The organism is Paenibacillus sp. 453mf (assembly GCF_900116105.1).
GTDB classification, from domain to species: domain Bacteria; phylum Bacillota; class Bacilli; order Paenibacillales; family Paenibacillaceae; genus Paenibacillus; species Paenibacillus provencensis.
On the sequence record NZ_FPAC01000001.1, the window covers coordinates 1,155,498 to 1,213,168 of the forward strand.

The following is a 57,671-nucleotide window of genomic DNA, read 5'->3' on the forward strand; positions in this document are numbered from 1 at the left end:
AATAGGGGGGACAAGAACTTGCATGCCTATAAAAAAACGTGGAAGCGATATTGGATTGGCTTTACCGCAGCAGCGCTGCTCTGTTCCGCTCCTTCGGCGGTAGCTGCCAAGGCTCCTTATGAGAGCTACACCTACAATTACTATGAAGAGGCTGTGCCTGCTCCAGATGCATTTCTGCCGGATAGAAGTATTTCGGGACACGATCTCGGAATTGGAAGCTTCGTATCTCCACAGGACATGTTCGTCAGCAGGGCTGGCAAAATCTATATTGCGGATACGGGGAATCATCGGATCATTGTACTGGATGACGATTGGACCGTAGAGCAAATCATCTCAAGTTTCATGAAAGACGGAGCTGAAGAGACTTTTAATATGCCCAGTGGTATCACGGTGAATGAAGCCGGAGACTTATATATCGCTGATACAGAGAATAAACGAATCGTCGTATTGACTTCAGAAGGAGATTGGATCAAATCGATCGAAAATCCGCAGTCCGAGGTACTTGGAGCTAATTTCTCGTTTGTCCCGTTGAAACTGACGGTGGATGATGCCGAACGGGTATTTGTCACATCCCGGGGAGCCTATGAGGGGATATTGCAGTTTGATGAGTCCGGTGAATTCATCGGCTACGTTGGAACGATTCAGGTACGGCGCAATTTTGTTGACTATTTGTGGCGGCTCATCGCTACAGATGCACAGAAGAATCAAATGGCATTATACATTCCAACGGAATTCTCCAATATTGATATGGGGGATAAAGGATTCGTTTATGCAACGAATATTGACCCGGGCTCCAGTACACCGGTTAAGCGTCTGAATCCTTCAGGTGAGGATGTGTTGAAGAGGTATGGATATTTTGATGTGAAAGGGGATATCCGATACCGGTCAATGGGAGTAAATGGAGGTCCCTCCAAATTAGTTGATATCAAATATCAAGGGAGCGGGATGTATAGTGTTCTGGATTCACTCAGAGGGCGTATCTTCACCTATGATCATGAAGGCAATCTGCTGTATATTTACGGCGGAATAGGAACACAGGTCGGAACCTTCAGTACGCCGGTAGCCATTGAGAAGCTCGGGAATCAGCATATCGTCCTCGATCAAGGTAAAGAAACCATTACACTCTTCTCTCCGACCAGCTATGGAAGTGCCATTAACGAGGCAGTCACCGCGCATTACAACGGGGATGACGAGTCTTCTGTAGCCAAGTGGCGAGAGGTACTGAGACTGAATGCGAACTATGATATCGCTTACATTGGGATTGGCAAATCACTCCTCTATGCCAAGCAGAATAAGGAAGCGATGGAGCATTTCAAGCTGGGTATGGATCGGAAAAACTACTCGGTTGCCTTCAAGCGGTATCGAAAGGAAGTGCTGCAGGAGCATTTCGGTACGATATTAACGATTGGAACTACAGTCGTTATTGTGTTTGCCGGATACAGATGGTCTAAAGCCTGGCGTAAAAGGAGGGAAGAGCAGCATGAAGCAGGATTTTATTAAGTTTCCTCTCCATCTCATCATCCATCCGTTTAAAGGGTATTGGGATCTGAAGTATGAGGGAGAAGGAAAACTTAGAGTTGCTATTACTATATTGTTTCTTCTATTTATAACCATGGTAATTCAGCGGCAGTTTGCCGGCTTCCTGGTCAATTTCAATGATCCCAGAACGTTAAACAGCTTGGCTGAACTCCAGTATGTAGTGCTTCCTTTTATCCTGTGGTGTGTATCGAACTGGTCCATTACGACACTCATGGAAGGTGAAGGGAAGTTTAGCGAAATCGTTAATGCGACCGCTTATGCGCTCATACCGATGATTTTGGTGTACTTGCCAATGACCTTAATCAGCCGATTTATGACACAGGAGGAGACCGCATTTTATTATTTGCTGAATACTGCAGCGGCCATTTGGTTCATATATTTGCTGTTCGTCGGCATTATGACCGTACACCAGTATACCGCAACGAAGACCATTGTCACGATTCTGCTGACTATAGTGGTTATGGCGATTATCGTATTCCTGGGTACGCTGGTGATGAGCCTCGTTCAGCAAATTATTGAATTTGTGATCAATATATACCGTGAGCTCTTATTCCGATCTTAAGGAGGCGTAAGTCTGGTGTCATCTCGTAAATGGAAATACACAACTTTGCTGGCTTGCGTTCTTATGCTGGTCAGTATCATCTGCTTCATCATCCTTAGCGGAAGATTGTCAGGTATTGATCCAGAGAATTATGTGACAGCGTCCGCTGATCCTGGCGCAGAGGCATTCGTACCCCTCCAGGATTCGTCAGAAGGCGTGCCGGGAATGGCTCTTGCCGCCAAGAATGACAGCTTAAGCTTGTACATTAATGAAGAGACGACCGTAATTGCGGTGAAGGATCAACGCTCTGGAGATGTCTGGTACAGTAATCCGCTGGATGTGGAAGAAGACAGTATTGCCACTGCCTTTGAAAAAGAATCCATCTCCTCTCAGGTTACCGTTTCATTTCGCAATACGCTTGGTGTACTAGATACTTATACAAACTACAAGTACAGCATTTCAAACGAACAATTTGAATTACAGAGCATCGCAGATGGTGTCCGCATTGAATACACGCTGGGTGATGCAGAGCTTGGAATTGATGCGCTGCCGAAATTCATTAGTAAACAAAGGCTGCAGGAAAAAGTACTGAGCCAGCTGGATGAAGTGACAGCAAGCTATGTCGAGACACGTTACCTCGAACAGGAAGCAAATCCGGAGGTCGTGGAGAGAGCGGATACGCAAGTCGAACGGCCTCTCGTGCTCCGCAAGATGCTGGCAGCCTTCGAGCAAGCAGGATATACGCCTGAAGATTTGGCTTATGACAATGAAGAGAATGGGATCGGCGGGCCAGGCGGATCAGCGGATAAACCGAAGTTCCTCATTCCTGTGGAATACCGTTTGGAAGAGAATGCCCTCTCGGTAACCGTTCCCCTGTCTCAGCTGGAGGAGAGCGAAGGGCATCAGATTCAAACGCTGGACTTGTTAAGCTACTTTGGGGCAGCGAAGTCAGGACAAGAAGGCTATATGTTCGTGCCGGATGGTTCCGGGAGTCTGATTCATTTTGATAATGGAAAAGTAAAAGAGCCGCAGTATGTTCAGCCCGTTTATGGACCGGACCCGAATGATAACAGCAGAACAAGAGCTCAAATTGCTGAATCGGCCCGCTTGCCGGTGTTCGGCTTGAAATCCGGTGATCGTGCCTTCTTCGCTGTCATTGATGGAGGAGATGGAAATGCCAGTGTCGCAGCTGATATCAGCGGTAAACAAAATTCCTTCAATCATGTGTTCAGCCGTTACGCTGTTCGTGGAGATGATGAGCTGGAGCTCTACACAGGGAGTAAAATCCAAGAGATTCAGCTGTTGTCGGATGAGAAATATAAAGGTGATATTCGTGTGAAATACCACTTCTTGTCAGGCGAGGATGCGAGTTATTCGGGTATGGCTCAAGCCTATCAAACGATGCTTGTCGAGCAAGGTGTGCTTCAGCCGTTAACGGAGGAAGAACAAATTCCTTTCTATGTTGATATTGTGGGAGCGATTGATAAACAGCAGTCTTTCTTGGGGGTTCCTTATGATGCTACCGTAGCCATGACCACCTTCGAAGAAGCACAAGGAATCGTAACAGAAATGCAGGCACAGGGAATCTCTAATATCCAAATGCAGTATCTGGGGTGGTTCGGAGCCGGGCTTGAGCACGAGCTTCCAGTCAAACTGAACACCTCCGAGTTAGGCACAAGCCGTGAGCTGACTGCCCTTCAAGAGCAGGTTGGCAGTACGGGTGGGGAGCTGTATCCTGATGTGGCCTTTCAGCAGGTATATGATACAGGCAGCGGTTTTCGTTCGGCAAGAGATGCTTCCCGCTTCATCACGAAAGAAGAAGCAGAGCTCTCTCCTTATGACAGATCTCTTAACCGAATGTCGCTCCTGCAGGATGAATATTATCTGCTGTCCCCAGCGAAGCTTCCGGATGTCACAGCACAGTTTATGGAGCAGTTCCGCAAGAAGAACTTGACGGGTCTTGCCCTTCGCGATTTAGGAAGCACGCTGCATTCCGATTATCGTAACAACAGTTTGATATTCCGGGATACAGCCAAAGCCATCGTCGAGGAACAAATCGGAGCATTGGCGGCAGAATATCCTAATCTGATGATTAGCGGAGGGAATGCCTATGCCCTGCAATATGCTCAGCATATTGTCAATGCGCCTGAAGGCTCCAGCCAATTTAACCTGACAGATGAATCGGTGCCATTTTATCAAATGGTTATACACGGATTTATTGATTATGCAGGAGAACCGGTCAATCTATCGGCTACAACCGATATGAAGCAGCAGGCTCTGCGGAGTCTGGAGCTTGGTTCTGCCCCGCATTTTCTATGGACGGCGAACACTTCTTCAGAGCTGAAGTACACCCGGTATGATTATATGTACTCAGCCCAGTATTCCAGCTGGTTAGATGAAGCTGTCATCTTGTATAACGAAGTGAATCAGGTATTAAATCCGCTTCGGACCGAGAAAATGCTGAATCGAGTTGTGCATGAGCCTGGAGTGGTAGAAGTTATGTACAGCAATGGAACTACTCTATTAATTAATTATAATGAGCAACCTGTCGTAGCTCACGGAGTAAGCGTTCCGGCACAGGACTATGTAATAGGCGGTGACCGATCATGAGAACAAGCCGTATAACCTTATCTCAAAAAAGATCATTTCTTGGCCTGCTCTTCATTTCACCGTGGCTGCTTGGATTTATCTTTCTATTTCTTACACCGATGATTCAGTCCATTCGGTTTAGTCTTAGCGAGCTGACGGTCGTCTCCCAGGGCTATACGCTTGCGTACGTTGGCTGGAACAACTTCAAAGAAGCACTGCTGATTGATGCGAACTATAACCGGATTCTGACAGAATCCGTCTTGCAAATGATCGTTAATGTACCCCTGATTCTGTTCTTCAGTCTATTCTCTGCAGTACTCCTCAATCAAAAGTTCAGAGGAAGAGGGCTTGCGAGAGCGATCTTCTTCCTGCCCGTTATATTAGCCTCCGGAGCCGTCGCTTCTGCAGAGGCATCGGGCTTAATCAATTTGATTGGGAATGCAACGGTAGCGGAAGAGACTGCAGGAGCTTCTTCACAGTTTAATACGTTGTCTATGATTCGCTTGTTAAACGAGGCGGGTCTGCCTCTTGTCATAACGGAGTACATTGTGGATGCGGTTATGCGAATTTACGAAATTATTCGCAGCTCGGGGGTACAAATTCTAATCTTCCTTGCGGCTTTGCAATCCGTACCAAGCTCAATGTATGAAGTAGCCAAAATTGAGGGTGCAACTGGTTATGAATCCTTCTGGAAGATTACGTTCCCGATGGTCAGCCCTTTGATCCTGACAAATGTCATCTACACGGTCATTGATTCATTTACGACAAGTCCGATTACACAAACCATATACACGACCGCATTTCAAACGCAGAATTTCGGGCTGAGTGCGTCCATGTCATGGATTTACACCATTGTGGTCGGCCTATTGCTGTTCTTGATTGGATTCTTTATATCGAAGCGCGTTCATTACAATTAATCCCCATTGTTAGGTGGTGAGGTATTCAATGCAGGAAACCAAAAGACTCGGGCGCAGCGAGGCCGTCGTATTCCGCATGCAGCGTACGAAAAACAAAGTGATGAACGTGCTCTGGGACATCTTTCGTTATATGCTCATTATCGGTATTTCCTTTGTCATACTCTATCCGATCCTTATGAAGGTATCCACCGCTTTTAAGGATAAAGTGGATATATATAACCCAACGATCTACATGATACCAGTTAACTTTACGATGGATAATATCAAGCTTGCTGCCGAAGTGTTAAACTATTTTCCACTGCTTGGAAGCACGATGGTGTATGTAGTCATTATGATGCTGCTCACTACACTATCGACCGCTCTTGCAGGTTATGGTTTTGCGAGATTTGAATTTCCCGGGAGTAAAATATTGTTCGGAGCAGTCATTTTGACCATTCTGGTTCCTTCGAGCACACTTATGGTGCCGATGTATCTTCATTTCAGGAATTTCGACGTCCTGAACATGATTACATTGCTAACAGGCAAGGAAGGAGTTAATCTCTTAAATACGTACTGGCCGTCTATGATTACCGCTGCTACCGCGACCGGACTAAAGGCAGGGCTATTCATCTATATTTTCCGACAGTTCTTTAAAGGCCTGCCGAAGGAGATTGAGGAAGCGGCCTTGATCGATGGTGCGGGAGGAATCAAGACGTTTATGCGGATTATGCTGCCTAACGCCATTCCTCCTATGATTACTGTCATGCTGTTTTCATTTGTTTGGACTTATAACGATACGTTCTACCCATCGTTGTTCATGAGTGACAGCAATCTCATGTCACTGAAGGTTGCGTCACTCCCCTCACAGGTCAATCTCATTATTCCACAGCTGATGGGCTTGTCCGGTACAGATATCAAAGCTGACCCAAATCATGTAGCCATGATTGTAGATACAGGTATACTGCTGGCGATTGCACCCCTCATTATTTTATATCTATTTGTACAGCGCTACTTTGTTGAAAGTGTGGAGCGTACTGGAGTGGTTGGTTAACATCGTTAAACGCAGACCAACCACATGCGCCGCATATGTAATATTTCAGTCGCAATTCTATTGAATAGGGTGTGATATATTCCATCTAATCGTGCAGTTATGTATGTACTGTCATAAGAATCTCTGTATATTGGAAGCACGAGCTTATCTGATGTTTTGTTTTGTTATCTAAAAAATAATATGTTAGGATAACAAAATGATTGAAGAGTTGTCGATTCCATGAGACAATAGGTTTTAGAAATGAATCCATTTTATAACTCATGCTTCAGAGTATTGTGAAATTGATTCGAATATAACATATATGGAGGGTTCCTAAACCATGCATGAATCGAAGCTGCTGTTAAATGACTGGACATTTAAATCGTGTGAAGGAGAAGAATGGCTCCCAGCTGTAGTTCCGGGATGTGTACATACGGATCTGCTGCGGAATGGCCAAATTCCCGATCCGTTCTATGGCACGAATGAAAAGCTTGTTCAATGGATTGATAAGAAAGACTGGGAATATAAAACCCTGTTTGATATACCGAGTGAACTTCTTGGGGAGGACCATATCGAGCTTGTATTCAACGGACTCGATACATATGCGGAAGTGTTCATTAATGATCAGCATGTATTGTCAGCCGATAATATGTTCCGCACTTGGGAAGTGGATGTGAAGCCATACGTGAAATCTGAAGGTAATAAGCTGAGAATTGTATTTCGTTCTCCAATTAATGAGGATCTTCCGAAGCTTGAAGCACTTGGATATCCTTTGCCAGCTTCAAATGACCAGTCTGAAGTCGGAGAGCTTGGTAACAAGAAAGTAAGTATCTTCGCTAGAAAAGCGCCTTATCATTACGGCTGGGACTGGGGTCCAAGATTTGTAACGAGCGGTATTTGGCGTGAAATCGAGCTGAGAGCGTGGTCTAATGTGCGCGTAGCGGACCTGTACATTCACCAGCAGAAAGTAACGAAAGAAACCGCGGATTTGACAGCGATCTTAGAAATTACAGCGGATCTAGCAGGTGACAAACTCATTCGTATTTCTACGGATCAAGGGGAGTGGAGCGCAAAGGTTTCCCTTGTACCTGGGCTTCAGAAAGTGGAAATACCTCTGAACATCAGCAATCCTAAACTATGGTGGTCCAGAGGTCTTGGGGAAGCCCACTTGTATACGTTCACTGCTCAGGTGCTGGATCATGAAGCAGAAACACCTCTTGCAGAAGCTTCTGTGAAAACCGGGCTACGCAGCATTCGTCTCGTCCGTGACAAGGATGAATACGGCAGATCCTTCTATTTTGAGTTGAATGGGTTTCCGGTGTTTGCTAAAGGGGCTAACCATATACCTAACGACAGCTTCGTTACAGAGGTTACCCGTGAGAGATACAGACACGAGATCGAATCTGCAGCAGCCTCCAATATGAACATGCTTCGTGTATGGGGCGGCGGCATTTATGAGCAGGACGATTTCTATGAGTTGTGTGATGAATATGGAATTCTGGTATGGCAGGACTTTATGTTTGCATGCAGTATGTACCCTGGTGATAATGCATTCCTTGAAAGCGTTCGCCATGAAGCGATCGACAATGTTAAGCGTTTACGCAATCATGCAAGTATTGCCCTGTGGTGCGGTAATAACGAGATTGATTCGGCATGGGCTCATTATAATGAAGAGGCTGGCTGGGGCTGGAAGAAAGATTATACGCATGAGCAGCGCGAGAAAATCTGGGCCGATTATGAAGCTGTATTCCATAAACTGCTGCCTGAAGTGCTCACAGAACTTGTTCCCGGCACAGATTATTGGCCTTCTTCACCGATTGTTTCGGTTACGAATGATATTAACCAGCACGCTTCAACCAGCTCCATCGAAGGGGATGTTCACTACTGGGGAGTTTGGCATAACACAGAGCCGTTTGAGAATTACAACATCAAATTGGGCCGTTTCATGAGTGAATATGGATTCCAATCCTTTCCTGAGCACAAATCCGTTCTTCGTTATGCAACAGAGTCGGATCTTGAGCTGACTTCTGAAGTCATGCGTGCTCATCAGAAGAATGGGGATGGAAACCGCCTCATTAAAGAATATATGGATATGTATATGACAGAGCCGAAGGATTTCCCTTCGTTCCTCTATATGAGTCAGGTGCTTCAGGCCGATGCGATGAAAATGGCAATTGAGGCCCACCGCCGAAACAGACCTTTTGTAATGGGGACCTTATACTGGCAAATGAATGATACATGGCCTGTCGCTTCATGGGCGGGAATGGACTATTACGGTAACTGGAAGGCGCTTCAATACTACGCCAAACGCAGCTTTGCCGACGAAATGATTTCCATTGATGGAACAAAGGATAACAAAGTTGATTTCTACCTGCTGTCTGATCTGCTGAAGCCGATTGAGGGAGAACTACGAATCCGTGTAGCTGATTTTGACGGTACGGTTCGTCATACTGAGACACATGCTGTAAGTAATCCAGGGAATGCAACGAATCTTGTTCTGTCACTCTCCCTTGCCGAGCTGCTTCAAGGGCATGACCCGGAACGTACAACGGCAGTTGCTGAACTCTTGATTAACGGTAAAGTCGTTGATGTACAGCGTCACTATTTTGTTCCGTTTAAAGATTTGAAGCTGGGTGCTGCGGAAGTGATGATAACTGAGGTAGAAGGAACAAATGGAACTCGGTTTACGCTTACGACGAACATACTGGCGAAGCAGGTATGGATCGATAGTGAAGCAGAAGGTGTATTCAGCGACAATTTCTTTGATCTGCTTCCAGGTGAAGTGAAAGAAGTATCGTTTGCTACCCGTACTTATGGGGATCAAGCTTTTGCAGCGGCATCACCAGGTAAAGTGAACGTGCGATCCATGTCAGATTTCATTAAAGCAACCCATCTATTGAATAAATAATTAACAGATATTTTTATTGCAATACGTTTTGTTATCAAAAAAGGCCGCTCCTATAGACATGTAAGTATCATGCATAGGGATGGCCTCTTCTATCTCACTGAAAAATTAGGAGGGAGAATAAATGCGTATTTCGAATCGTAAAGTCCTTGTCAATCAGATCGGATATCCAACAAAGGGGAATAAGCTCGTCATATTGAGAGGAAGCAGCTCTGCCTTTCACATTAGGGATACAGCAACTTCAGAGGTTGTTTATTCTGCTCAGACACATGATAGAGTGGAGGATCTCTGCTCCGGCGACCACGTATATCAGGGTGATTTTTCAGCATTTGAAGTGCCCGGACAATATAGAATTGAGGATTCGGAAGGGAATGTATCTTCTCCATTTATCATATCGGAACAACCCTATGCCGAAGTACATGGCGGACTGATGAAGGCGTTCTATTATTTGCGCTGTGGCGAAGACTTGGACGAGGAGTATGCAGGTGTATGGAGTCATAAGGCTTGCCATACGTCGCAAGGATCTGTTCATACCAATTCGAGTCAGCGGCTTGACGGCAATGGAGGCTGGCATGATGCAGGCGATTATGGAAAATATGTCGTAGCCGGCGCAAAGGCGCTAGTCGATCTGATGCTTAGCTGGGAGCTGTACCCGAATGCATTTGTTCATTCCATTCCCTTGCCGGAAACGGACGGAATCATGCCAGATGTGCTGCATGAATGCAGAGTAGAGCTAGAGTTCTTGCTCAAAATGCAAGATGCTGCCACCGGCGGATCCTATCACAAGCTGACAACCAAGCAATTTCCCGGGCTCGATGTCATGCCAGAGGAGGATGAAGCTGAGCTTGTCTTTGCGCCCATCTCTGCGACTGCAACAGCTGCCAGCTGTGCTGTAATGGCTGTGGCTGCAAGAATATATAATACCTACGATGCTGAGTTTGCAGATAAATGTCTCACATCGGCCAAGTATTCCTGGACATGGCTTGAGAAGCATCCGAATGAGCCGGGGTTTCGTAATCCGCCGGATATATTTACCGGAGAATACGGGGATGCATGCGATCTGGATGAACGATACTGGGCTGCGACCGAGCTGTATTTTTCCACCGGTGATTCGGTGTATCATGATGCGGTCAAAAGGTACGTACAGAAGGATTTCCCCAAATGTGAATTGGGTTGGGCAGATATGGGCGGATATGGCACCATTCGCTATTTGCTAGCTGATAAGCAAGAGAAAGATGCTGCCCTATACGCTGAGCTGAAGAGTCATCTCTTGAATGAAGCGGATCGCTTGCTGCAGATCGCGAAGCAAGATGGCTATGGCATCTCCCTTAAGGAAGAGGATTATATCTGGGGAAGTAATATGGTTGTCATGAACAGAGCGATGCTTCTTCTCTTGGCTCATAAATTATGCGGAAATGTGGAGTATGAACAGGCTGCACTTGGTCATGTGCATTATATATTAGGTCTTAATGTGCTCGATCTGTCTTATGTGACGGGGTTTGGAGAGTATTCCGTTATGCATCCTCATCATCGTCCATCTGTAGGCGATGGAGTAGAGGCACCCGTACCGGGCATGCTGGCAGGTGGACCAAATAAGTACCTAAATGATGAATGCATGAGAACTCATCTACAAGGAAAGCCGGCTGCTGCTTGCTATATCGACGATAAAGAGAGCTACGCAGGGAACGAAATAACGATTTATTGGAACTCTCCAGCTGTATTTGTCTTCTCTCACTGGAATGAATTTGCTTGATTCATAAGTCGTCGAATGAGGCAGGGTTTCGTCTGTTTTCAGCGAAAATATTCACTTGGAAACAGATAAAGGAGCGTGCTGACGATATGAATGAACAATTACAGCTGTTATTGGATCTGCCTAAGCGTCAGATTATTTTGAGTTTACAGCCTGAGCCTTACCAGCTTATTAAAGAAGGCAAGAAAACCATCGAATTTCGCCGAAGATTTATAAAAGAACCTGCAGCGGCATTTGTATATGTATCCTCTCCTGTGAAACAGATTAAAGCTTATATCGAATTCGGAATGCCGATCCAAGAGGATATCGATACACTCGTATCCATTGCAGAAGGGCACGGGCAAGGATCAGGGGCAGAGCTTCGAGAGTATTTCAGCGGAGTATCCTACGGGTATGCCATTCCCATCCTGTCCTGCATCGAATTTGCGCCGATGTCGCTTGAGCTGCTCAAAGGAGGCTATGAGTTTAATCCTCCTCAGTCCTATATGAACCTGTCTGTGAATCCACGCCTTGAACAGGCCTTATTGAATAAGATGATGACATAAGCAAGGAGTCCATAAGGTCGGACTCCTTCGTGGTCACATCTCTGTAAGGAGGTGATCAGTCTAACATGATGTAACCGCTTAAGCTGGATGGCTGGGTAGTTTTTCATGTCATTGAATGCATCACCATTTGGAAGGAGGATCAAGCAATGCATATAAAGAAAAGCTGGGCTGTATTTCTTTCTATATTGCTAATTAGCACGCTTATACCTTCTAATATGAAGAAAATGGAGGCGGCTCCCATTATATTTGAAGCGGAAGATGGATTATTGAATGGTGTTGATGTGATGACGCAATTTCAAGGCTACTCTGGTACCGGGTATGTAGGAGGATTTGATGCACAGAGTGATAAGCTGAGTGTACAAGTGACCGTCCCAGATACGGGTCTCTACAATTTAAGTATAGGATATCAGGCCCCGCACGGAGCGAAGAATACGAGTCTTGTCGTGGGAGATACAGCGCAAGGTGAGATTACGCTTCATGAAACAACCAATTTCAGTGAAGTGGATGCAGGTAAAATTATGCTACAAGCAGGTTCAACTCAGATCAGCTTCATCAGTAACTGGGGCTGGTATTACATTGACTATGTGCGGCTGGAGAGAGCGATTGATCCGCCTCCGCATCAAATCAATGCATCACTAGTCAATCCAGATGCCAGCAGTGAGGCTCAGTTGCTCTACAATTATTTGAGATCAGAGTATGGACAGCACATTCTGTCAGGACAGCAAACGCTGGCCGATGCCAACTGGATTCATAGTACGCTTGGCAAAAAGCCGGCTGTACTAGGACTTGATCTAATGGATTATTCACCTTCAAGAACAGAGAGGGGAACGGTGTCAACGGATATTGAGCATGCGATCGAGTGGGATGCTGGGGGTGGTATCGTAACCTTTGCATGGCATTGGAATGCTCCAAAAGATCTGATTGATCAACCTGGCAAGGAATGGTGGAGAGGGTTCTATACGGAAGCAACCACTTTTGATATTGAATATGCCATGTCACACCCCGAATCCCAGGATTACCAGCTGCTCATTCGCGACATGGATGCGATTGCTGTACAGCTCAAGAGACTTCAGCAAGAGGATATCCCAGTGCTGTGGAGACCGCTGCATGAGGCGGAAGGCGGATGGTTCTGGTGGGGCGCCAAAGGTCCGGAACCTGCCAAGGAGCTGTACCAGCTAATGTATGATCGATTCACGAACTTCCACGGACTTGATAATCTGATATGGGTATGGAATTCAGAGAATCCGGCATGGTACCCAGGTAATCCATATGTTGATATTATTAGCGTTGACAGCTATCCAGGTGCTGGTAATTATGGACCGGTAAGCAGCCGCTACGAGAATCTGAAGACGTTGGTGAACGATCAGAAGATCATTGCTCTGACTGAAAATGGGCCTATTCCCGATCCGGATCTGCTGCAGGCATATCATGCAGACTGGAGCTGGTTTGTTACTTGGTCCGGGGAGTTCATTAGAGATGGTGTGCAGAATAGTACACAGCATTTGACGAAGGTATATAACAGTCCATATGTCATTACGCTGGATGAACTGCCGGATTGGAAAAATGAGTATTAAAAATATCTCTATACGGTATAAACAGCGAGAAAAATCACAAAACCATGGATAAAAAGAGTATTTTCATTACAAATTGATGAACTTTCCCGTTTCAATCCTGGCTCTAAATATGTTAACCTTAGGTATAGGTTTTTTGAAAGCCCTCTCATTATTTTAGCAAACGGTTTCATTTCAAAGTAGAGGAGATGCGATATATGCCTAAGACACCCTTATTTATCGTAACAGGCGCAAGCTGTGTTGGAAAATCATCGGTTGTTCCTTATCTGCGAAGTTTACTTCCTGAGTTTGTTATTCTTGACATGCATCCAGAGGAGAGCCTGGATTCTTCTTTGTCATTAGGACCTGTGCTGCATATGGCTTATCAAATTTCAATGAATAATCGTGGCACGGTGCTTGTGGGTACCTTGACTCCGGAGGATGTAATAGAGAGCGGCTGCAGAGAGCTATTTAGCCAGGTGTATTTTATGAATCTGCATTGCAATGATGAAATAAGAGAACATAGACTTAGGGATCGAGGAGCGACTCAGGAAATGATATGGAGCAATACAAGACTGGCACACCGGCTGCTCCACAGCGAGAATTTCACATTCAGCCCTCCAATATCGACGATCGATACGACTGCCTACTCCCCTGAAGAAGCAGGCAAGCTTATTCGCAAGTGGGTAAGAAATTACTGGAGTTCACGTTATCCTTTAGAAATACGGGCATACACGAATTAACGCTAGAGTTTACGTAACATATTAAGCAAACGGTAGCGATTCGCTATCGTTTGTTTTTTTAGTATAGTAACCCTATTAAAAAAGGCATATAATCAATAATAATGACATCGTAAGCTTTAAATTCTGATTGTGAGGTTGATTATGTCGATGATTCTTGAGAGACTGGATTCAGAGGAAACACTCGAACAATGGAAAGAAGCTTTTGAGCGCCACAAAATCGTACGTACTGACTCATTCTATGAACAATGTCTGCATGAGAATAAAATTGGCCTTAGGGTCACACTTCTTGTGTATCTGGACGAGCAAATCCTTGCTGGCTGTGCACATTTGAAGTTTGAATCGGATTATTTGTATTTCAGAGCACAAGGTATACCTGAAATTAATGATGTGAACATTTTTCCTGAATTCCGGAGAAGAGGGATCGGCAATCAGCTGATCGAAGAGTTTGAAAGTATTGCTGCCTATAACTCCTATGACAGCATTGGGATCGGCATGGGGCTTTATAAGGATTTTGGGGCTGCCCAGCGCATTTATTGCAAGAGAGGTTATATTCCTGATGGGAATGGTCTGATGAATCATAATCGGGAAGTTGCTGTTGGTGATCAGGTGCAGGTGAATGATGATTTGCTGCTCTATTTTGTTAAAGAATTGGGATATACTGCCCCTAAGTGATAGAATTGAATTACATACTCGTCAGGACCGTATTAGCAGTTTAGGTTACGGTCTTTTTTGTTTTATCTCTAGATAAGGGAAGATTAGTGGGAGGACTACATATGGAGATTAGAGAGGTACAGGTACAAGATGCAGAACAGCTGCTCAAGCTGAATCAGGAGCTGGACCGGGAGACGAAATTCATGCTGTATGAGCCGGGTGAAAGACTTGCTACGTTGGAAACCCAGACCAAGCGTATAAAGGGTATGCTGGATTCAGGTCACTCTACAATGCTTCTGGCAGTGAATGAAGAAGGCAGTGTGATTGGACAGCTTGGCATCATTGGCTCTGAACTGCAGCGCAAGAAGCACGTCGTATACATTGTCATTGGCATCTTACAGCATTATACCGGCCAAGGTGTCGGCACGAAGCTGTTTCAGGCGATGGAGGAATGGTGCAGGCTGCACAGGATTCACCGGATCGAGCTGACTGTAATGGCTCATAATGAAGCTGCGGTAGGCCTGTATCAGAAGATGGGATTTGAAATCGAGGGCAAGAAACACCATTCATTGTTCGTGGATGGACAGTACGTAGATGAATTGTTTATGGCTAAAATGGTCTGATGCTGCAGCAATCTATCATCTTCCAATTATGGAAGGTATAATAGAGCTTACTCCAGCATAAGAGGTTGCTTGATAATAGGAAGGGAAGTGGCTGATCAAATGAACAGTAAAGAACGTTTCTCGGATCGGGTCGATACTTATGTGAAATATCGTCCAAGTTATCCGGTAGAAGCCATCGATTACATGTATGGAACGATAGGCATGAACCCGGCAAGCACCATTGCGGATATCGGTGCAGGGACAGGGATTATGTCGGAGCTGCTGCTGGCTAGAGGGAGTACAGTGATTGCGGTTGAGCCGAATATGGAAATGCGGCTGGCAGCTGAATCCAGGCTGTCTGGCAATGCTCAATTCAGAGTGCAGTCAAGCCCTGCTGAAGAGACGGGCCTGCAAGATCAGTCGGTTGACTATATTGTTTGCGCCCAGTCCTTTCATTGGTTTGATCAGAACTTGGCAAAAGAGGAGTTCAAGCGTATTCTGAAGCCGGAAGGGAAAGTGGTCCTGATATGGAATTCGAGACTTACCGAGGGTACGCCTTTCCTGGTCAAATATGATGAGCTGCTTCACACCTATGGAACGGACTACAATGAGGTCAAGCATACCAATATTACTTCGGACATGCTGCGTTCATTTTATAAGAATGGACAGCTTCATGCGGTGGAATTTCCCAATCGCCAAATCTTTGACTATGAAGGATTAAGCGGAAGACTTAAGTCTTCTTCATACAGTCCACCGCCGGGCCACCCCAATTATGAGCCAATGATGAACGCGCTATTAGAGCTGTTTGATTCCTATCAACAGGAAGGACGCGTGTACTTTGAATATACGACACAAGTCTTCTGGGGAGAAGTATAGGAGGTCTTACATGCACCTATGCGAAAGTGATGGAGTGAGCTTAAGGAGGCTTGCTCCGGAAGACAAGGGTTTGCTCCTGAAATGGCTGTCTGATCCTGTTGTCCTGGAGTACTATGAGGGAAGATCAATTTATTGGAGAGCCAGAATATTGGAACAGGGGGATCGGCATCAGATCATTAAGATGACAGTTCAGTATTTGACAGACAAGCTATCTGCAGAGCGTATTTCTTATGAAGGGGGATTACTATAAGTGACGGCAGGCAGAACAAGATTATATATGGTAAGACATGCGGAATCTCCGTTTATATTTGGAGAAGAACGCACAAGAGGCTTGTCTGACAAAGGAGCTGCCCATGCACAGGAGCTGGCAGAAATATTTGCTTCCATACCTGTGAACCTGGTTATATCCAGCCCTTATACTCGCGCCGTTGATACAGTTAAGCCTACTGCGAAGTCCAAAGGACTAGAGGTTGCGCTGCATGAGGAACTTAAAGAAAGACGGATTGAAGGGCTTGATTACAGAGCAGAATGGGAAGTACTGGAGAGAGCCATTCAAACTTCGTTTGAAGATTTGGATTATGCGCTCGAAGGAGGAGAATCGACGCGTCAGACACAGCAGCGCGCCATTCCCATCATTGAACAAATACTAGAGGAATATTCCGAGAAGAGCATTATCCTCGGTACGCATGGCAATATTATGGTGGCAATCATGAATTATTATGATTCACAGTATGGGTATGAATTCTGGGCAGGAACCTCGAAGCCCGACATCTATCTGTTAGAGTTTGAAGGCAATCGGCTTGTTCAGGTGGAGTGCTTGTGGGGGAAGAAGCTGGGTGAGGCAGAATAAGGCATTTTGAGTAAAATGCCAAGTGATTTGCAACGACAATGATGAATTACATATTATATCTGAATACGTACTAAGGAGAGAGTTTAGAAGTGAATTCGATCATTTCCTATTGCTTAGCCAAAAAGACTGCGAAGGAAGATTATCCGTTCGGGGCGGATACACTTGTCGCTAAAATCGAGGGGAAAATGTTTGCCCTGATTTCCTTGAACAAAGATAAGGAACCACTGAGCATATCGCTTAAATGCGATCCGGTGATTGCCGTGAATTTGCGTGAACAGCATCGGGCGGTCGTCCCGGGCTATCATTTGAACAAAAAGCACTGGAACACGGTATATCTGGATCAGGACCTTGGGCCCGAGGATATTCGGCCGATGATCGATCATTCCTATGATTTGGTATTCAAGAGCTTGACGAAGAAACAACGTGAATCTATTCAATGTCGTTTGGGTGAATAATAGTCATGGACAGAACACATGCTAATTTCTGTAATGACAATGGCAATTATAGATTAAACAAGTGACCTGGCTCTGGCGGGAGTTCTTGCATGAAGGCAAGCCTGCTTGGAGCCTTTTTGATGCTTTGAATCATTGCATTGACGAAATTTGAATGTTTTTGATAGAAAATGATTGTTTTTATTTAGATATGTGGTACTATAGAATCAGTCAGGAGGAAGATGAATGCTGACAGAAGAACGATATCGAATTATTTTAGAACGCTTACAGCAGCGTGGGGTTGTTAAACTTCAGGAGCTGATGGAGTTACTCCATGCTTCCGAATCAACAATTCGAAGAGACTTGGTGGATTTGGAGGCGAAGCACCTTCTCAAAAGAGTGCATGGGGGAGCTTCACTCGTAAGTCATAAGAGTACCGAGCTTGGCATGGATGAGAAAACGTTCAAAAACGTTCAAGAGAAAACAAAATTAGCCATCTTAGCAGCCAAACAGCTCCATGATGGAGAATGCATTTATCTAGATGCGGGAACGACCACGCTTGCCATGATTCCTTATATTGAAGCACAGGATATAACGGTCGTTACCAATGGACTCTCCCACGTAGAAGCGCTGGTTAGCAAAAAGATACGGAGTTATTTGCTCGGTGGAATGATGAAACCGCATACGAAAGCAGTAATTGGCAGCATAGCGCTTCAAAATATGGATAATTTCCGATTCGACAAGAGCTTCCTTGGAACGAATGGAATGGATATGGCCATGGGCTATACCACACCGGATCCGGAAGAGGCGCTGATTAAACGCAGGGCTCATCAGTTATCAGGTCAGACCTATGTCTTAGCAGATTCCAGCAAGTTTGGAGAAATTGCTTTTGCCAAGCTGTTTAATCTGGAAGAAGCGACGTTAATAACAGACAGGGTGCCTGGCGAATATAGGAAATGGCTTGGACCGAAATTTAAAGCAATTGAGGGATTAACATGATATATACGGTAACACTTAATCCATCCATCGATTACATCGTGGAAGTCGAACAACTGGAGCTTGGCAGCTTGAACCGAATGAAACGGGATTTAAAGCTCCCTGGCGGCAAAGGGATCAATGTATCCAGGGTGCTTGAGCAGCTGAATGCAGAACACGCAGCGCTCGGTTTTATCGGCGGATTTACAGGGAATTTTATTGACGCATTTTTAGATCAGGAAGGAATCAAATCGGATTTTGTTCATATTCAGGATGATACTCGAATTAATGTCAAATTGAAGCATGATCAGGAAACCGAGATTAACGGACTGGGTCCTGTCGTGACAGAGGACGAAGCAGCTGCTCTGCTTCAGAAGCTTAATCAGCTTGCAGAAGGGGATATTCTGGTGCTGTCAGGCAGTATTCCTCCTTCACTTGGCGGTGATTTCTATCTTCGTCTGATCAAAGCTTGCCAGAAGGCAGGAGCAGAATTTGTCATAGATACGACAGGTGAGGCATTGCTCAAAGCCTTATACTATAAACCGCTGCTGGTGAAACCGAATCATCACGAATTGGCTGACATGTTTGGAGTCATCATTGAATCACAAGACGATCTCATAACCTATGGACGAAAACTGCTGGATGAGGGTGCACAGCACGTGATCATCTCTATGGCTGGTGAAGGAGCCTTGTTAATTACGAATGAGGCCGTATACCATGCCACTGTTCCTGCGGGTACCGTAAGAAATTCAGTCGGAGCTGGAGATTCAATGATTGCTGGCTTTGTAGGAACGCTTACTCAAACAAAAGACCCGCTGGAAGCATTTCGTGCAGGTGTAGCTTCAGGCAGTGCAACAGCATTTTCAGACGATCTTGCTCAGCGTAAAGAAATTGACAAATTGATTCCTGAGGTCCAAATCACCAAATTATAAATAATAAAATGTTACACCTAATAGGCGTGTTAACGCACGCCTTATTATTCAGGGGAGTTGTTAGACATGAGAATTACGGATTTGATGATTGAAGAAGCAATGATTATGAATTTGAAATCCACTTCCAAGGATGGCGCGATCAATGAATTGATAGATCGTCTCGCTCGCAGCGGGCGTATCAATGATCCTGTCTTATTCAAAGAGATGATCTATAAACGCGAGGCTGAATCCAGCACAGGAATCGGCGGAGGAATCGCGATGCCTCATGCGAAAACAACGGCAGTGAACGAGCCAACGGTCGTTTTTGCGAAAAGCGAAGCCGGCGTGGATTTTGAGTCATTAGACGGTGAACCTGCACATGTGTTCTTTATGATCGCAGCACCGGAAGGAGCGGGAAGTACGCATCTTCGTACACTGGCTGCCCTTTCTCGGCTATTGATTGACAACGTTTTCATTGAACGGCTGCTGCAAACGAAGACTCCGAATGAGGTGACAGCCCTGTTTGATGAGAAGCAAGCAGAGGAAGCGGAAGGCTCAGAGAAGTCGGAGCATAAGACGGACTCATCAACCTCATCGACAACACTCATCGATAATTCATCCGAGAAGTCTGATGAAATTCCTTTCGTTGTTGCGGTAACTGCTTGTCCTACGGGAATTGCACATACCTTCATGGCGGAAGACGCCCTCAAGAAGAAGGCTCAGGAAATGGGCGTTCAAATCCGGGTGGAAACGAACGGATCGGAAGGTGCGAACAATGTCTTGACCGAGGATGAGATTCGCCGGGCAAAGGGGATTATCGTTGCGGCAGATAAAAATGTCGAGATGGCCCGGTTTGCAGGTAAGCCTGTATTGCAGCGCCCTGTCAGTGATGGCATTCGTAAGTCGGAAGAGCTTATATCCAAAGCCGTAAAAGGCGATGCTCCGATATACCAAGCAGAAGGAGGAGCGGTCTCACCTGCTGCCAGTGAGAAGAAAAGTGTCGGCAGTACCTTGTATAAGAACTTAATGAACGGTATATCTCATATGCTTCCGTTTGTTGTCGGCGGCGGAATTCTCCTCGCCATTTCGTTCCTCATTGAACAGGTGGCAGGAGAGGATCATCCGATCTTCCAGCTGCTACAAACGATAGGCGGCGGAGAAGGCGCGTTTCATTTTCTGATTCCTATATTGGCGGGATTCATTGCGATGAGTATTGCGGATCGTCCAGCGCTTATGCCTGGTATGGTGGGTGGTTTGATGGCTGTCAATGCCAATGCGGGATTCCTCGGCGGACTTGCAGCCGGATTTCTAGCAGGTTACACTGTTATTGGACTTCGGCGGGTATTTAAGCATTTGCCAAAAGCGATTGACGGATTAAAAGCTATTCTGTTGTATCCCGTGTTCGGACTGCTAATTACCGGATCACTCATGTTTTATATTTTGTCCCCCATCTTCAGCTGGATTAACACGGGATTAATTGATGTACTTAACAATCTGGGTACAGGGAACATGGTTCTGCTCGGAATTATTCTTGGCGGCATGATGTCTATTGATATGGGTGGACCCTTTAACAAGGCTGCATACACTTTTGCGATTGGTGTATTTACGTCGAGCGGAAATGAAAATGGGCTGATGATGGCAGCTGTCATGGCAGGAGGTATGGTCCCTCCACTGGCAATTGCGTTAGCAACGACATTCTTCAAGAACAAATTTACGGAAGAGGAGCGCAAATCCGGTATTACGAATTATGTGCTGGGATTATCCTTCATTACAGAAGGTGCCATTCCATTTGCAGCCGCTGATCCACTCCGGGTTCTGACCTCATGCATTGTTGGATCGGCTGTCGCTGGAGGCCTTACTCAATTGTGGGCGATTAACCTGCCAGCTCCCCATGGAGGAATCTTCGTAGCTGCGCTTGCGAGCAATGCTCTCATGTTCTTGCTTGCAGTTGCCATTGGTGCAGTGATATCCGGATTGATCTTAGGACTGTGGAAGAAGCCTTTGAAAGTATAATTAATCTAGCTTACGGAAGTTAACGTTAGCAGACAAAAATACAGAACGAATTTATCGTAATCTGACCATAGGTTAAGCCGACTCTGAATTAAAAAATTTCAGAGTCGGCTTTTTCTTTCGAAAATGTTCAATTTTGAACACTATTTTCAATACAGTGAGATTTAAAACAATTTTTGTTTAAATATACACATTTCTATGTACAATTTTTATTCAATTATGTAGAATGATAGAAGATTAATCCATTATATGGTTAGAAAGGAGTTGGTGGGATGGAAGTCGTGCTTAGAAATTTCTTTCAGGCCTTGGCCAAGAATACGACTGCCAATCAGATGGCGAAGAAGTATGGTCTGAGATTTGGCGCGAGCCGATTTGTCGCTGGGATTACAATTGATGAAGCGGTTAAGTCCGTTAATATCTTGAATCGTGATGGACGAGTCGCTACGTTGGATCATCTAGGAGAATTCATATCGACGAGAGAAGAAGCGCTGGAATCGACTAGGATGTGCATTGAGACACTGGAGGCGATTGCAGACAGCGGAATTAAGTCTAACCTGTCATTGAAGATGACTTCACTTGGGTTGGATATTGACAAGCAGCTGTGTGTGGATAACATGGTGCAGATTCTGGAGTGTGCGCGTCGTTATAACAATTTCGTTCGGATCGACATGGAGGATTACGCCCACTGTGAAGTGTCTATTGACATTTATCGTGAGCTTCGCAAGAGCTTCGATAATGTCGGGATTGTGCTGCAGGCTTATCTCTATCGAACGGAACAAGATGTAGCGGAGTTGAATCAATGCAATGCCAATCTGAGACTGGTGAAGGGCGCTTATAAGGAGTCGTCCAAGGTGGCTTTTCCTGACAAGAAGGATGTGGACGAGAATTATAAGAAGCTGATTTCCCAGCATCTTGAGAACGGGAATTATACCGCTGTCGCGACACATGATGAAGCCATTATTCAATATGTGAAAGATGAAGCAAGACAGAAGGGCTATGGCAGAGACCAGTTTGAGTTCCAGATGTTATACGGGATTGCTGAGGACTTGCAGAAGCGTTTAGTCAAGGAAGGATATAAGGTTCGTGTTTATGTTCCTTATGGACGTGACTGGTTTGGATACAATATGAGAAGATTGGCGGAGCGGCCCGCAAATGTGTGGTTTGTTCTAAATAGATCCATTGAAATGAATGAATGATAATAGGACAGCCCCGATCAACAAATATCGGACTGCCCCATAGTTAATGTGATTATTCTAGATTGTGTTTCTTCATTTTGTTATATAACGTTCCTCGTGAAATACCAAGCAGTTTAGCTGTAATACTCTTATTACCTGAAGCTTTCTGTAATGCCTCTTCAATAACTGCTTTCTCTTCTGCTTCAGTCACTCTTGCTTTCAGGCGGTTTTCGTAATAAATATTGCCTGGCAGGCCTTGATCTCCTTCATTTATAGTCGCAAAATGATCTTGAAATGAATCGGGGAGATGCTCCAGCTTAATTTGATCACCTTCACCCAGAATGACACTGCGTTCAAGAACGGCCCTGAGCTCTGCAATATTTCCCGGCCACTCATATTTCGAGAAGGCAAGCAGCACTTCAGGAGTAAGAACAGCAATCGGTTTTTGATATTGTACCGCGAATTCACGTAAGTACATCTTACTGAGGATTGAGATATCCTCTATTCTGTCACGAAGTGGAGGAACGGAGATCGAGACAATACTGAGCGTGTAATATAGCTCGGAACTGAAATGCTGGCTCGAAGCAAGCTCCTCCAAATTATGCTTCGTTGCTCCGATAATGCGTGTATTCAGCGGAATTTCGGTATGTCCGCCATACCTCCGAAAAGATTGGTTCTTCAAGGCATGATACAGTTTATCCTGGACATCCATAGGGAGCTTGTCGATCTCATTCAATAGCAGGGTGCCTCCAGCGGCCAGCTCAAGCTTGCCAGGCTCATGATGACTATTACCCGAGAAGGTACCGCCCTCAAAGCCAAACAGTTCGCTCTCCAGCAGGCCGACAGGTACTGCACTGCAATTAATGGACAGGAATGGTTCCTCTGCGCGTGAACTGGCCAGATGAATGACTTTTGCCAGCTGTTCCTTTCCAACGCCTGACTCGCCATACAGAATGACAGGTGTATCGGATTCGGCTACCTTTTTTCCTATTCGAACGACCTTGCTTATGCTGTTACTCTGACCATCGATATGGCTGAAGGGATCATCCTTGCGGGGAAGGTTATCCAGTATGCTGGCCTGAACGGATGTGAGCTCTTCATTCAGCTTCACCAGATGGGTAATATCTTGTTCGGTAGCAAGACCTCCGATAATATGTCCATTCGTATCCGTAACAGGTGAGGCATTAATAAGCACATGAGTTCCTTCACGTGATTTATGGTACATATTGCGTATAATGCGGCCTTCGTCAATACTCCGCAGCAGCATTAGTGATTCGGGATCAAAGTGTTCACCGATCGTCCTGCCCATAATTCGCTCGAAGGGAATGTCGTACACATTCACAGCTGCTTCATTCCAGCAAATTACGGTCCCCTTTCGGTCAACAGCCGTAACTGCATCGGTCACGGTGTCTAGCAAAGTACTCAGATAGGATTCGGCTATCCGCTTTTGTGCAGCTACTTGCTTTAACAGAGTAAAGGGGGAAAGGAATCCCGCGATTTGATCCGAATTGTTGACGAATACAATAGGGCGACATAGGTCTTCAGGCAGCTCGCTGACCCAATCTCCCCTGGAGAAACGTCGATCCTCGTAATTGACAGTTGGAGAAGGTGACCAATGAGCGAGTGCATCTCTAATGATGCCGTCCTTGTCTAACCAACTGTTCAAGTCGCTTGGAATAAACAAGTAATGTTGGTTGTTCCAGGCTATATGAACTGTACTGGAATCCCTGAGGTGCTGGATCATTAAACTAACCGCTTGGTCAGAATTTAGTGCGATATATTGGCTGTTAATCTTAATTTGTTCATTATTGAACATAATAACCTCTCACATTGTGTAATTTAGTATAAATTTAACATGGAAATAGCTATAATTTCAACCTGATCCTAGAAAATAAAGCTGTCTCACATGAAATTATGTCCAGAGTTAGACATATTGGTTGTTCAATTATATGAATGGGGGAATATCTCTATGGCGAATGTACAAACACAGCCTTCAGGAACAAATCTAGGAATAGCAAAGAAAACATCCACCAGAGCACTGATTGCAAGTCTAATCGGCAGCTCTATTGAATGGTTTGATTATTTCTTGTATGGTACAGCCGCTTCACTAGTATTTAGCAAGCTGTTCTTCCCGTCAGATGATGCTGTGGTCAGCTTGCTGCTGTCGTATCTAACATTTGCTCTTCCCTTCTTTATTCGGCCACTCGGCGGTATCATATTCAGTCATATTGGGGACAAGGTTGGACGAAAAAAGACACTGGTCATGACACTTTCCCTTATGGGAGGATCGACTGTCCTGATCGGTTGTTTGCCTGACTACAATGCAATTGGCGTGTGGGCACCTATTCTACTCATATTGATGCGATGTATTCAAGGGCTTGGTATCGGTGGTGAATGGGGCGGAGCCCTTTTGCTCGCAGTTGAATACTCTGGTAAAAACAATCGCGGGTTCTATGGGAGTATTCCTCAAATGGGCGTAACGATTGGAATGGTGCTCGGGACTTTGGCGCTGTCTGTGATGAGTTTGCTTCCGGATGATGCATTTATGTCTTGGGGCTGGCGTGTTCCGTTTATTATGAGTGCTGTGCTTGTATTTATCGGTCTATGGATTCGGAATGGTCTCGATGAGACACCAGCATTTAAAGAATCACAAAAAACAGGTGAAACTTCACGTGTACCTATCGTTGATACGCTGCGTTATCACTGGAAGTCTGTTCTGATCGCCGTAGGTGCAAAGGTCGTTGAAACTGGCCCCTTCTATATCTTCGGGACTTTCGTCGTTGCCTATTGTACGACATATCTTGGTTATGAACGTTCACCAGTACTGAATGCTGTACTGCTTGCAGCACTTGTGGCAACAGCCCTAATTCCGCTTGCAGGGAAGCTGTCTGACAAAGTAGGTAGAAAACCAATTTTTATCGGCGGTACAGTAGCCATTATTCTATACGCATTCCCGTATTTCTTACTGTTGTCCCAAGGCTCCATATTCTTGATGATTCTGGCGACGGTTTTAGGTCTTGGAATCATTTGGGTTCCGGTTACTGCAGTGCTCGGCACTATGTTTTCCGAAATTTTCAGCACAAAAGTGCGCTATACAGGTGTTAGTCTTGGGTATCAGATTGGTGCAGCTGTAGCGGGCGGAACAGCTCCGCTCATTGCCACGTGGCTCCTTAGTGAGTTTAACAATTCATGGGTACCTGTTGCTCTCTACATTATTCTTACAGGGGTAATCTCACTAATCGCAGTAAGTGCAACGCGTGAGAAGAAAAATACAGAGCTTGAAACGTAACAGCTAATGATTTAGCTTGTATAAATTTGTACACATTAAACAAATTTAGTGTTTAATGTGTACAAATTATTGAACTGACTGTATAATCCAAATATATACAGTTCTAATAAATAACATAAATGTTTTAAATTGAGAGGAGAATTGTTACGTGAATAAGACAGCGATTATCAGTCCTTTTGTCAATGAGCCTTTCGTAAATTTCGGTTTGGAAGAGAACAAGCAAGCGATGGAGAAAGCGATTAGCAAAGTGAAGTCTGAACTCGGTCAGAACATTCCCCTTCATATCGGTGAGAGAAAGGTCTTTACCGAAGATGTGATTACCTCGGTTAATCCGGGTAACCTTGATGAGGTCATCGGATATGTAAGCAAAGCGAACCAAGCATTGGCAGAAGAAGCGATGCAGATCGCGGTAAACACCTTCGAGACATGGAAGAAGGTATCTGCAAGCGAAAGAGCGGAATATTTATTCAAAGCGGCTGCGCTCATGCGGGAACGCAAGCATGAATTCTCCGCACTCATGATTCTTGAATCCGGAAAAAACTATGCCGAGGCCGATGCAGATACGGCGGAAGCTATTGATTTTATTGAATTTTATGCTCGGGAAATGCTGCGTTTGGAACAAATTAATGAAACACAGCCCTTGACCAAGGTGCAGGGTGAGGACAATCGTTTAACTTATATCCCGCTTGGCGTTGGTGTTGTTATACCTCCATGGAATTTCCCACTGGCTATATGTGTAGGCATGACAACGGCAGCGGTTGTGTCCGGGAACACGGTGTTACTGAAGCCGGCCTCAACGACACCTGTAATAGCTCATAAATTTGTTGCATTGATGGAAGAGGTCGGTCTTCCAGCGGGTGTTATCAATTTCATACCTGGGAGCGGAGCGGAAGTTGGAGACTATCTGACCTCTCATCCGAAGACCCGATTTATCAGCTTTACCGGCTCCAAGGAAGTTGGACTTCATATTAGCAAGCTGGCAGCGAATACGTCGGAAGGCCAAATATGGATTAAACGGCTTATTGCCGAAATGGGCGGCAAGGATGGAATCGTCGTAGATGAGACAGCGGGTCTCGATGCAGCGGCACAGGCCATCGTGGCTTCCGCCTTTGGTTTCCAGGGACAGAAGTGTTCAGCGGGATCGAGAGCAATCATTGTCGAAGCTGTATATGATGAAGTTGTGGAGAAGGTTAAAGAGCTGACTGAGAAACTAGTTGTCGGATCACCTGAGCTGAATTATCCAGCAGGTCCGGTCATTGATAAGGGCTCCTATGATAAGATTCTAGGCTACATTGAAATTGGCAAGGCAGAAGGGACATTATTAACCGGCGGAAGTCCAGCGGCAGGGAATGGTTACTATATTGAGCCTACGGTATTCGCGGATGTGAATCCAGATGCGAGAATTATGAAGGAAGAAATTTTTGGTCCTGTTCTTGCCATTTGCAAGGCAGCGGATTATAAAGAAGCGATTCATATATATAATGATACAGAGTTTGGATTGACGGGTTCCTATTTCTCCTCAGATCAGAAACGCATAGAGGAAGCGCTGGAGACGATGCACTGCGGGAACCTGTATATAAACCGGAAGTGTACTGGGGCTCTGGTTGGAGCTCATCCTTTCGGCGGTTTCAATATGTCGGGAACGGATTCCAAGGCTGGAGGATACGATTACTTACTCTTGTTTACTCAAGCCAAGCTGACATCCAGGAAGCTGTAGCTGTATGGGGATGGACGAAGATGACTTTGGATATTCCGAAGTCATCTTTTTTTAGGACAATAACCGTTATACGCATCGACGAGATCATCCTTCATCATATAAACTATCTAAATAGAATACAGAAGAGGTGTTAGCGATGGGACACATTATAGGCGAACGAATTGTACTAAGGGAATATCGAATGGAGGATTTACCTGCAATCCGGGACTGGGTTAACGATTCAGATATTACCTCTACTTTAAGCGATATATTTATGTATCCGCAAAGTATAAAAAAGACAGAAGACTTCATACATATGATGATGGAAGGGAAGTCAGATACTCACAAGAGCTTTGTCATTGCACATAAGGATACGCTCGAATATATCGGTCAGATCGATGTTCTGAATATCGGTTGGAAGAACCGGACGGGCTCGCTTGCAATTGTGATTGGTTCGAAGAAAGAACATGGACGAGGGTTCGGTTCTGAGGCGATCCGTTTACTGCAAAATCTAGTATTTAATGACATGAATTTAAATCGGTTAGAGCTCCAAGTGTATGATTTCAATCATACGGCCATCCATTGCTATAAGAAGTGTGGCTTTGTAGAAGAAGGACGAGCGAGGCAAAAGATCTATCGGGATGGAAAATACAGCGATATCATCTACATGAGTATCCTAAAGAGCGAATATGATACATTAGTGTAGGATATGAAGTCGACAGTTGAAGCATGCGATTTCAAAGACTGGCATCATTGAGCGGGAAATAGAGACTTGTAAGCAGACGAATATGCCAATCAATCTACAGTAAGCCATAGCTTTTGACAAAAAACAGACAAGTATTTGTCAAACTTATGCTAATTTTGCGATTACCCGAGAAATAAAAACTTAGATCTGATCAATTCCGGTTTATGAAATTGATTCAATCAGAGAGGGTCAGTGCTGATGGCAGATATTTATTTGGATAATATGTGTTTATCTACAGACAGAGAAGCGGCTTCGGACTATGAAGACATTTGCCGTAAGCTGCATGGATATAATATGCGGGCAACTGATGGATTGCTGAAAGAGCCTGGTGACAGCATTCATCTCTATTTGAAGAACGAAGCGAAAGAAGTTGTCGGTGGAATATTCTGTGAGACATGGCTATACGGTCTATACATTGATGTGTTTTGGATTGCTGAAGCCTATCGGAGCAAAGGGTTAGGACATCAGATGCTATGCGAAGCAGAGCGCAGAGGAAGGGAAGTTGGCTGCTTATTTGCACATACGTCAACTTTTTCTTATCAAGCTCCCTTGTTCTATGAGAAGAATGGATATGAAGTGTATGCAATCAACAATTTATTTCCCGGGGAAATCAAACAGTATTTTCTAAAAAAGAAATTCGAAACGGTATATGATTAGAGAGAGGGAATTAACATGGTCAATATTGAGCGAATCCAAATGAAGCATCTGCCGCAGCTGGCAGGGTTGTATGAAGAACTAGTCGGGGTCAGCACGAATCTGACGAAAATGGAAGAGACCTATCAAACGCTGTTAGAAGATAAGAGCTATTATGTACTGGGTGCTTTTTATGAGAATGAGCTGGCGGGGTCTGTAATGGGAATCCTGTGTAAAGATCTGATCGGGGAATGCGAGCCTTTCATGGTCATCGAAAATGTCGTTGTTTCCTCCAGGATTCGTAGACAAGGCATCGGCCGAAAGCTGATGAGTGAAATCGAAGTCATTGCAAGACAGCAGGGCTGCATTTATATTATTCTCGTATCTGGTGGTCAAAGAGTCGAAGCTCACCGAATGTACGAGTCAATGGGCTATCGTGAGGAGCACGTTGAAGGGTTCAGAAAATTTCTGAAATAAAGCCCGAAGATATGGTTGTGTATTAGGATGATGGACACCAGTTCAAGGTGTTCTTTTTTATGTGCATTGACTCTATAGTGGCGACCCAGTTACGATATAGAGCGGGAATGTAATATTATGGAATCTATCATTCATGATGTCTTCAGACGGTTCAATTGACAAATGAAGGAGGACTGAAATTTATGGAATCAGGCAAGATCCACATGGTCAATCGGTCTAAGGAAGCATCAGCTATTACGGGCATTCTTATATCTATAACATTCCAAATCGGACTCTTCGTTTTTAGCTTCCGTAAAGAATCAGAGATATTTTGGATCTACTATGTATACATATTGTTAGGTTTGTACTACCTCATCGTTCTGGGATGGTAACTCATTAAATACAAGCCATGGAAGCCAGTCGAGTTAGAAGTGCTTCCTGATTCCTATCGAGTCGGCCCACATACGTTCACTGCTTCTGAGATTCAGTTCATAATTATTAAGGGTTACTTTAAGCCATGTGTTGGATTGCAGTTATTTAATAAGAAGAAAACACCCCTATATATGCGTGTCAAATTTCAAGATCAGAAGCAGGAGGATATGATGATGAAAGAGATCAAGGCTATGGCTGAGAAGCATCAGATTCCGGTGAAGAGAGGGTATGGAGTTGTTCAATTATAAACCAGAGTTCGTGGTTAGCCATAGAAAAAGAGTCCGCACTTTAGTAATATTTGGAGCGGCAACGCTCTTCATGGGCCTGCTTAATCTGTCACAGTCTCGAGAATTGGTTAGTATCCCGTTCATTCTGTATAGTGCAGTTTTTGCTTTTGAAATTATAATCTTGGTTATACAGCTGTCCAAGAAGCCAAAATTATTTAAGCTCGTTAACAATTCTCTGCAGATCGGTGATCGTACTTATAACCCTGAGGATATCAAATCCATTATTATTGAGGAAGCCTACGGTCCAACCATCGCAATTAAACCAAAGGGACGCCGGATTGTACCTGTCATGAATGTTTACCGGGTAACGGAGAGTGCGGATGCTGATGACGTGTTTGAAACGATTCATGAATGGGGAGACAAGTGCAACGTTCCTGTTCTGACGAAACGAATATGGACACTCTAGTCATTACGAGCTTGTGTCTGAGGATTTTGTAAAAATCGAATTATGCAAAACCCTGATAACAAACTCTAAGTCTGCTTCATGCAGATTTAGAGTTTTTTGGTGTGCATTTTTTGTTTTTAGCCATCAACAGATCACGATTCACTCGCTGAATATTTCATAACATAAACTATTTTTGATTCTGATGCCGAATGGTTAGCCAAATGGACAGAATCAGAATCAACTCAAAAATGTTGGTTGCCCCCGAGCTTTCAATAGGTATAGGGATCAGCTGCCCGATAAACAACAGGCCCGTTCCAACAAGAAGCCAAGCCCATTTTTGTCTCATGAGGACGATGATACCTATGACCAGCAGTATGATGCCTACAATGATAACCATAATGGGCGGACCGGTCTGACCCTCTGCGGTGTATCGCAGAACTCCGTACTCGTATGTAGAAGTAAGATGCTGCACCTCGTATAAGGTGGAGGTTACGATCTGATAAACAATGAGACCGGCGGTGGTCAGCCACGCTGCGATTTGTGCAGCTCTATGCTGCCCCCATCTTGCGCCCGAGTGCTTCAGAATATCATATCCGACAAGGACAAGTGTAGGAGTAACAAAAGCATGCAGCCAAAAACGAAGACTGCTCAGCGTCACTAACAGCTTGCCTTCCCCAATCGTCTCCCCGGCTGCAATGATTCCGTTATCGTAAGCTAGACTCAGTGCGACAAGAAGTAGGAATACGGGATATTGAAACCATCCCTTCATTCGTGATAGATCGATCGCCATCCAGAAGACAAGGATGAGATAAATGATGCTAATGATCGAATATATCCATAAATCCAATCCGCTTCGCCCCTTACTATTCAGTATGTATTGATATATCTGCCCACAAATCCTATTCACTAGGAACTATTCATCCTGAAACCCCTGTTATTCCACGCCCTGTAATTTCATGAGTGTAGATCAAGCTCTACATGATAGTACAATTAATGATCATTTTCTACAAATTCCATGTATAAATTTCCCTGTGGTCACAAATGATATAGGAAAATACAGGGAGGGAATACAGGAATGTGTAAACGTTATTCACTGGCTGCAGATTTAGATGAGGTGCGTGATCACTTTGCGATACAGCGAGTTATGTACTATTACAAAAACCGTTACAACATTAGTCCGACGCAGCATGCTCCGATTATTCTCTATGAGGATGGAGAACGTATCATGGATGAGTATCGCTGGGGATTTATTCCTTTTTGGGGCAAGGATGCTGTTAATGCCGACTTAATGTCCGTTAGTGAGAATGTTACTTACCGCAAGATGGTGGAACAGAGACGTTGTGTTATCCCTTGCAATGGTTTTTATTATTGGCGCCAGGAAGGCAAGCGCAGATATGCGGTACGGGTGGTTATGCCGGATCGCTCCATGTTCGGCATTGCCGGATTGTACGAGGTATGGAAGGATACGAGGAAGCAGCCACTCCGTACTTGTACGATGCTGATGGCAGATGCGAACATGACCATTCGTGAGTTTGATTCCCGGATGCCGGCCATTCTAACGCCAGATCAGATCGATGCGTGGCTTGATCCGAATATGACGGAAATGCATCAGATGCTGCCAATGATCAGATCATTTCGAGATACTTTAATGGATGTATATCCTGTAACACCGCTCGCCTTCAATGATAATCATGATTCACTTGAATGTGTCAAGGAAGTGGATATGCAAAGAGCGTTGGTCAAAAGTTAACACGTTAACGTCAATTTCACACATACGATTACGAGGAGTCTGGTCTGCATAGTAATGCGGGTCGGACTTTTGATGTTTTTTGATTTCATAAGGGGATAAAAAATACAATAATAGCCGAATTTAAGCAAAAATGTCGAAGGTATAGTCCATTAGACTGGATCATGTGATCTCAGCGCAGGACCGAAGCAACTTGATAGAGTGAAATTAAGTTACTATACTTGTTTCAGTAGGATACTTGTAGTTGGTAAGCTCATTAGTGGATTTGCAAGTTCTTAAATGGGTGAATATCTTACTTATACGAAATGAAGATATAGATTAAAGGAGTGGGAGAGAATGAATTCAAAATACAGTCCAATTTTTGAGAAAGTGACTTTACCGAATGGCATTATTCTGAAAAATAAAATCGTCATGGCACCGATGACACATTCATCCTCTAATGAAGATGGTACGGTATCCGATGCAGAGCTTGCTTACTATGCTCGCCGTTCTGGAGGAGCTGGGATGGTAGTCACAGCGGTTACTTATGTGACGGAGAATGGAAAAGGGTTCGCCCACCAATTCTCGTCTACAGACGATTCCTTTATTCCGAGTCTGACCAAGCTGGCAAGTGCCATTAAAGAGCAGGGTGCCAAAGCAGTGCTGCAAATTTTCCATGGGGGTCGTTTATGCCCTCCAGATGCTGTTGGCGGAGATGTTGTAGCACCAAGTGCGGTAGCGAGTGAACAACCAGGCTCCCCTATGCCACGAGAACTCTCTGAACCCGAGATCGAGAGCATCATTCAAGATTTTGGTGAAGCGACGCGCCGTGCGATTGCTGCAGGATTTGACGGTGTGGAAATTCACGGTGCTAACGGATATCTCATTCAGCAATTTGTGTCACCGCATTCCAATCGAAGAGAAGATCGCTTCGGAGGAGATGCACATCAGCGGCTTACTTTTCCACTGGAAGTAATAGACCGCGTTCAGGCTGCTGTTCAAGAGCATGCCAAAGCTCCGTTTATTGTAGGATACCGTTTCTCACCAGAAGAGCCGGAAACTCCGGGGCTCACAATGGAGGAAACCTTTATTTTGCTTGATGCAATCAAAGAGAAGAATTTGGATTATATCCATGTATCCTTGAATGACTTCTGGTCGAAGCCAAGACGAGGGGCAGATGACTCCAAATCAAGAATGGAGTGGATTCTGGAACGAGTAGGCGGCAAAACGCCGGTTATTGGAATTGGGCAGATTCATACGCCAGATGATGCCTTGGCAGCTCTTAAGACGGGAGTACCTATGCTCGCGCTTGGACGTGAACTGATTATTGAACCGGACTGGGTGGAGAAGATTGAATCAGGCAACGAAGAGCACATCGCGGTAAACCTAACGAAATTGGACCAGGAAAGACTGGTCATTCCTGATCCACTGTGGAATATGATCATGAATGTACCTGGATGGTTCCCTGTCGTGGATTCGGAGTAATACAACATTACTGCAAAGGAAATAGCTTATTATCTGCCGGGAAGGACACTCGCTTGAGTCTTCCCGGCTGTTCATGCGTTAAGACTAGTTATTGCTCTTCCATAGACAGGCTATGGTATGATAGGAAGGATTGGAGGTTAACAATATGAAGCATCCCTTTATACTTAATGCTGTCTGGAATGGCGGCAGGAACAGCGATGGTACCATTGAGGCGGGTCAGTTGAAGACACAGATATCCATCCCGAAGGAAATGGGGGGACCTGGCGTTGGAACCAATCCGGATGAAATGCTGCTGGGAGCTGCGGCAACCTGCTACCTCATTACCCTGGCGGCTATGCTGGAGCGTTCATCTCTGGAAACTGAGAGCCTTACTTTGACCTCTGAGGCGACAGTGGATGTGACCAATAATATCTTTACCTACGAAGCGATTAGGCATGCTCCTGTCGTAACCTTAACGTCAACAGCGACACAGGACGATATGGATAAAGCAATTCGTATTGCACACAAAGCCGAAAGCTCCTGTATGATCTCAAGAGCTGTAGCTGGGAACGTATCCATACAAACAGAGCCAACGGTGCTCATAGCAAGCAATTAAGGAGGAAATATACAAAATGACAGCACAATCTAGACTTCTCGTATTTACGGGCTCTTATTCAGAAGCAAGTGATCCTGGTATTCATGTATATGCATTAAGTGAACAAGCGGGCGAGCTCCGTCTGTTATCTGAGACATCCGGAGTGAAGAATCCGACATTTCTTCATGTCGATACCGAACATCTGCGTGTTTATGCCATTGGTGAAATGACTACGGCAGAGGGAGCCAAGGCTGGGGAAGTGCTTGCTTATGCCATTCATCCGGAGCAAGGCGAGCTCACGTTAATGAACCGGACCCAATCGGCAATTGCTCCAACCTGTCATGTGCAGATGGACCCTCAACATCAATATTTGCTCATTTCCAGTTACCACGGCGGAGCAGTAAGTCTCGTATCGCTAAATGTTGATGGAAGTGTGGGACAAATGGTGGATTCCAAGCAGCATTCAGGCAAGGGTGCTCATCCAGAGCGTCAGGATCGACCGCATGTGCATTCCGCATTTTTCTCACCGGATGGGAAGTATATTATGGTTCAGGATCTTGGACTAGATAAAATATACGTCTACACAATTGACCGTGAACAACACAAGCTGGTTCTGCACCGTGAAGTAAGCACGCATGCGGGAGCGGGCCCACGACATTTCGTCTTCCATCCGAATGCAAAATTTGCATATGTGATTAATGAAGTGGATTCTACCGTTACTTTCTTTACATATGATGCAGAAGAAGGTTCATTGACCGAACAGCAAACGCTGTCCACACTGCCAGAAGAAGGGTTTGATGGGGAGAACACTTGCGCGGAAATTACCGTTTCCAAGGATGGGCGGTTCCTATACGGATCCAATCGCGGTCATGACACCATCGTGGTGTATGCGATCTCTGAGGACGGCACTCTGAGCACTGTACAGCATATTTCTACTGAAGGCGGGCATCCACGCCACTTTGCACTGACCCCTGCCGGCGATCAGCTGCTTGCAGCGAATCGTGACAGCAACAATATTGTTCTCTTCCAAGTAGACCAGGACAATGGTCAATTGAGCTATACAGGCAAACAGATCACTTCTCCGAAGCCTGTTTGTGTATGGCCTGTATATATGTAACATGTTCTGTTGGCAATACATGTAATACCTTGCTGTATACGTTGTATATGTTATAGAGCATGATCAAAAAAGGCATCTGATCCTTCCTCATACAGATGGAGGGGACAGATGCCTTTTTGACTTTCTATTCCTTTAGAGGGAGCTGCAGAATGTAGCTGTTGGATAAATGCATCAGCTCTAATGCATTATAGAATTCTTCCTCGGATGCTTGTGATTTACTGCTGTTCGTTCCATTCAGCTTGTGATGCCAGCCATCCTCAAACCCACTTCCAGAGATAAAGACTTCACTGCTGTTGACAAATGAACCGGTCGGCAGGTAATAACGCTGTGGAAGCAGGTTGTATTCTTTATTCACGAACAGATCCTGACCAAAGTGCAGATGTTCATCTAATGAGATGCCGAGCAGACCAGCTAGTGTCGGCATTATGTCTGCCTGGCCGCCAACCTGCTTCTGTTCTCCAGCCGGCATATCATCTGAAGAAGTAATGATGAACGGAATATTAATCATGTCGGGATAGTCATAAGGATGACCGAGCACCTCCTCCAGCAATACTAAATCTTCCTCATTTAGTGAGGTGGTAGGGAGTCCCAAGTGATCTCCGTACAGCAGGACAATACTATTATCCCAGATTCCGCGATTCTTCAAATCCTCAATAAATTTACCAAGCTCACGATCCGCATAGTTCTGTGAACGGATATAATCACCAACCAGAGTATTGTCGAATCGTTCAGGCAGGGTGATGCCGACTTTTTCCTCAGGCAAAGTAAAAGGGTGATGAGCCGTCATCGAGATGACATGAGCATAAAACGGGTTATCCGCCTGATCCATTTTCTCGAGTTCTTCCGCTGTTTTGCGATATAGAACATCGTCGGATGCTCCGAAGTATACCGTATCTTCTTCGCCGAAGAAGGATTTATCATAGTAGCGGTCAAATCCGAGAGAGCTGTACAGCTCGCCACGGTTCCAGAACTCTACGACATTCGTATGGAATGTGGTAGTCGTATATCCATGCTCCTTGAGCAGCCGGGGCAGACTCGGCAATTCCTGTTCAACATACCTTTGTACAGCCGCTCCGTCAGGAGGGATGTAATAAGACGTATTTACAACAAATTCGGCATCCGATGTGTTCCCTTGGCCTACTTGCTGATAGAAATTCGGGAAGTACGCGTTATTTTTGACCAATTCATTCAGGTTGGGCGTGATTTCCATACCGCCGATATTGAGATTGATGAGGAAATTCTGAAACGATTCCAGCTGAATGATAATGACGTTCTTGTCCTTGGCAATGCCTTCTAAACCAGAAGGTGCAGAAGTCGGGTCGATTCCTTTTAATTCATTGATTCGTTCTTGGGTGATGCTTGAGACAGGCTCCAGTTCAGGCTCTTCTTGATCCAGCAGGGTATAGGCTTCGTAATTGAATATGCCCATGTTCTCTGCCTTGACAACCTCATTAAATCCACCCCGATTGATATAAATATGGAGCGAAGAAACAATGAGCGATACACAGAATAAGGAGGCAATCAGCTTCTTGTTCACTGGTCTGAGAATCGCCTGCTTCCAGTCGGCAGCTGCCTTGCTGCGAATGAGCAGAATCCCGAATACGATGATATCCGTGAAGATCAGCAGGTATTGTGGATCAATAAGAGAGAATACACTATTGCTGACAGCGGTGACCTGATTCACCTGCTCAAGTGCCTTATACGTAGCGATCACACCATAGTATTTGTAATAGATAATGACAGCAAAAAAGATCGCGGTAAGCAGCAGGTTGAAAATCGTATAAACCATGAGTTTCCTCTTCGTGGCAAACCATTCAATCAAACAGAAAATGATAAGTACAAAGGGAAGCTCCTTCAGCATGGTGGTCCAGGAGGGTCCATTCTCAAATACTCCGAACCAAGCAATATAGCTCTTGAGCAGCATAATAAGAGAGAAGAACAGAAGCGATCGTGAACAGATCAATCGGATCGCGGCAACGCTTCTCTGATAAATCGAGGATTTCTCCTCAGGTTGATAGTGTGGAGAAGGCTCATTAAGAGCCTTCGCTTCTTCGACAGGTGGTCTCATGAATATTAGCTTGCCAACGCGCGTTAAACAGATGGCAAGTGTTTCCCCTCCCCATTACATTCTATGAATCTATTACAAATGAGCTATAACAAGACAGTAATGCAATTATAGTATAGCTGATTCTTTTTTATCAAATCTGACTGATTCGATTTCATTTCATGAGGTATGAAATGGATTAGCAGACCAAACAGAAAAGCCTGACATGACACATTAGTTACTTCGAGGTAACTACACCACTTCAAAGTGCGTACTTCCTCATTGGTAATCAACAGTTATAAGATATGGTTTGTAATCAATGATAAGGAGAGATGTTAGATATGAAATTACAGCTGGCACTTGATCTGGTAGATATTCCGCAGGCAATTGAAGTCGTTAGAGAAGTGGAGCCTTATATCGATATTGTGGAAATCGGTACACCTGTTGTTATTAATGAAGGCCTGCGCGCCGTAAAAGAAATGAAGGCAGCATATCCTAATCTGGAGGTGCTTGCAGATCTCAAAATTATGGATGCCGGCGGATATGAGATTATGAAGGCATCCGAAGCAGGCGCTGACATTATTACTGTTCTTGGTGCAACAGATGATATGACGATTAAGGGTGCAGTAGAGGAAGCGAAGAAGCAAGGAAAACAAATCCTGGTTGACATGATCAACGTCAAAGATATTGAAACCCGTGCTAAAGAAATTGACGAGCTCGGTGTGGATTACATCTGCGTGCATACAGGATATGACCTCCAGGCTGTAGGCAAGAACTCCTTTGAAGACCTTCAAACGATCAAAAAAGCAGTGACTCGTGCCAAAACAGCGGTTGCTGGCGGAATCAAGCTAGATAGCTTGCCTGAAGTGATTGCAGCAGGTCCAGACCTTGTTATTGTGGGCGGCGGCATTACGGGCCAGGAAGATAAAAAAGCAGTTGCAGCCGAAATGCAGCAGCTGATCAAGCAAGGCTAAGAGAATGACAAATAGAAACGAAGCACAATTGATATTGAATGAGCTTAAGCAAGTGATCTCTCTGCTGGATACTGCTGAGATGGATCAGGCTGTGTCTCTGATTCAGCAGTCGAAACGGGTCTTCGTCGCCGGAGCAGGACGTTCTGGCCTGATGGGGAGAGCCTTCGCCATGCGGTTAGCTCATCTTGGTATTACAGCGTATGTTGTTGGGGAAACAACGACTCCGAGTATAGATAAGGATGATTTGCTGGTATTATGTTCAGGCTCAGGGGAAACGAGAAGTCTTGCAGCTATGGGTGAGAAGGCGAAGCTGCTTGGTGCATCGCTGCTTGTGCTTACAACGAATCCGAAATCTACCTGCGGTCAGCTCGCAGATGGAGTTATTCATATTCAAGCAAAGGCGAAGGAAGAACAAGGAAACACCGAATCATTACAGCCGATGGGCTCACTCTTCGAGCAATCCTTATTGATCAGTCTGGACGGGCTGATTCTTACCCTTATGAATCAGCTGGGCATGAGTGCTGAGCAGATGTTCCATCGGCATGCGAATCTCGAATAGCGCCTCATGCACCTCTTTTGCTGAGTAATGTCATGATGTAGTACAATGCTTAGGAAGGGGGTATGCAAGTGGCATCCGAAGTAAAAGAGAGAATTAATCTAAAGGAAATTAACTGCGAGAAGGAGCTGACGCTTGCGGTCATCGGCGGCAAGTGGAAGCTGATTATCCTCTGGCATCTTGGTCTCGAAGGGACAAAGCGCTTTAGTGAACTGAAGAAGTTGATCCCGCACATTACTCAAAAAATGCTGACCAACCAGCTCCGTGAACTGGAAGAGGACCTCCTTATTCACCGTAAGGTATATGCCGAGGTTCCCCCTCGTGTAGAATATTCGCTCACAGATCATGGTCAGAGTCTTATGCCTGTCCTGCGATTGATGTATGATTGGGGCAAGCATTATGGAGATACTGTGATCTGGAAGGACGGCAAACCGGAGTAAAAAGTATAATTGAACAACAGTTTATGAATACAGTGGATTCTCTCTATGAATTTAGAGAGAATCCACTTTTTTATAGCAAAATTTAAGAGAATACAGGATTTTATATGATACAATGGGATTTATTGGTGCTATACAATGGTCAATAAATCGCTGAGGAGAGGTGTATTTGAGTGATGTCCAAAATTTTAACCCGGAAAGAAGTAGAGCTTGAAGCAACATGGAATCTGAAAGATATATTTGAGACGAAGGAAGCTTGGGAGAAGGAACTAAACGATGTACAACAAGATATTTCCTCTGTAACTCAATACGAAGGAAGACTGAATGAAGGCGCTGATGTGCTGCTGGCCTGCTTGATTGCTCAGGAGGAGATCCAAGTGAGAATTGGCAGAATCGGTGCATACGCCCAGCTGGATTTGGCGGGAGACAGCATTAATTCAGAGAATCAGATCAATGCCGCGAGAGCCAGAGATGCTGCTTCTGCCATTGGTTCGGCGCTATCCTTTGTGAAGTCCGAAATTCTGTCGCTTCCGGACAGAACCATTGAAGATTACATAGAGAAACAACCCGCGCTCAAAGATTTTGAACGCAGTCTCGGATTGCTTCTCAAGACCAAGCCGCATCGGCTTAGTGCGGAAACGGAGAAAGTCCTAACCTCCTTTGGAGAAGTAATAGGAGCCCCTTATCGTATATATGAACGAAGCAAATTGGCGGATATGACCTTCCGTACAGCAGAAGACGGACGGGGAGAAGAAGTTCCGGTATCATTTGCATTGTATGAGAATAAATATGTAGAATCCGCTGACACAGATTTGCGCCGGAATGCATTTAAAGCGTTCAGTGAAACGCTCCACAAATACCGCAACACCTTCGCTGAAGCATACGGTACAGAAGTAAAGCGTCAGGTTATCGAGTCCCGACTGCGTGGATATGATTCGGTTACCGAGATGTTATTAACGCCGCAGCAAGTGACAACGGAGATGTATCACAACATTCTTGACATCTTGCAGGAAGAGCTTGCACCTCATATGCGAAGATACGCTGCGCTTAAGAAAAGGGTGCTAAACCTGGATGAAATGACATTCGCTGATCTGAAAGCTCCGCTGGACCCTGACTTCAGTCCTGGAATTACTTATAAGGAAGCCGGAGAGCTCATCAAGGAAGCCTTGTCTATTCTTGGGCCTGAATATGGAGAGATCGTGGCGGACGCATTTGCAAACCGATGGGTGGATTATGCAGACAATGCAGGGAAACGAACGGGTGCCTTCTGTATGTCTATCCCGGGTGTACATTCCTATATCCTGATCAGCTGGGCGGATAATATGCGAGGTGCATTTACGCTTGCTCATGAAGTAGGGCATGCCGGCCATCTTATGCTCGCGAACAAGTATCAGCGTCCGACCAATTCCAGACCTTCACTCTATTTCATCGAAGCGCCTTCGACCATGAATGAGCTGCTCCTGGCAGATCACTTGCTGCAGCGTTCTCATGATCCAAGAATGCGCCGCTGGGTTATTTCGCAATTGCTTGGGACTTATTTCCATAATTTCGTGACTCATCTGCTTGAAGGAGAGCTCCAGCGTCAGGTTTATGACCTCGCTATGGATAATGTACCGCTGACGGCTGTTAAATTATGCGAGCTCAAAGGGAATATTCTGTCCAGCTTCTGGGGAGAAGATGTTGTCATTGATGAATATGCCCAATTGACGTGGATGCGCCAGCCGCATTACTACATGAGCTTGTACCCTTATACGTATGCTGCAGGCTTAACAGCTTCAACCGCTGTAGCTCAGTTGATCAGAGAAGAAGGCCAGCCGGCCGTAGACCGCTGGTTAGAGGTTCTCAAAGCTGGCGGTTCCATGAGCCCGCTTGAGCTAATGAAGCTGGCAGGCGTCGATATGTCACGGCCAGATCCGATTCGAAGTGCGGCAGCCTATGTCGGCTCACTGATCGATGAATTAGAGAGCCTGTATTAATTAAATAGAGAAAGGTCGTCGAGAAAAGGTGTTTAGTTCTAGACCGTTTATGAATGTAGAGCCCGTTAATATGAGGACTTTCTTTAATGAGGTTCCAGATATGCACGGTGATGGATTTTTTGGAGGCTTCCTTGGTGGAGCACCGCCGTTGTTCAATATTGTCTTTACAGTGATTTCACTTGTCATTGGAGGTTCAATATTATATGCCATCATTAACGGAATCAGTGTCTGGAGTAAGAATAATGCAGCCGAGCAAATGACAGAAGAAGCACGAGTGCTGACGAGAAGAACGTATGTGAGCGGCGGATCAGGAGATTCGAGTGCAAGAACGAGTTATTATATAACGTTTGAGCATGCCAATGGACAGCGTACAGAGCTGCAGGTGAAGGCTGAGGACTACGGATTGATTGTTGAGGGCGACCGCGGTATGTTGAGCTGCCAAGGAACAAGGTTTCTCGGATTCGAGAGATTGCGTCCGGTAAGCTCAGACCAGATATAATGGAAGAGGAGGCACATTCCCGACTATCGGGACGTCCTCCTCTTATTTTGTCTATATTGCTGCCAGGAATCATAAGAGAGAGCGATTTACGGATTAAAGTACAGCCTCGTGTGGCTCTGCTCCGATCCAGTCAAACATCCGTGATATGGCAGCCTGATGAAGCTCTCCCGGGAAATGATGACCAAGACCTTCATAACGATGAAAATCTACATCATCTCGTGAACGGTTTAATAGATCGAACAATTTCTCTCCTTGACGAAATGAGACTTGTACATCATCGGTTCCATGCACGATCAGAATCGGACAAGGGATCTGTTCTGCGATGGATAGGGGAGAGCGCTCCAGGTAAGCATCCGGAAGCTTCCAAGGAGGACCTCCAATCACTCGTTTAAACATACGTCTAAGGTCAACTCGATCCTCATAAGTCTGAGTCATGTCGGATACACCGCTCCACAAGACAAGCTTATGTATACTGGGCATTTCTAGAGCGGTATAAGCCGCATTGATTGCCCCTCTGGAGAATCCCATAATACTGATCTGTTCGGGATCAACGAAGGGAAGCTCTGACAATAACCGAACTGCAGCGTATACATCATGTTTATCCTCTCCGCCAAACAAATCCCGGCCTTCACCGCCTTCTGTTCCACGATACGAAGGGGCAAATACGATGTGATCGTGTTTCGAGAATTCCTCAACCCAATGGGTTCTCACCTTGCCGAAGTTGCCAATTCCGCCGCGACAATATATAAATACAGGCCATTTCTTTGATGTAAATTCCTTATTGTTTTCTTGGTGTAAGGTACTCGTCAGTTGAATGGCAGGCTGCTCATCCGAACTAAACCTGCCATGCAGCATATCTCTTGCCGCCGATTCCGATAACTGAAATCCCAAGGGCAGGCTGAGATATCCTTTGACCTGAAGTCCCTGGGACAGATACGTAACATGATAGATCATCGCTCTCATCACCTTTGGTCTAGTTGTTTAGCTTGTATATTATACCCTTGTTCTCATAGTGATTAAACGAAAGAACGATGATCTCTTCAGCGATTTTTCAAAAATGACAGCAAGGTGGAAAGAAATCTTTCCTTCTCATCATAAATGAGATGATGCCCACTTTGCTCAAATCGGTAAATGAGCGATCCGGGAATTTCCTGCTGCATGGCTACGGCTGCTGCGAATGGAACGACTTGATCGTGAATGCCGTGAAAAATACCAGTGGGCACATCTATATATGTAACATCTTCAGACAAATCCTCATCACGAAGTGCAACCGCTGTTTGAATAAGCGCATACGAGGCACTCTCCATACAATTGTGCAGAAACCAGTTTCGATATTCTGGACTTACATAACGGTGAAATAACGTTCCCGAAAAATCGGTTATCGCTTGCGGCAGGTCTTGATGCAGCTGCTCAATCAGCTGGTCAATCATAGGAACCGGGAGCCCGAAGGGGGACTCTTCATCTCTCTTAGCAAAGACAGGGGCAGCTGCGGATACCAGCAGAAGCTTATCAATTTTCGAACCATGATGATATTTGGACATATATCGGATCGCCACCGAACCTCCCAATGAATATCCGACGAGTATGACATTCTTCAGGTCCAGCGTATCAATGATGACGGACAGGTCTTCTGCCATTCGATCGTATTGATAACCATGCCAAGGCTTATCTGATTTGCCGAATCCTCTAAAATCAAGGCCGATACAGCGAAACCGGTGATGAGGCAGGATTTGATAGGCATAATCAAAGACCCGATGATTGCCCGGCCACCCGTGCAAGAACATGAGGGTATGTCCATTTCCGTCATCCTGTGGACGCAGGTCTTCAACATACAGTTTTACACCGGATTCCACCTCAATGAACATGCTCTTCGCTCACTCCTTCTAATGGAAATTTAGAACTATTCCTAATTTATGCGCAGCGTATGAGGACAATGCGGCAGAGTTACAGTTCCGCATTTGATATAGCAAGCTTTAGATTACGCCTGATGCTCTAAGCAATCAAGATGAATGAAAATCAATTTGAAGCATGCAAGTCCAATGAAGGTTTTCTTTGAAACAAACATTTGTTATGTTGTTTTTATTTGTTTTATACTATAAAAATCAAAAAAATAATCATATTCAAACCAAAATAAAAGTGATATACTCCCATTAAGCGTTTACAACAGTATAAAAACAACATTTCGGGAGGATCGATCATGGTTCAGAATCTGTGGGATGAATCTAATGCAGGACAATTAAACGAAGGACTCGAAAGGTTAGTATATCGTTCGAATTTGATTGGGTCGGATCGGAGGGTGTGTAACTGGGGTGGTGGAAATACTTCCAGCAAGACGGTTATCCAGGATTTTCGCGGAAGAGATGTTGAAGTCATGTATGTTAAGGGAAGCGGATCTGATCTTGCTACGATGAAATCTGGTCATTTTACCGGTCTCCGCCTGGACGATATCCGGCCGCTGATGGAGAGAGATGAGATGACGGACGAGGACATGGTCGCTTATCTAGCCAACTGTATGATTGAAGCGAAGCATCCGCGTGCCTCGATTGAAACCCTGCTGCATGCCTTTATACCATATCCTCATGTTGATCATACACACCCGGATTCCATTATCAGTATCTGCTGTGCGGATAACGGCCGTGAAATAGCGAAGGAAATCTTCGGAGACCGGTTCGTATGGGTTCCCTATGTTCGTCCTGGATTCACTTTATCCAAGATGATTGCAGAAGGAGTTATAAGTAACCCGCAGGCGGAGCTCGTTCTTATGGAGAAACATGGTCTTGTCACATGGGGGAGCACCTCGGAAGAAGTTTATGCGAAGACCATTCGTATCATTAATGAAGCGGAGAGCTATATAGAATCTAAAGTAGATGAGGCCAGTCTGTTTGGGGGAGCCCAATATGATGCGCTGCCTCAACAGGTCAGGAAGGATATTGCAGCGCAGATTATGCCGCTTATTCGGGGAGCTGTCAGCGATGAGAAGAAGATGATCCTGACCTTTGACGATGCAGAGGATGTTCTTCAGTTCGTAAATGGCAGGGATTCAGCCGAGCTGTCTCAGGTTGGAGCGGCATGCCCGGATCATCTAGTACATACCAAGGTTGTTCCGCTCTTCGTGAACTGGACTCCAGATGCGGAGGATGTGACAGGACTGAGGGAGCTTGTTGGTTCAGCCATTAAGGATTATAAAGAGAACTACAAACTATATTTTGAACGCAATAAACATGAAGGTGACGTCATGTTTGAAGCCGCTCCACGAGTTATTCTAATTCCAGGTATCGGTATGATTAATACAGGCAAGAGCTGGTCCAATTCCAAAGTAAGCGGTGCACTGTATCATCGTGCTATTGCTGTGATGAGGGGTGCTACCACGCTTGGGCAATTCGTATCACTCAGCGAGAACGAATCCTATAATGTAGAGTATTGGCCGCTTGAGCTGTATAAATTGTCGCTGGCACCGGCAGAGACGGAATTCTCAAGAAAGGTTGCGCTTATTACAGGCGGAGCAGGAGGAATCGGCAGCGAAACAGCGAGACTGCTCGTATCCGAAGGAGCCCATGTTATACTTGCTGATCTAAATTTGGAAGGGGCTCAGAAGGTAGCTGACGAAATAAACAGTCAGTATGGGGAACATCGAGCTATTCCTGTTCAGATGGATGTAACCAGTGAAGAGCAGATTCACAGAGCATACGCGGAAACCGCACTTACCTACGGTGGAGTCGATATTATTGTGAATAATGCTGGACTCGCCACTTCCAGTCCTTTTGATGAAACGTCACTCAAGGAATGGAACCTCAATATCAATGTTCTGGGAACAGGTTATTTCCTCGTTGCACGCGAAGCCTTCAAACTAATGAAGGAGCAGGGTATCGGGGGCAGCATGGTGTTTATCGGCTCGAAAAACTCCATTTATGCCGGCAAGAATGTCACCGCCTATAGCTCCGCCAAGGCGCTTGAAGCACATCTTGCCCGCTGCATCGCAGCAGAAGGTGGAGAATACGGTATCCGTGTCAATACCATTCTGCCGGATGCCATTCTACAAGGGTCAGCGATCTGGAATTCCAACTGGCGCAATGAACGTGCGGCTGCCTATGGCATTGAGCCAGATCAACTGGAGGAGCATTATCGCAAGCGTACAACGCTGCTCGTCAATATTTATCCTAGGGACATAGCGGAAGGCGTTGCTTTCTTTGCCTCATCTAAGGCCGAAAAAACAACAGGCTGCATGCTCACCATTGACGGAGGGGTGACGGCTGCGTTCACACGTTAATTATTGAATTTGACGTTCAATACACCGCGCATCTCGGAGGATTTATATTCGACTGCTTGAATGATCCGGTACATCTTCCGAGGGCGTGTTCCATTTTCTTTTATCACATAGGATCAAAGGAGAGGTCTATATGACGGATAAAGCTTATGCATGGTTTGAAGAGCAGCAAACGGCAAGGGGAATTAATGTTGAGGAAGTGAAGCGGAAGATTAAGCAGTTCAAGATTGAAACGCCATCGTGGGGATACGGTGATTCAGGAACGCGCTTCAAAGTATTTCAGAAGGAAGGCGTGCCGAGAGATCCGTTTGAGAAGATGGAGGATGCGGCTGTTGTTCATCGCCTGACAGGCCTTGCCCCCACAGTAGCCATTCATATTCCTTGGGATAAGGTGGGAGATTACGGCAAGCTTCGTTCCCACGCCGAGAGCTTGGGACTTAAGATCGGAGCAGTTAATCCGAATCTTTTTCAGGAAGAGGACTATATGCTTGGCAGTGTAACGAACAGTGATGCGGCTGTGCGCCGGAAGGCAACAGAACATCTGCTTGAATGCGTTGACATTGCAAAAGCAACAGGCTCTCGTGACCTGAGCCTCTGGTTTGCAGATGGAACCAATTATCCCGGACAGGGTGACATCCGCCAGCGGAAGAACTGGATGCAGGAAGCTTTATCCGAAATGTATAAAGCGCTTACGAAGGATATGCGGATGCTGATTGAATATAAGTGCTTTGAGCCTGGCTTCTATCATACGGATCTGGCGGACTGGGGCATGGCATACAATACAGCTTTAAAGCTTGGTGAACAGGCACAGGTGCTTGTCGATACAGGCCATCATTTGCCAGGAGCGAATATTGAACACATTGTGGCCTATCTTATTGATGAGAAGAGACTGGGTGGATTTCACTTTAACAGCCGTAAATATGCGGATGATGATCTGATTGTGGGTACCGTCAATCCCTATGAGTTATTCCTTATCTTCTATCAGATTCTGAACGGGGCTGTGGACACAGATGAAGGTATTCGGCAAGGTGTAGACTCCATTGCTTATATGCTGGACCAATCCCATAACATTGAGCAGAAAATACCGGCTATGATTCGTTCGGTGCTGAATGTTCAGACTGCTTATGCCAAAGCGCTTCTTATCGATCATTCAGAGGTTGCGGCTGCCCAAGAAAAGAATGACGTACTGGCAGCGGAGCATGCGATCCGCAAGGCATCTGAATTCGATGTAACTCCACTGCTGCATGCAGTTAGAGAAGAAGAAGGGTTACCGATTGATCCGATGGAGGCTTATCTTATGAGCAGCTATCCAGAGGAGATCAAGGCACGCGGTAAGGGAGGGGCGAGCTGGTGAACATCCTCGCCTATGATTTAGGAGCTTCAAGCGGAAGGGCAGTCCTTGGGCTGCTGAGTGACTCCCGCATCCAGATCAAGGAAATTCACCGCTTCTCTAACGATCCGGTGATGGCAGGAGATCATTTGCATTGGGATATACTTAGGCTGCTTCATGAGCTTAAGCAGGGGATGCTGAAGGTGAAGCTGCAAGGGGAGAAGATTTCCAGCGTAGGCATTGATTCATGGGCTGTCGATTATGGGCTCCTCAATCAGAAGGGGGAGCTGCTCGGAAGTCCATATCATTACCGCGATAAACGGACCGATGGTGTGATGGAGAAAGTGACCGCCAACATTCCGGCAGAGCATATTTTTCGGAAGACAGGAATTCAGTTCCTGCCCTTTAACACCATTTATCAGCTTGCTGTTCTCAAGCAGCAGAACTCCTATATGCTGAAGGAAGCCGCTCATTTTCTAATGATACCGGATTTGCTGCGGTTCTTCCTGACGGGTGAGAAATTGAATGAATTTACAAATGCAACGACAACACAGCTGTTTAATCCATGTACGGGCGACTGGGATTCGGAGCTGCTATACCGGATTGGCATACCGGAGGCATGGTTCGGCAAGGTACTGACCCCGGGATCGGATGCAGGTGAGCTGAGACCCTCTGTGATGCAGGAGCTGGGAGTACCTAACGTTCGCTTCGTTGCCGTAGCTGAGCATGATACCGGTTCAGCTGTGGCAGCGGTACCTGCGACGACACGATCATTCGCTTATCTTAGCTGTGGCACATGGTCACTTATGGGGACAGAGATGGATGCACCTGTTATTAATGAGACTTCTCAGGCTCTGAATTTTACAAATGAAGGCGGAGCTAATCATACGTATCGTCTACTCAAAAATATTATGGGACTCTGGATCTTTCAGGAGACGCTGCGACAATTTGGGCGTGCGGGCAAGACGTACAGCTATGATGAAATATTAAGACTTGCTCAAGATGCAAAGCCTTTCCAATACTTCATAGATCCGGATGATTCTTCCTTCTTGCCGGCGGGCAGTATGACTGACCGCATTGAGGCCTACCTGACCAGAACGGGTCAAGGATTGCCGCAATCCGACGGGGAAATGGTTCGCTGTATACTTGAGAGCCTTGCCCTGAAATATAGACATGTGCTGGAAATGACAGAGCAGGTATCCGGGCAGCAATTTGACAGTCTTCATATGGTGGGCGGAGGCATTAACAATAAGCTGCTATGCGCTTGGACTGCAAGTGCAATCGGTAAACCTGTATATGCAGGTCCCGTAGAAGCAAGTGCGATTGGTAATCTGGTCGTACAGTGGAGGAATCAAGGCATATTCAAGAGTGCGGCGGAAGCTCGGGCCGTCATACGCGATTCTTTTCCTGTTCTAACCTATGAGCCGGAACAGGCGGAAGCCTGGAGAGAGGCGTACGGCAGTTTCACCAAGTATACAGGTCTAGCTGCCTATGCCTAAATCTGGAGGATGCCTATGCTAGTTGCTGAACGTTATGCGGCGATCACCCGGCTCGTCAATGACAGAGGAAGTATTCGGGTATCCGAGCTGAGCAGCTTGTGCCAAGTAACCGAGGAGACCATTCGCCGGGATTTGGATCGGCTTGAGAGAGAAGGGAAGCTGAGACGTTCACACGGCGGTGCTGTACGTATAAGGCTTTCTGATGAACATATGGAAACCCCTTATAGTGAGCGTGAAATCACTCGTACGGAGGAGAAACGGCGGATTGCTCTGGAAGCGGTGAAGTTTATAGAACCTCATGAGCGCATCCTTCTAGATGCAAGCACGACCGCTTGGTATACAGCCCGAAGCTTACCGGATATTCCGATTACAGTTCTAACGAATTCCATTCGGGTAGTAACAGAGCTATCCAGCAAGAAGCACATCGAAGTTATTGCTGCTGGGGGTCAGCTCCTGCCTGAGTCAATGTCCTTTGTTGGACCACTTGTCGAGCGTTCTCTGGACACCTATCACGTGGATAAGCTCTTTTTGTCCTGCCAAGGTGTTCATGTGGATAGAGGCATCAGTGAAATGAATGAGCTTCAAGCGAGAGTGAAGCAGAGGATGATTGGAATGTCCGATCAGGTGTTCTTACTAGCAGATTCCAGCAAGTTTGGCATACAGGCGCTGACTCATGTCGCTGGGCTTGATAAGGTACAGCACATTATTACGTGTCAAGATGTGAGGGAAGAAACTGTAAGAGCACTTAAGGAACGTTCTATACATGTCACCATAGTTTAGTCTTGAATAGATAAGAGGTGTACTCAGATGAAGGTCTCTTTATTTATTACATGTCTCAGTGATGCGATCTATCCGAGGGTAGGAGAAGCGATGGTGCGCATACTGGCCAGATATGGCATACAGGTGGACTTTCCCAAAGTCCAGACCTGCTGTGGTCAGCCAGCTTATAACAGCGGGTATTTCGATGAAGCCAGAGCGGCCGCGAGAACGATACTGGATGCTTTTGATGACAGCGATTTTGTCGTATCTCCATCCGGTTCATGTACGTATATGGTCCACCATTATTCGAATTTATTCCAGGAAGAGCCGGAAATGCTGGAGAAAGCGAAACGATTGGAAGCGAAGACCTATGAGTTCACACAGTTCCTTGTCCATGTGATGGGAATTAAGGATCTTGGGGCTGTGTTTCCACATAAGGTGACCTATCACCCCTCTTGTCATGGCAGCCGGCTCCTTGGCGTCAAGAATGAACCGATGGCTCTGCTTCAGGAGGTAAAAGGCATAGATCTTGTACCCTTACCTTTTGCAGAGGACTGCTGCGGCTTTGGCGGCACCTTTGCCGTGAAGATGGCGGACATTTCCGGAGCGATGGTTACGGAGAAGGCGGAGCATGTTGTTGAGACCGAAGCCGAAGTGCTTGTAGGTCTAGATATGGCCTGTCTGATGAACATCGCGGGCCAGCTGCGTTATCGAAATCAACCGGTACGAGTCATGCATCTGGCGGAGCTGTTGTATGAGGGGGTGAAGTCTTCATGACCAGTTTGGGTTCAGCAGGTCCAAAGGTTCAGGTGAAGGAGCGTGCAGGCCTGGCGCTCAATGATGAATTTTTGCGAAAAGCAGTTAAGTTCACGACAGAGCGTCTCAGAGGCGGGAAGAAGCTGGCCTCCGAGGAGCATGGACGCTGGGAAGAGTGGCGTGAGCAGGGCAGACAGATCCGGCTTCATACGATTGCCCATTTGGATTATTACTTGAATCTTTTTGTGGAGAATGCCCGCGCAAACGGGGTTCATGTTCATTTTGCCGATACGGGGGAAGAAGCCGTCCGTATTGCCCTCCAAATCGCAGAGCACCGCGGAGCCAAGTCTGTCGTCAAATCGAAGTCCATGGTATCCGAAGAGCTGCATCTTAATCATGCGCTGGAAGAAGCAGGAATTGAAGCGATTGAGACGGATCTAGGTGAATATATTATCCAGCTGGCCGGAGAAATGCCTTCACATATCGTTATCCCCGCCATTCATAAGAATCGATATCAAATTGCTGAGCTGTTGTCTGAGGTTGCCGGAGAAACACTCCCTCCGGATACGACGGTGCTTGCCGGCTTTGTTCGAAAAATATTGCGGGAGCGCTTCCTTGATGCCGATATCGGCATGACGGGCTGTAATTTTGCCATTGCCGAGACCGGTTCCATGGTGCTGTTCGAGAATGAAGGCAATGCCCGGATGGTCAGCACCCTTCCGAAGACGCAGATTACGCTGATGGGAATGGAGAGAATTATTCCTTCCTGGACAGATCTGGAGGTTATGGCTACGCTGCTTCCTAGATCAGCGACGGGCCAGCGGATTACAATGTACATGTCCGGTATCACCGGACCTAAACGTGACGAGGATGCAGATGGTCCTGAGCAAATGCACATGATTATTGTCGATAACGGCCGTTCGCTTCAGCTTGGTGATCCCGAATTTCAGGAGCTGCTTAATTGTATTCGCTGCGGGGCGTGTCTGAATGCCTGTCCGGTATACCGTCACATCGGAGGTCATGCTTATGGAAGTACATACAGTGGACCGATCGGAGCTGTGCTCACCCCTGCACTGAACAAGAATGTAGCTGAATGGGATGATATCGCCAATGCATCGAGTCTATGTGGTGCCTGTTATGAGGCTTGTCCGGTTAAGATTCCTCTGCATGACATGCTTGTAGCACTACGTCGACGCAAGGTGGAAGGTGGACATGGCAACAAGGTCGAAACGGCAGGTATGAAGGCATATGCAGCTGTTGTATCCAAATCCTCCCGATTTGGCGCAGCTCTGAAGGCAGGTCAACTGGGACAGAAGCTTGTTGTGAAGAATGGAGAAATTACGTTAAAAGCGGGGCCTTTAAAAGGCTGGAATTCCTATCGTGTGACACCATCATTAGCCAAGACCAGCTTCAGGCAATCCTGGGAACGGCTCAAATCTGAAATTAAGGATGAGGCGCCTGAGATGGAGCCGAATCTCGTTGCAAGATTACAAGCGATTGTTGAAGCCAGGGCAGCAGGAGGGAGGAAGCAAATATGAGTGGCACGGAAGAAACGTGGCTTAAGGAGCTCACAGAACAGTCTATGAAGAAGCAGGAGCGTTTCATGAATCACATTGCTTCCCGTCTGAAGAGACCCAGACAGATATCCGCGCCTGCTCAGCCATTTCGGGGATCTCCGGGCTTCTGGTACGAAATGGAGTGGGATGAGCAGGAACGAATTGAGAAGTTTACAAACCATTTTGAAAGTGTAGGCGGTCATGTGGTCCAGGTTACAAGCTATACCGAAGCCGGACAATTCATTGCTGACAAAGCTGAGGAGCTTGGCGCCAAGCGGATCATCAGGCAGGATCAGCCTGAGCTGAACAGCTTGGGACTTGAGGATAAGCAGCCTGCCTTAAATATCTCTACCTGGAATTCAGAGGATGATGTGAATTGGAAAGCCGTAGCCGCAGAAGCGGATTTCGGTATTGTCATTGCAGATGGTGCAGCCGCTTACACAGGCTCGATTCTCGTGAAATCTGCGAGAGAAAAAGGCAGATCTGTGACTCTTCTGCCTACAGTGATGTTCATTATTATCCCTGTGGATAGGCTGAAGACGAGACTTGGTGAGCTGCTAACTCCGTTGGATGAGCTGGGGCGGGAGCGGCTTCCCGCAGGTGTCCATTTCATATCCGGACCGAGCCGCTCATCCGATATTGAGAATGAACTGACGATCGGTGTGCATGGACCGGGAATCGTATATGCCTTCCTGCTGGGATAAGAACAGAAGGAAGCTTTGAGCCAATTTAAAGTCTTTTTAAAGCCTGTCAGATTCCATTTGTCTTTGACAGGTTTTTTCGCTTTGTCTGGTTAATGACCAAGGTGTATTTAATGTAAGAGTAGGCTCGCTATGTAGAGTGGTAAAAGCATAAGTTCTCATCTTATCTTTACACTAAGCTTTTTAAATTTGGAATAAGATGGATAATTAGTCGTAGGTAAATATGACCTTGTGCCTGTTGAAGCTGCCATAATAGCGTGATACGGTATTTATAAGATTGGAGCTTATCATCACCCTAGAATCATTTTTTGAAAAAGTGAGGAGGATCGGTTCCGCTTTTTTTTACATCAAAATGACTGTTCTACTAAAATGGTCAATCAGTTCGAATGTCATATTATTCGCTGAAATCTTGCCAAGTCTGTCTAAAGAGAAAACATATTATTGGAGGGAATGTGGATGTCTGTGTCTGTAAAAATACCTCAGCCCAAAACCTACGGTCCGCTGGGGAATCTGCCTTTGCTTGATGTGCATGCTCCAGTGCAGTCTCTCGTCAAAATCGCTTATGAGCAAGGTCCCATCTTTCAAATTCAATATCCGGGCCGCAAAGAAATTTATATCTCAGGGCATGAGTATGTAGAGGATGCTTGTGACGAGAAACGGTTTGACAAGAGAATCTGGGCACCGCTCCAAAATGTGCGTCCATTCGCCGGTGATGGATTATTTACGAGTGCTACAGATGAGCCGAACTGGAAGAAGGCTCACAATATTTTGCTATCCAGCTTCAGCCAGCGGGCGATGCAGGGTTACCATTCCAAAATGCTGGATATCGCCGTGCAGCTGATTCAGAAATGGGCGCGACTCAATCCCGATGAAACGGTCGACATACCGGGAGACATGACCAGGTTAACTTTGGACACCATCGGTCTGTGCGGTTTTGACTATCGATTCAACAGCTTTTATCGTGAGGACTATCATCCCTTTATTGATCGTATGGTTAGAGCGCTGGATGAAGGAATGAGCCAGCTCCACCGATTGGGTATACAGGATCTGTTCATGGTACAGAAGAAGAAGCAATTTAATGAAGATATACAGGGCATGTTTGAGCTCGTCGACGACTTGATCTGGGAACGTAAGGCGCACGGGGGGAATCCGGGAGATTTGTTGTCCCATATGCTGGAGGGAACCGACCCGGAGACAGGTGAGACGCTGGATCTTGAAAATATCCGGTATCAAATGATTACTTTCTTGATCGCAGGACATGAAACAACAAGCGGCTTGCTGTCCTTCGCCATGTATTATTTGCTTAAGCATCCTGATAAGCTTACGAAGGCAAGGGAAGAAGTGGACCGTATATTCAAGAGTTCCCTTCCTACCTACAATCAGGTTCGCGATTTAAAATATATTCGTATGGTGCTTAATGAAGCCCTAAGATTATGGCCGACGGCTCCCGCCTTCTCATTATATGCCAAGGAAGATACTGAAATTGGCGGGAAATATCCGATGAAGAAAGGCGACAGTGTAACTGTACTCATTCCAAAATTGCATCGTGACGAGCGTGTATGGGGGATGGATGTTGATAAATTCATCCCAGAGCGCTTTGAGGATCCAAGCAAGGTGCCGCATGATGCATACAAGCCATTTGGTAATGGTCAAAGAGCTTGTATAGGGCAGCAGTTTGCCATGCAGGAAGCTACATTGGTGCTGGGAATGGTGCTGCAGCACTTTGATCTGATTGATTACGCTAATTATGAATTGAAGGTGAAAGAAACGTTGACGCTGAAACCGGAGGATTTCAGGGTTAAAGTACGCAGCCGCGGCATGAATAACATGATGATGTTGTCCGGTTCTTCTTCAGCATATCAAACAGAGGTGTCAAGCAAATCGGAAGAGCTTAGCAGTGTACCGGCTCATAATACTCCGATGCTTGTATTATACGGATCGAATCTCGGCACAGCCGAAGGGATCGCAAGAGAGGTAGCGGATACGGCTAAATACCAAGGCTTTGATGCAAGCGTCGCTCCACTCGACAATTACGCCTCCCATCTTCCTAAAGAAGGTGTTGTATTCATTGTAACGGCATCCTATAATGGTCAGCCTCCATCGAATGCAAAGAATTTTGTAGACTGGCTCGAGCAGGCTCCTGCCACTGAAATAGAGGGAGTCCGTTATGTTGTGTTCGGATGCGGAGACCATAACTGGGCAAGTACGTATCAGCGTGTACCCAGGTTTATTGATGAAACGCTGCACACGAAGGGAGCCATCCGCCTATTGGAACGCGGTGAGAGTGATGCAAGTGGTGATTTTGAGCAGGAAGTTGATGATTTTACGGAGTCACTATGGCCAGATTTAATGCAGAAGCTTCAAATTACAGTCGATGAATCGGTGCCGAAGCGACGGAGCAGCTTATCTATCTCATACGTAGAAGGTGTAGCTGCGGTACCGCTGGCCGAAACTTACAAGGCATATTCGGCAATGATCACTGAGAGCCGAAATTTACAGCACCAAAACAGCAGCAGAATAACCCAGCATATCGAGATCGAGCTGCCGGAGGGGATGACTTACCAAGAAGGGGATCATCTGGGCGTACTCGCTCATAATTCGGAGAAGCTGGTTAGCAGGGTACTGAAACGATTTGGCTTAACTGGTTCAAGTCATCTTGTTCTGAGAGCCGACGGGCGTAGCAGCGCTCATCTTCCAGTAGGAACAACGGTGAGACTGGATGACCTGCTCACACATAGTGTGGAGCTTCAGGCTCCGGCAACTAGAGCACAGCTTAGAGAGCTTGCCTCCTATACAGTGTGTCCTCCTCACGCCAAGGAGCTGCATGCACTTCTAGAAGATGAGCTATATAAGAGTGAAATCAGAGACAAAAGAATAACGATGCTTGACCTGCTAGAGAAGTACGAGGCCTGCGAGCTCCCGTTTGAGAGATTCCTTGAGCTCCTGCCTGCGCTTACACCTCGCTATTATTCCATTTCCAGCTCTCCGAAGCTTCATCCGCATACAGCAAGCATTACGGTCAGCGTGGTTCGCGGGCCTGCATGGAGCGGAAGCGGGGAATACAGGGGGGTTGCGTCAAACTATTTGGCGGAGCTTGAGCCAGGCGCGAAAATATTTATGTTTGTACAGACACCTGAGTCTGGGTTTCAGCTGCCGGATGCTCCGGATACTCCAATCATTATGATTGGACCTGGAACCGGGGTAGCTCCTTTCCGCGGCTTTGTTCAGGCGAGAAGTGTAATGAAGCAGCAGGGCAAGAAGCTTGGGGAGGCCCATTTATATTTTGGCTGCCGAACTCCAGAACATGACTTTCTGTATCAGGAAGAGCTCATTTCGGCTCAGGAGCAGGGAATTGTTACGCTCCATACGGCCTTTTCCCGCGTTGAAGGACAGGATAAATGTTATGTTCAGCATCTGATTCAAAAAGATGCCGATCAACTGCTTCAGTTGATCGAGAATGGCGCCAAAACATTTATATGTGGTGATGGTGTGTGGATGGCGCCTGATGTGGAGAAGACACTCATCTCCAGTTATCAGCGTCATACTCAGTCCAGTGAAGAGGAAGCCGTATCGTGGCTGCGAGCGCTGGAATCCAGTGGCAGGTATGTAAAGGATGTATGGGCAGGATCTAAGATCGAACAGGAGAAGACCGTCCCGGCCAAGGTACTATAGGTTCCTGAGACGTGAACTTATCTCCAGTATCGCGGTTCTCGTTAATACGATTAATCAAAATGGGGATGAAGAGCTTTCAAGTTCTTCATCCTTTTTTCTCGTAATGTGTTAACATATTGGTAAAAGGAGGTATATCATGAAGAAAATTGCATTATTGTTTCTTTTTGCGTTAGTTTTATCCGCATGTAGTAACACTGAAGAACCACCACCGGCTACTCAGGGAACTGAACTCCAAGATCTACAGGACGAAAATCAACAACTCAAAGAAGAGCTTGAGGCTTCTAAAAGTAGTGTGCCTTCAGAGGAGCACATGAATGTTATTCGAGGGACATTGAATGCATCTTTTAAAATAATCGATGCTATGAATAATAGAGATTATGAAGCCTTGAAGTCCCTTTCTGTTCCTAATATTGAGTTTGACGAACAGGCAGAAACATACACACTACAAGGCATTGATGATAAACAGAATGTTTCGCTCTTGACCTCCATTGGCATTGGTAATCTGGAATACAGAGGATATACTCAAACGAATGAAAATGAAGTTGAAGTGTTCCTGGCGAATTATTACGATGAAGGACATGTAGCAATTTATATGCATTTCGAGTTGGTTGATCAACAATGGCTTTATAAAGGACATTATACGAATTAAGATGTTAGATCGTCTTTAGGAAGCCTTTTATTTTTGATATGATGTTGGTAGAATTGAGAAGTACATATTCACAGAAGGAGGAGTTATATATGAAGATGATGCCATTGCGTCATAAAGGCATTAATGCCAGTCAAGTGGTGTTCGGTTCGATGTCATTGGGTGGTGGATGGAACACCAATCCGGTCACGCAAGAACATGTGCTTGAAGCAGAGAGAGCGGTAGATGCTGCACGTGAAATCGGGATTAATATGTATGATCATGCGGACATTTACACTTTCGGCAAAGCGGAAGAAACCTTTGGGAAGATACTGCAGGCACAGCCGTCCCTCAGGGAAGAAATCATTATACAATCCAAATGCGGCATAAGACTTCAAGACGGTGATCTTCCAGGAAGATATGACTTCTCCAAAGAGCATATTTTGAATTCGGTGGATGGGATATTAAGCCGTTTGGGTACCGAATACATCGATATTTTACTATTGCATCGTCCAGACCCTCTTATGGAACCGGAAGAAATTGCGGAAGCCCTAACTTTGTTGAAATCTGCAGGCAAGGTTCGTCATTTTGGCGTTTCCAATATGAATGTGGGTCAAATTGAATTTTTG

52 protein-coding genes (2 of these 52 cut by a window edge) are annotated in these 57,671 nt (G+C 45.7%); 47 read left to right on the forward strand and 5 right to left on the reverse strand.

All coding sequences use genetic code 11. The features are described from left to right. The 21 genes from BM415_RS05610 to BM415_RS05710 form a co-directional block, all read left to right on the forward strand. Positions 1-5 carry the 3' portion of a carbohydrate ABC transporter permease gene (locus BM415_RS05610; RefSeq protein WP_091159082.1) on the forward strand. It extends 874 nt beyond the left edge of the window, so only the last 5 of its 879 coding nucleotides appear in the window; its start codon lies beyond the left edge, outside the window; it ends in the stop codon at positions 3-5. A 13-nt stretch (positions 6-18) separates the two neighbouring features. Further along, entirely contained in the window at positions 19-1,500 is a 1,482-nt protein-coding gene (locus tag BM415_RS05615) for an NHL repeat-containing protein (RefSeq protein ID WP_091155493.1), read from the forward strand. Beyond that, positions 1,481-2,101, forward strand: a complete 621-nt coding sequence (locus tag BM415_RS05620) for a Yip1 family protein (protein WP_091155495.1) — start codon at positions 1,481-1,483, stop codon at positions 2,099-2,101. Before BM415_RS05615 ends, BM415_RS05620 begins: the two co-directional genes overlap by 20 nt. Positions 2,102-2,116: 15 nt before the next feature. Then, positions 2,117-4,690 (forward strand): DUF5696 domain-containing protein, encoded by a 2,574-nt coding sequence (locus BM415_RS05625; protein WP_091155498.1) that lies wholly within the window; start codon positions 2,117-2,119, stop codon positions 4,688-4,690. Continuing rightward, complete coding sequence (locus BM415_RS05630) at positions 4,687-5,586, forward strand: carbohydrate ABC transporter permease (protein ID WP_091155499.1); 900 nt, start codon at positions 4,687-4,689, stop codon at positions 5,584-5,586. Before BM415_RS05625 ends, BM415_RS05630 begins: the two co-directional genes overlap by 4 nt. A 28-nt stretch (positions 5,587-5,614) precedes the next feature. After that, positions 5,615-6,616 (forward strand): carbohydrate ABC transporter permease, encoded by a 1,002-nt coding sequence (locus BM415_RS05635; RefSeq protein WP_091155502.1) that lies wholly within the window; start codon positions 5,615-5,617, stop codon positions 6,614-6,616. A 319-nt stretch (positions 6,617-6,935) separates the two neighbouring features. Beyond that, on the forward strand, positions 6,936-9,503 hold the full coding sequence (locus BM415_RS05640) for a beta-mannosidase (protein WP_091155505.1): 2,568 nt from the start codon (positions 6,936-6,938) through the stop codon (positions 9,501-9,503). Positions 9,504-9,624: 121 nt separating this feature from the next. Next, entirely contained in the window at positions 9,625-11,253 is a 1,629-nt protein-coding gene (locus BM415_RS05645; protein ID WP_091155507.1) for a glycoside hydrolase family 9 protein, read from the forward strand. An 86-nt stretch (positions 11,254-11,339) separates the two neighbouring features. Then, on the forward strand, positions 11,340-11,795 hold the full coding sequence (locus BM415_RS05650; protein ID WP_139236951.1) for a hypothetical protein: 456 nt from the start codon (positions 11,340-11,342) through the stop codon (positions 11,793-11,795). A gap of 146 nt (positions 11,796-11,941) precedes the next feature. Then, on the forward strand, positions 11,942-13,369 hold the full coding sequence (locus BM415_RS05655) for a glycosyl hydrolase (protein WP_091155513.1): 1,428 nt from the start codon (positions 11,942-11,944) through the stop codon (positions 13,367-13,369). Positions 13,370-13,563: 194 nt separating this feature from the next. Beyond that, positions 13,564-14,088, forward strand: coding sequence for a DEAD/DEAH box helicase family protein (locus tag BM415_RS05660; protein ID WP_091155514.1), 525 nt, complete (start codon positions 13,564-13,566; stop codon positions 14,086-14,088). Between the two features lie 141 nt (positions 14,089-14,229). After that, positions 14,230-14,760: a GNAT family N-acetyltransferase gene (locus BM415_RS05665; RefSeq protein WP_091155516.1), complete on the forward strand. Its 531-nt coding sequence runs from the start codon at positions 14,230-14,232 to the stop codon at positions 14,758-14,760. Positions 14,761-14,861: 101 nt separating this feature from the next. Beyond that, on the forward strand, positions 14,862-15,362 hold the full coding sequence (locus tag BM415_RS05670; RefSeq protein ID WP_091155519.1) for a GNAT family N-acetyltransferase: 501 nt from the start codon (positions 14,862-14,864) through the stop codon (positions 15,360-15,362). A gap of 99 nt (positions 15,363-15,461) precedes the next feature. Further along, positions 15,462-16,217, forward strand: coding sequence for a class I SAM-dependent methyltransferase (locus BM415_RS05675; protein WP_091155521.1), 756 nt, complete (start codon positions 15,462-15,464; stop codon positions 16,215-16,217). A gap of 10 nt (positions 16,218-16,227) precedes the next feature. Further along, positions 16,228-16,467, forward strand: coding sequence for a hypothetical protein (locus BM415_RS05680; protein ID WP_091155523.1), 240 nt, complete (start codon positions 16,228-16,230; stop codon positions 16,465-16,467). Then, on the forward strand, positions 16,468-17,067 hold the full coding sequence (locus BM415_RS05685) for a histidine phosphatase family protein (protein WP_244533158.1): 600 nt from the start codon (positions 16,468-16,470) through the stop codon (positions 17,065-17,067). It begins immediately after the preceding gene. An 89-nt stretch (positions 17,068-17,156) separates the two neighbouring features. Beyond that, positions 17,157-17,522, forward strand: coding sequence for an MmcQ/YjbR family DNA-binding protein (locus BM415_RS05690; RefSeq protein WP_091155526.1), 366 nt, complete (start codon positions 17,157-17,159; stop codon positions 17,520-17,522). Positions 17,523-17,744: 222 nt separating this feature from the next. After that, positions 17,745-18,497 (forward strand): DeoR/GlpR family DNA-binding transcription regulator, encoded by a 753-nt coding sequence (locus tag BM415_RS05695; protein ID WP_091155529.1) that lies wholly within the window; start codon positions 17,745-17,747, stop codon positions 18,495-18,497. Further along, on the forward strand, positions 18,494-19,405 hold the full coding sequence (pfkB, locus tag BM415_RS05700) for a 1-phosphofructokinase (RefSeq protein WP_091155531.1): 912 nt from the start codon (positions 18,494-18,496) through the stop codon (positions 19,403-19,405). Before BM415_RS05695 ends, pfkB begins: the two co-directional genes overlap by 4 nt. Positions 19,406-19,471: 66 nt before the next feature. After that, positions 19,472-21,397, forward strand: a complete 1,926-nt coding sequence (locus tag BM415_RS05705) for a PTS fructose transporter subunit IIABC (protein ID WP_091155535.1) — start codon at positions 19,472-19,474, stop codon at positions 21,395-21,397. A gap of 269 nt (positions 21,398-21,666) precedes the next feature. Then, positions 21,667-22,590 (forward strand): proline dehydrogenase family protein, encoded by a 924-nt coding sequence (locus BM415_RS05710; protein ID WP_091155537.1) that lies wholly within the window; start codon positions 21,667-21,669, stop codon positions 22,588-22,590. A gap of 52 nt (positions 22,591-22,642) precedes the next feature. Here the strand turns inward: BM415_RS05710 and BM415_RS05715 are convergent, their stop codons facing one another. Continuing rightward, positions 22,643-24,385, reverse strand: coding sequence for a sigma-54 interaction domain-containing protein (locus BM415_RS05715; protein ID WP_091155540.1), 1,743 nt, complete (start codon positions 24,383-24,385; stop codon positions 22,643-22,645). 153 nt (positions 24,386-24,538) lie between these two features. Between BM415_RS05715 and BM415_RS05720 the strand changes: the two genes are divergently transcribed. The 7 genes from BM415_RS05720 (at position 24,539) to BM415_RS05755 (ending at position 30,513) form a co-directional block, all read left to right on the forward strand. After that, positions 24,539-25,858 (forward strand): MFS transporter, encoded by a 1,320-nt coding sequence (locus BM415_RS05720; protein WP_091155541.1) that lies wholly within the window; start codon positions 24,539-24,541, stop codon positions 25,856-25,858. 148 nt (positions 25,859-26,006) lie between these two features. After that, positions 26,007-27,575: an L-glutamate gamma-semialdehyde dehydrogenase gene (gene pruA / locus BM415_RS05725; RefSeq protein ID WP_091155544.1), complete on the forward strand. Its 1,569-nt coding sequence runs from the start codon at positions 26,007-26,009 to the stop codon at positions 27,573-27,575. Positions 27,576-27,711: 136 nt separating this feature from the next. Beyond that, a complete protein-coding gene (locus BM415_RS05730) occupies positions 27,712-28,260 on the forward strand; it encodes a GNAT family N-acetyltransferase (RefSeq protein WP_091155547.1) in 549 nt (182 codons plus the stop codon). 237 nt (positions 28,261-28,497) lie between these two features. Then, the gene (locus BM415_RS05735) at positions 28,498-28,956 is read left to right on the forward strand and encodes a GNAT family N-acetyltransferase (protein WP_091155549.1); all 459 of its coding nucleotides are present in this window, start codon (positions 28,498-28,500) and stop codon (positions 28,954-28,956) included. Positions 28,957-28,971: 15 nt separating this feature from the next. Next, a complete protein-coding gene (locus BM415_RS05740) occupies positions 28,972-29,409 on the forward strand; it encodes a GNAT family N-acetyltransferase (protein ID WP_091155551.1) in 438 nt (145 codons plus the stop codon). Between the two features lie 182 nt (positions 29,410-29,591). After that, positions 29,592-29,780, forward strand: coding sequence for a hypothetical protein (locus BM415_RS05745; RefSeq protein WP_091155554.1), 189 nt, complete (start codon positions 29,592-29,594; stop codon positions 29,778-29,780). Positions 29,781-30,054: 274 nt separating this feature from the next. After that, positions 30,055-30,513: a hypothetical protein gene (locus BM415_RS05755; RefSeq protein WP_139236952.1), complete on the forward strand. Its 459-nt coding sequence runs from the start codon at positions 30,055-30,057 to the stop codon at positions 30,511-30,513. 166 nt (positions 30,514-30,679) lie between these two features. Here the strand turns inward: BM415_RS05755 and BM415_RS05760 are convergent, their stop codons facing one another. Further along, a complete protein-coding gene (locus tag BM415_RS05760; protein ID WP_091155561.1) occupies positions 30,680-31,339 on the reverse strand; it encodes a hypothetical protein in 660 nt (219 codons plus the stop codon). A gap of 228 nt (positions 31,340-31,567) precedes the next feature. Between BM415_RS05760 and BM415_RS05765 the strand changes: the two genes are divergently transcribed. The 4 genes from BM415_RS05765 (at position 31,568) to BM415_RS05780 (ending at position 35,394) form a co-directional block, all read left to right on the forward strand. Further along, positions 31,568-32,242 (forward strand): SOS response-associated peptidase, encoded by a 675-nt coding sequence (locus BM415_RS05765; protein ID WP_091155564.1) that lies wholly within the window; start codon positions 31,568-31,570, stop codon positions 32,240-32,242. A gap of 333 nt (positions 32,243-32,575) precedes the next feature. After that, positions 32,576-33,703, forward strand: coding sequence for an NADH-dependent flavin oxidoreductase (locus BM415_RS05770; protein WP_091155566.1), 1,128 nt, complete (start codon positions 32,576-32,578; stop codon positions 33,701-33,703). Positions 33,704-33,848: 145 nt separating this feature from the next. Beyond that, positions 33,849-34,298, forward strand: a complete 450-nt coding sequence (locus BM415_RS05775; RefSeq protein ID WP_091155568.1) for an OsmC family protein — start codon at positions 33,849-33,851, stop codon at positions 34,296-34,298. 16 nt (positions 34,299-34,314) lie between these two features. After that, positions 34,315-35,394, forward strand: coding sequence for a lactonase family protein (locus BM415_RS05780; RefSeq protein ID WP_091155571.1), 1,080 nt, complete (start codon positions 34,315-34,317; stop codon positions 35,392-35,394). 124 nt (positions 35,395-35,518) lie between these two features. On the opposite strand, the gene BM415_RS05785 is transcribed toward BM415_RS05780, so the two are convergent. Then, complete coding sequence (locus BM415_RS05785; RefSeq protein WP_244533256.1) at positions 35,519-37,318, reverse strand: LTA synthase family protein; 1,800 nt, start codon at positions 37,316-37,318, stop codon at positions 35,519-35,521. Positions 37,319-37,779: 461 nt separating this feature from the next. Between BM415_RS05785 and hxlA the strand changes: the two genes are divergently transcribed. The 5 genes from hxlA to BM415_RS05810 all read left to right on the forward strand — a co-directional run bounded on the left by hxlA (position 37,780) and on the right by BM415_RS05810 (position 41,880). Next, complete coding sequence (hxlA, locus tag BM415_RS05790) at positions 37,780-38,412, forward strand: 3-hexulose-6-phosphate synthase (RefSeq protein WP_091155575.1); 633 nt, start codon at positions 37,780-37,782, stop codon at positions 38,410-38,412. A gap of 4 nt (positions 38,413-38,416) precedes the next feature. Then, on the forward strand, positions 38,417-38,971 hold the full coding sequence (hxlB, locus tag BM415_RS05795; RefSeq protein ID WP_091155578.1) for a 6-phospho-3-hexuloisomerase: 555 nt from the start codon (positions 38,417-38,419) through the stop codon (positions 38,969-38,971). 68 nt (positions 38,972-39,039) lie between these two features. Further along, the gene (locus tag BM415_RS05800) at positions 39,040-39,408 is read left to right on the forward strand and encodes a winged helix-turn-helix transcriptional regulator (RefSeq protein ID WP_091155579.1); all 369 of its coding nucleotides are present in this window, start codon (positions 39,040-39,042) and stop codon (positions 39,406-39,408) included. A gap of 173 nt (positions 39,409-39,581) precedes the next feature. Beyond that, on the forward strand, positions 39,582-41,381 hold the full coding sequence (pepF, locus tag BM415_RS05805; RefSeq protein ID WP_091155582.1) for an oligoendopeptidase F: 1,800 nt from the start codon (positions 39,582-39,584) through the stop codon (positions 41,379-41,381). Between the two features lie 100 nt (positions 41,382-41,481). Beyond that, a complete protein-coding gene (locus BM415_RS05810) occupies positions 41,482-41,880 on the forward strand; it encodes a DUF2500 domain-containing protein (RefSeq protein ID WP_091155585.1) in 399 nt (132 codons plus the stop codon). A 93-nt stretch (positions 41,881-41,973) separates the two neighbouring features. Here the strand turns inward: BM415_RS05810 and BM415_RS05815 are convergent, their stop codons facing one another. Both BM415_RS05815 and BM415_RS05820 read right to left on the reverse strand, forming a co-directional pair. After that, the gene (locus BM415_RS05815) at positions 41,974-42,834 is read right to left on the reverse strand and encodes an alpha/beta hydrolase family protein (protein WP_091155588.1); all 861 of its coding nucleotides are present in this window, start codon (positions 42,832-42,834) and stop codon (positions 41,974-41,976) included. Between the two features lie 86 nt (positions 42,835-42,920). Then, a complete protein-coding gene (locus tag BM415_RS05820) occupies positions 42,921-43,745 on the reverse strand; it encodes an alpha/beta fold hydrolase (protein ID WP_091155591.1) in 825 nt (274 codons plus the stop codon). Between the two features lie 332 nt (positions 43,746-44,077). Here BM415_RS05820 and BM415_RS05825 point away from each other — a divergent pair, with 332 nt between their 5' ends. The 10 genes from BM415_RS05825 to BM415_RS05870 all read left to right on the forward strand — a co-directional run. Then, positions 44,078-46,147, forward strand: a complete 2,070-nt coding sequence (locus BM415_RS05825) for a bifunctional aldolase/short-chain dehydrogenase (RefSeq protein WP_091155593.1) — start codon at positions 44,078-44,080, stop codon at positions 46,145-46,147. Between the two features lie 130 nt (positions 46,148-46,277). Next, positions 46,278-47,498, forward strand: a complete 1,221-nt coding sequence (gene rhaI / locus BM415_RS05830; protein WP_091155595.1) for an L-rhamnose isomerase — start codon at positions 46,278-46,280, stop codon at positions 47,496-47,498. Further along, on the forward strand, positions 47,495-48,973 hold the full coding sequence (locus BM415_RS05835; protein ID WP_091155598.1) for a rhamnulokinase: 1,479 nt from the start codon (positions 47,495-47,497) through the stop codon (positions 48,971-48,973). Before rhaI ends, BM415_RS05835 begins: the two co-directional genes overlap by 4 nt. A gap of 15 nt (positions 48,974-48,988) precedes the next feature. Next, the gene (locus BM415_RS05840) at positions 48,989-49,753 is read left to right on the forward strand and encodes a DeoR/GlpR family DNA-binding transcription regulator (RefSeq protein ID WP_091155600.1); all 765 of its coding nucleotides are present in this window, start codon (positions 48,989-48,991) and stop codon (positions 49,751-49,753) included. Between the two features lie 27 nt (positions 49,754-49,780). Beyond that, the gene (locus tag BM415_RS05845; RefSeq protein WP_091155603.1) at positions 49,781-50,509 is read left to right on the forward strand and encodes a (Fe-S)-binding protein; all 729 of its coding nucleotides are present in this window, start codon (positions 49,781-49,783) and stop codon (positions 50,507-50,509) included. Then, positions 50,506-52,026, forward strand: coding sequence for a LutB/LldF family L-lactate oxidation iron-sulfur protein (locus tag BM415_RS05850; RefSeq protein ID WP_091155605.1), 1,521 nt, complete (start codon positions 50,506-50,508; stop codon positions 52,024-52,026). Before BM415_RS05845 ends, BM415_RS05850 begins: the two co-directional genes overlap by 4 nt. Beyond that, positions 52,023-52,748, forward strand: a complete 726-nt coding sequence (locus tag BM415_RS05855) for a LutC/YkgG family protein (RefSeq protein WP_091155608.1) — start codon at positions 52,023-52,025, stop codon at positions 52,746-52,748. Before BM415_RS05850 ends, BM415_RS05855 begins: the two co-directional genes overlap by 4 nt. Positions 52,749-53,201: 453 nt before the next feature. Continuing rightward, positions 53,202-56,417 (forward strand): bifunctional cytochrome P450/NADPH--P450 reductase, encoded by a 3,216-nt coding sequence (locus BM415_RS05860; protein ID WP_091155610.1) that lies wholly within the window; start codon positions 53,202-53,204, stop codon positions 56,415-56,417. 136 nt (positions 56,418-56,553) lie between these two features. Next, complete coding sequence (locus BM415_RS05865; RefSeq protein ID WP_091155612.1) at positions 56,554-57,066, forward strand: hypothetical protein; 513 nt, start codon at positions 56,554-56,556, stop codon at positions 57,064-57,066. Between the two features lie 89 nt (positions 57,067-57,155). Then, positions 57,156-57,671, forward strand: the 5' portion of a protein-coding gene (locus BM415_RS05870; RefSeq protein WP_091155615.1) for an aldo/keto reductase. The gene runs 462 nt beyond the window's last position; 516 of the gene's 978 nt are visible here — the first part of the coding sequence; the start codon lies at positions 57,156-57,158; the stop codon falls past the right edge of the window.

Excerpts from the sequence above, each read along its gene's own strand:
- BM415_RS05620 (WP_091155495.1), top strand. The coding sequence starts at position 1,481 with ATGAAGCAGGATTTTATTAAGTTTCCTCTCCATCTCATCATCCATCCG.
- BM415_RS05630 (WP_091155499.1), top strand. The coding sequence starts at position 4,687 with ATGAGAACAAGCCGTATAACCTTATCTCAAAAAAGATCATTTCTTGGC.
- BM415_RS05635 (WP_091155502.1), top strand. The coding sequence starts at position 5,615 with ATGCAGGAAACCAAAAGACTCGGGCGCAGCGAGGCCGTCGTATTCCGC.
- BM415_RS05640 (WP_091155505.1), top strand. The coding sequence starts at position 6,936 with ATGCATGAATCGAAGCTGCTGTTAAATGACTGGACATTTAAATCGTGT.
- BM415_RS05645 (WP_091155507.1), top strand. The coding sequence starts at position 9,625 with ATGCGTATTTCGAATCGTAAAGTCCTTGTCAATCAGATCGGATATCCA.
- BM415_RS05650 (WP_139236951.1), top strand. The coding sequence starts at position 11,340 with ATGAATGAACAATTACAGCTGTTATTGGATCTGCCTAAGCGTCAGATT.
- BM415_RS05655 (WP_091155513.1), top strand. The coding sequence starts at position 11,942 with ATGCATATAAAGAAAAGCTGGGCTGTATTTCTTTCTATATTGCTAATT.
- BM415_RS05660 (WP_091155514.1), top strand. The coding sequence starts at position 13,564 with ATGCCTAAGACACCCTTATTTATCGTAACAGGCGCAAGCTGTGTTGGA.
- BM415_RS05665 (WP_091155516.1), top strand. The coding sequence starts at position 14,230 with ATGTCGATGATTCTTGAGAGACTGGATTCAGAGGAAACACTCGAACAA.
- BM415_RS05670 (WP_091155519.1), top strand. The coding sequence starts at position 14,862 with ATGGAGATTAGAGAGGTACAGGTACAAGATGCAGAACAGCTGCTCAAG.
- BM415_RS05675 (WP_091155521.1), top strand. The coding sequence starts at position 15,462 with ATGAACAGTAAAGAACGTTTCTCGGATCGGGTCGATACTTATGTGAAA.
- BM415_RS05680 (WP_091155523.1), top strand. The coding sequence starts at position 16,228 with ATGCACCTATGCGAAAGTGATGGAGTGAGCTTAAGGAGGCTTGCTCCG.
- BM415_RS05695 (WP_091155529.1), top strand. The coding sequence starts at position 17,745 with ATGCTGACAGAAGAACGATATCGAATTATTTTAGAACGCTTACAGCAG.
- pfkB (WP_091155531.1), top strand. The coding sequence starts at position 18,494 with ATGATATATACGGTAACACTTAATCCATCCATCGATTACATCGTGGAA.
- BM415_RS05705 (WP_091155535.1), top strand. The coding sequence starts at position 19,472 with ATGAGAATTACGGATTTGATGATTGAAGAAGCAATGATTATGAATTTG.
- BM415_RS05710 (WP_091155537.1), top strand. The coding sequence starts at position 21,667 with ATGGAAGTCGTGCTTAGAAATTTCTTTCAGGCCTTGGCCAAGAATACG.
- BM415_RS05715 (WP_091155540.1), bottom strand. The coding sequence starts at position 24,385 with ATGTTCAATAATGAACAAATTAAGATTAACAGCCAATATATCGCACTA.
- BM415_RS05720 (WP_091155541.1), top strand. The coding sequence starts at position 24,539 with ATGGCGAATGTACAAACACAGCCTTCAGGAACAAATCTAGGAATAGCA.
- BM415_RS05730 (WP_091155547.1), top strand. The coding sequence starts at position 27,712 with ATGGGACACATTATAGGCGAACGAATTGTACTAAGGGAATATCGAATG.
- BM415_RS05735 (WP_091155549.1), top strand. The coding sequence starts at position 28,498 with ATGGCAGATATTTATTTGGATAATATGTGTTTATCTACAGACAGAGAA.
- BM415_RS05740 (WP_091155551.1), top strand. The coding sequence starts at position 28,972 with ATGGTCAATATTGAGCGAATCCAAATGAAGCATCTGCCGCAGCTGGCA.
- BM415_RS05745 (WP_091155554.1), top strand. The coding sequence starts at position 29,592 with ATGGAATCAGGCAAGATCCACATGGTCAATCGGTCTAAGGAAGCATCA.
- BM415_RS05765 (WP_091155564.1), top strand. The coding sequence starts at position 31,568 with ATGTGTAAACGTTATTCACTGGCTGCAGATTTAGATGAGGTGCGTGAT.
- BM415_RS05770 (WP_091155566.1), top strand. The coding sequence starts at position 32,576 with ATGAATTCAAAATACAGTCCAATTTTTGAGAAAGTGACTTTACCGAAT.
- BM415_RS05775 (WP_091155568.1), top strand. The coding sequence starts at position 33,849 with ATGAAGCATCCCTTTATACTTAATGCTGTCTGGAATGGCGGCAGGAAC.
- BM415_RS05780 (WP_091155571.1), top strand. The coding sequence starts at position 34,315 with ATGACAGCACAATCTAGACTTCTCGTATTTACGGGCTCTTATTCAGAA.
- BM415_RS05785 (WP_244533256.1), bottom strand. The coding sequence starts at position 37,318 with ATGCTGCTCAAGAGCTATATTGCTTGGTTCGGAGTATTTGAGAATGGA.
- hxlA (WP_091155575.1), top strand. The coding sequence starts at position 37,780 with ATGAAATTACAGCTGGCACTTGATCTGGTAGATATTCCGCAGGCAATT.
- hxlB (WP_091155578.1), top strand. The coding sequence starts at position 38,417 with ATGACAAATAGAAACGAAGCACAATTGATATTGAATGAGCTTAAGCAA.
- pepF (WP_091155582.1), top strand. The coding sequence starts at position 39,582 with ATGTCCAAAATTTTAACCCGGAAAGAAGTAGAGCTTGAAGCAACATGG.
- BM415_RS05810 (WP_091155585.1), top strand. The coding sequence starts at position 41,482 with ATGCACGGTGATGGATTTTTTGGAGGCTTCCTTGGTGGAGCACCGCCG.
- BM415_RS05815 (WP_091155588.1), bottom strand. The coding sequence starts at position 42,834 with ATGATCTATCATGTTACGTATCTGTCCCAGGGACTTCAGGTCAAAGGA.
- BM415_RS05820 (WP_091155591.1), bottom strand. The coding sequence starts at position 43,745 with ATGTTCATTGAGGTGGAATCCGGTGTAAAACTGTATGTTGAAGACCTG.
- BM415_RS05825 (WP_091155593.1), top strand. The coding sequence starts at position 44,078 with ATGGTTCAGAATCTGTGGGATGAATCTAATGCAGGACAATTAAACGAA.
- rhaI (WP_091155595.1), top strand. The coding sequence starts at position 46,278 with ATGACGGATAAAGCTTATGCATGGTTTGAAGAGCAGCAAACGGCAAGG.
- BM415_RS05840 (WP_091155600.1), top strand. The coding sequence starts at position 48,989 with ATGCTAGTTGCTGAACGTTATGCGGCGATCACCCGGCTCGTCAATGAC.
- BM415_RS05845 (WP_091155603.1), top strand. The coding sequence starts at position 49,781 with ATGAAGGTCTCTTTATTTATTACATGTCTCAGTGATGCGATCTATCCG.
- BM415_RS05850 (WP_091155605.1), top strand. The coding sequence starts at position 50,506 with ATGACCAGTTTGGGTTCAGCAGGTCCAAAGGTTCAGGTGAAGGAGCGT.
- BM415_RS05855 (WP_091155608.1), top strand. The coding sequence starts at position 52,023 with ATGAGTGGCACGGAAGAAACGTGGCTTAAGGAGCTCACAGAACAGTCT.
- BM415_RS05860 (WP_091155610.1), top strand. The coding sequence starts at position 53,202 with ATGTCTGTGTCTGTAAAAATACCTCAGCCCAAAACCTACGGTCCGCTG.
- BM415_RS05865 (WP_091155612.1), top strand. The coding sequence starts at position 56,554 with ATGAAGAAAATTGCATTATTGTTTCTTTTTGCGTTAGTTTTATCCGCA.